This is a genomic window from Pseudoalteromonas sp. MMG012 (assembly GCF_018100875.1).
Classification (GTDB): domain Bacteria; phylum Pseudomonadota; class Gammaproteobacteria; order Enterobacterales; family Alteromonadaceae; genus Pseudoalteromonas; species Pseudoalteromonas aurantia.
Genome location: NZ_JAGJEF010000040.1, coordinates 1 through 42,645, shown reverse-complemented (window position 1 = coordinate 42,645; position 42,645 = coordinate 1). Strand labels below are relative to the sequence as shown.

Genomic DNA, 42,645 nt, shown 5'->3' with positions numbered 1-42,645 from the left:
TTCCTAGTTTAATTTCTATAAACCTCATTTATTATTTAATTGTCAGCCACTTTATCTTTAAAGGTATAAAATATACATTTTTTATTTCAAGTGATTCGATACAAGGTGGCTATGTAAAATATCCTTGTTCTATCAGCATACTTTTCAAAGTATAATAAATGACCAATCCAGTGTTCTCACGTAAATACTTAATGTGATTAGATAATTCTTTATCTAGGCTGAGTACGTAGTTCAAAACGTGTTTTAAGTGTTCATCTAACTCTTCGACAACTATTTCTGCCAATTTAGCTATTTTTATTTTTGTTAGTAAGATAAGCACATTGGCAAAAGCATGAAAACCTAATAAAACGTTAATGAGAGGACGCTCTCTCTCTTTTAAAATTGAGTAGCACATAGGTGCATCGTGTGTGCACAACGGGTGGCTTAATTGTAAAAGGTGAAAATATAAATGGGAGCATTCGTGAACAAGCATGTTAATTACTTCGATTAAAGATGCTTGGTTATTTATTTCAATGTGGCCAGGTAACGCAAGCGAAGTTTGACTTTGCGTCTGGCAGTGGGCTGGTTTTTGGAGTGGACTAAGCTCTTTTAAATTTAATATTATCCAAAGGTAGTACTCTTCAAAATTTGATGCCAAAAAGCTTAAGGCATTTTTAATTTGGAGCTCAAATTCTGAGTGCTTGTTGCAAATATTATTTGGCTTGTTGTTGTTTTCTTCGATGTAGCCACTAGCAATAAAAAAAGGAAGTTCATCATTAGTATCCCAAAAGGATGTCAACTTATCTTTGTCTACCCACCTAATGCCCAGTTCCTTAAGGTTAACTAATTTGTATGTCTTCACTTTATTGGAGATAGTGATCACTTTCAATATTCCATTTTCACCAATAATATGGATTGGGTCGAAATAGGTTTTGCCAAAAATACGTATAGGTAAAGTGTCGCCTTGATATTTGACATTAATACTCTCAATTTGACCAATAACATAGGCAAGTATATTAGCGCCTAATTCATACCATTTTTTATGCATTCGTAAGTCAATTTGATTCATTTTTGCATAAATAAATGGAAATACTTCAGTGCTATGAGTCAAAAAGTCATGATGATTATCAAAGGTAATATCGAATGTATGAGTATTGTTTGCTTCAGCAAAGTTATTATATTGCTTGAAAAATATACTTATTTGAATTTTTACAAGTGCACTGGTCATTTCTGGGAAATTTGTACCCAAAGGGTTTGATAGAGCTTTAAAAAGGTATTCCATTAGCCTTCCAGTTTACGTTTTAGTGCGCTTGATTCGTTGAGCCAACCAAATGTATGCATTTTTAATACGAGATCTTTGAATCTGGATTTATAGTGCTCATCGATGAATTCTAATTGCCCAATGGCGATCGCAGCCTCTTGCCGCATTTTATTTAAAACAAGATTGTATATGTAGTTAAAGTGGGCGTTACTATTGGTTTTATCTTTCGTTAAAGACTCTGATTCCAATTGGGAATAGTAAAGGGCTCTGGAAACCACAGTAGCAGAGTCTCGATAATGACCACACCGAATATCGCTGTTTAACCCCTGAGGACTTCTTTGTTGGTGAACTATGGTTTCATGCACACATCCTTCATATCGAATTTGTACTCCATTCCTAATAACGGCCATTTTTTGTTTAACTAGCGCAGGTACGTTTGGGAGCTGGAGCTCTGCTTTAGGATCAATATTGCTGTAATCTACCTGAAATTGAGATAGTTGAAAGTCAATGGCGTCATATTTATTTGACTCTAATACTTTGTATAGTAAGAGAATATCTTCGTCTTCAATTAATTCATCTACGTCAAGAATAAGTAGCCACTTACTTGTTGCTTGGGAAAGAGCAAAGTTCCGAGCGGCACTAAAATCATCATTCCACTCATAATGATGAATTTTAACATCAAATTCATTGGCTATTTCCAGGGTCTTGTCAGTTGATCCAGTGTCGACAATTATAATTTCGTCGGTATAGCGGGATACCGATCTAAGGTATCTTCCTATCGTTAATTGTTCGTTTTTACATATGATAACGGCGCTAATATAGCTCATTCTTCAAGCTCCTTACTAAAACTACCATCTTTCATTTGAATAATTCTTGAAAGGTACCTTACTTGTGACTTATCGTGAGTAACCATCACTATGGTTGTGCCGTCATCGTTAATTTTTTTTAGTAATTCTAACGTTTGTTCAGTGTTGGTTGAGTCTAGATTTCCAGTAGGTTCATCTGCGAATATTATGTCAGGATTCGTAACTAAGGCTCTGGCTATTGCAACTCGTTGTTGTTGACCGCCAGACAATTGAATTGGTTTATGATTTGACCTGGAAGCGATGTCTAGTTTTTCCATTATTTCAAGCGCTTTAGCATCACGTGCTTTTCGGTTTATTCCTATATATTTTAGCGGAAGGGCGATATTATCTTTGACGCTTAGTGAGTTGATTAAGTTAAAACTCTGAAAAATAAAACCGACACTTCTTCTATATTTGTACAAATTACTCTTAGATTTATAAGGGTATATTTGCTTCCCTGCATAGGTGATTCTCCCTGAGTCGGGAGCATCTAACATGCCGAGAATGGATAATAGGGTAGATTTACCGCAGCCTGACTGGCCTGTTATACCGACAAATTCCCCTTTTTCTATCTTGAGATTTATACTGTTTAGGGCTGTGGTTTCGATATCATCAGATCTAAACTTCTTCACTAAATTTTCTAAAACTATCATGGTCTTTGTTACTCGCTTAGATACAGTACGTCGACGTCAAACAAGTTTTTGTAAGACGAGGTAATAATTTTTTCTCCAGGTTTTAACCCTTCTAGAATAGATAAAGAGGTTAAGCTTTTTTTGCTTGGAATAATATTGCGCCTTTCAGCTTTTGTTTCTTGCTCATTTACAACAAAGACCCAATTATCTCCTGTATATGCTGAGAAGCCGCTAAATGGGATATTCGTGATCGAATCAATTAGGTCTAGTTTTACTGTGCCACTCAAGCTCAAACCTCTTCGCAACTGAAAGTCTACCGGTTCTGTAAACTTGAATTCTACCTTGAACTTTCCTTGTTTTATCTCAGGTAGGATGTTTCTAACCGTTAAGTTAACTTTTTCCTCATTGACTAAAACAGTTGCTTTTGCACTTTTTGTTATTCTGCCGATGTGAAATTCATCAATATAGGCTACCAAGATAAAATCATCTAACCCATCAATTCGTGCAATTTTCTCCCCTTTATTGAGTGATTGCCCATTACGTAAATTGAAGTCTGTTAGCAAACCAGACACTGGCGCTTTTACATCAAGAGATGAGAGGTTTTTTTTGGTAAACAGCAAACTATCTTCGAGGCTTTTTGCGTTTTCTGAAAGTTGAGCCATTTGCTTTTGCTGAATACCCATATCGGTCTTCTGAGATAGTAAAATGAGATCCTTTTTTTCTCGTAAATACTCTAATTCATTTGTTAGTGCAATGAGGTCATCTTCTATATGTAAATTATCAAGCTTTAGTTTTTTAAGGTTATTGAGTTGTCGAGTTGTTTGCTTTATTCGGAAGTTTGTTTGTAGAATTTGTTCCAAATGTTTGAGCTTGTTGCGTTCAAGTTCTATCTCTAATACATTTAAGTTGTTCAGTTGCTGAGTGATTTCGGCTTCGCTTCTTATTACTTCAAGAATGAGCGAGGTGTTGGAGAGAAATAATATTTGTTGTCCCGCTTGAACAAAATCACCATTTTTTGCACTAATTTCTTTAACAACTCCACCTTCTATAGCGTCAATAAAAAAGACTTGTTGTGGTTCAACTTCTCCTAAAAACGATATTTCCTGTGAGAACTCACTTGCTTTTACTTTTGAAATGACGATATCTTTTTTATTAATCGTTTTGCTTCTTGAAGAACCGATGTTGTACAGGTTATAGACAATGAATATTGCTAATGCTGTAACAGCAAGCAGGCTCGCTGCTACAAGCTTACTACGTCGTTTTTTTTCAATAGGTCTATCCATTAAAATAAAATCCTTTATTAAATTATAATCTTAGCTTGCTTGATTTATCAGGTTTTTTTTAGGCAGTATCTTTATAGTGCCATTTTTAATCGTAATTACTCGGTCAGCAAATTCCAGAAAAGCGGGTCTGTGAGCAATGACAACTTTGGTACACGGCATATTGCTTATGCTTCTAAGAATGGTTTTTTCACTTTCAGCGTCTAAATTTGCGGTGCCTTCATCTAACATCAAAATATTAGGGTTCTTGTATAAAGCTTTGGCGATCGATATTTTTTGTTTTTCCCCCTCCGAAAAAGGGGAGCCCATATCTCCGATATGGGTGCTAAAACCCATAGACAAACTAGTAATTTTGTTGAAAACACCAGTCAGTTTTGCCGCCTCAACAACTCGGTCAAAGTCTATTTCTGGATCGAATAATGCGATGTTTTCTGCGATTGTGCCAACAAAGAGTTGCTCATCCTGGCTAACACACCCAATGTGACTTCTAACCCCTTTAAGTGTACTTTGTGAAAGTTTATATTGGTCAAAATAAATACTTCCGCTCGTTGGTAGGGTAATACCTAGTAGCATTCTCATTAGAGTCGTTTTACCAACGCCATTCTCTCCGGTAATAGCGATGAACTCACCGGGGTGAATTTTAAAGTCGATATGACTTAATAAAGGCGTTTCTCTATTTTCTAGATAATAACTGAGTCCTTTAATCGTGATCTGCCCTTTTAATTTTTCAATAGGCTCTAATATTGTGTTTTCATTAATTTCTGGGGGAAAGGAAAACATGTCTTCCACTCTTTTTGCTTTTGTATTTAGAATGATTAGTTCAATAAAGCGGTCGATGAGTTGTGTGGAGCGAAACATGAAATGTGAATTGTAAAATATGACGGCTAAAATCAGCCCTATGCTAAAATCGCCTTTACTATAAAGCAGTGCACATACTAAAAAAAATATTGAAGCATTGAGTGCTTGAACAAAGTTTTTAGCAGATCTTAATGCCGCATCAGACATTCTAAAATTTTTAGATGCTTTTATTTGATCGCCGTAAAAATTTGACCAACGATTAAACCTTTGTGTTTCTATGGCATTAATTTTAGTCGTGTGTATCGTTTTTAGAGTTTCAATAATATGGCCTGAAGCTTCTCCACTGGCATAAAGTAACTCTAGTTCTCTCTGCATTATGTTAGTTTGTGTAAACTTACGAATAAGAAAATATAGGCAGACTGAAACAACACTAATTAACCCCAAATAAAACGAAATATGAAAAACGAGAAGTAGTGTTAGCAAGGTAATTAAACCATCAATAATTGCGAGAGGAACAGTGCTAGAAAAAAACTGCTGTATATCGTTGATAATTCTATGTCGTTCAATAATGTGGCCTATTTGTCGTTTTTCAAAAAAAGCTAACGGGAGGGCCATAAGCTTTTCAAATACACTCGTACTAACTTTATAGTTAATGATTGTCGAGAGGTGAATGACAGCGTAGTCTCGAATGAATGTTGTTATGGTGAGAGAAACAGCGATGAGCATTAAGGTTAATCCGACCGCCATCAGGAATTGTTCTGATGCTACATTGAGATGTTTATCAAAATACTGTTTAAATAAAAAGGGTTGCATGAGGACTAGCGCTTCCATCAATACTGACAGTAAAATGATTTGCGCAACAGATACCTTTATCTCTATTTTACTTAATGCTCCTATCAAGTTTTTCAACCCAAAAGTAGAAGTATCATTAATCGGAGCAAAGTTACTATCTGGAGTTATGTCAACGATAATTCCTGTGAAGTGATTCGATACGATTGATAAAGGAAGTTTACGAATACCACGGGCTGGATCGTAAATCGTAGCCATACCATTTTCAATTTTATGTAGTACAACGAAGTGCTGCATGTCCCAATGCAACACGATTGGTCTTGTGAAATAAGATAGCCCCTCAATACTGCTCTTAAGAGGGTTTGCTGAAAGATTTACGTCTTTACAAAAACCAACAAACGTCTTTAATGTCACGCCTTCATTAGAAACAGGAAACCGATTTCTTATGCTACTGAGTGAAGTATTTGCTCCGTAAAAGTTAGCTATCATTGTTAAACAAGCTAGGCTGCACTCAGAGCTTTCATCTTGGAATACAATTTTTATTTTTTTATTTGAGCGCATTAATCGTCCTTTAAATGCTGGCTTGGAATTAATTTAATTAATTTTCTCCAAAATGGTGTTAACGAAATTAAAAAGCTCGTTAAGCAAACAGTGACCCCAGCAAGAATATATACATTGCTGCTATCTACTTTCTGTGTAAATTTGCTTAGCCAGTAATTTGAGAAATAAATAGTTACGGGTACTGAGACGATAGTCGCTAACAAAATGGGTATGATATTGTCATTTATAATGGTTTGAGCTAAATGACGATAGCTAGCGCCTAGACCAATTCGGATGGCATATTCTTTAGTTGAGCTAAACACGTATATGGCTAGCACGCCAAATAAACCAACGAGCGACAACAGTAACCCAAGAGAGGCTATGATTGTGACTATCTTAGTTTGCAGTGTCACTCTTTGATATAAGCTTAAATGGTACGAATACAGTGTTTCTACATCTAAGACTCTATTGGGGTATATATCATGCCATATACCTTCTAAGACTTTATTGATGTCAACATTGTTGCCAGAGTTTATGTAGACTAGTCTATCAACTCTTGTTGAGTCACTGACGAATACCGTTGGAGGGATTTCATCAAACATGGTTTTAAAATTAAAGTCTTGTACAACACCAATCACTTTTGCTTGACGCCAACTACCATTACCAGCATAAAGCTGATCAATGTATTTTCCTGTGGCATTCTGTGCAGAGTAACCAAGAAGCTTCGCGGCACTTTCATTTAAAATGACAGCAATTGGTGTTGTTTTATTGTATTCAATATCATCAGCTTTATTTTGGTTAAACCAACTACCAGCTATTAGTTTTACATTAAATAAGTTAAGGCCTGATGTGCCGAAGTTGATGACTTCCATTGTGAGTGAGTTATGATTGAAGTCTTTTCTTACGGACATAGAGCTATCTCTATTGTCTCCATGAACAAAACCAGTAACAGCCACATGTTCAGAACCAATGTGTTCTGCGAGTAAATCAGATATGCGAAAAAGCGCGTGTGCATGTTCTGGGCTTCTCCTTTCCCATAAAACGTATGTTTCACTGGAGTCAAAGCTTTGCTTGTTATTGATAAGAAAACCTATCTGGGCATTCATTAAAAAAGACATGCTTACCAAAACAATACTGATACTAAATTGAATGAAAACGATTACTGAGTAGCTGCGACTGAAGCTTGCTTTAGAAGTGCCAGAGTTGATTAAAGTTATGGGCTTCTTACGAAGAAAATATGAAGCAAATATTGCAGCGCTAAGTGTGGCAATAACGACAGGTAGTGTTAGAGATATAAAAAGTGTCAATGTCAGTAAATCGCTCAAGTCTAAGTTAAAGCTAAAATATTGATGGATGATAGGAAAAAATCCTAAGGTGGCTATAAACGCTAAAATGGAGATGCTTAGCGCGAGCGTTATTGATCTTAAAAATACTTCAAAAATCAGATCATAGTTAGTTGCCCCAAAAGACATTTTTATCCCTAACGCAGAAATTTCCCCTAGTAATATAGAGTTGTTGAGGACGATAAAATTCATTAACGAAACAAGAAATATCATCAGGCATAAGATGAGTAATGTCGTCAACATGGTTTCTTTATCAGAAGATGAATTAATAGGTTTATCATACGTTAGGAGGTGGGCTTCTGATAAAGGTGTTAAGACAAAACTGTACATGGGGAGAGCCCCTGCGGAATAACCAGGTTTGACATATTGGGGCGGAGCGTGAATGCGCAGAGTACTATTTAGCAGCTTTGCAATTGTGTCTTTGTCGAATTGAGATTTAATATAGGTGTGGCTACTGCTAGTCCCCCAATGGTGAAGAAACAGGTCTGCATTTTTCAGTAAAGGTGAGGCAATAGATATAATTGAGTCGATATCAAGGTGAGACTGCTTCGGCCAATTATCCATTACAGCAATAACACTCAGATGTTCTCTGTCATCCGTTAAAATCTGTTGACCGATTGGGTTGCGACTACCAAATAAGCGTGCAGATAAATCTTTGGTAATGATGATGGCATTAGCCTGATTACCAAAATTATCAATACTTCCTGCTATTATGGGAACATCAAATAATGATAAAAATTCATGGTCAGCAAAATGCGTAGAGAAAGTCTTAATTTTGTCTTTATTAACATAACTGATAAATGATGAGTATAGTCTTGCCCCACTCTCTATAGAATCTATTTGCTCCAGTAATACAGGTAAGGCGCTAGCGGGAATTGATGGTGATTGGATAGACTCTCTATCAGCATGATTGACTAGGTTATCCACTCTGTAGATATATTCTTTATCGTCAACCCAGTTATCATAGTTGGACTCAGTAAAGTATAGAGCGCCTATCAGCATAAAAGCTGAAAACCCAGTACTTATACCTAGTATCAGTAGCCAGTTTCTAATTAACTCAATTTTGAAGTTTGCGAAAAAATTTTTCATAGAATAAATCCAAAAAACTTAACCAGAAATATACACGGTAGAAACTAAGCTAATAGAAAAAAAGCAACTGGAATAACTAAGTAATAGATATTTAATGGTTTATAATTAAATTCAAATTTTTTGAATTTTTCTTTTTCATGATCGATTACCTCAGGGCGGTAAAGAGATATTTCTTTTTCAATTATATTCATTTAAGTCAACTCCCATTGATGTTAATTGATCGCATAATGGTTGATAAATTTGGTGTCCTGCTAGGGTGAAGTATTCATCTTTATATCTTTCCAGTTGCTCCCATAGGCTTTTTACAAGGTGGTCGTTGTGTTTAATATAGTGTGTCAAGAGTGCTTGATCAGAGTAAAGGTTTTTCTGGTAAATTTTTTTGTATAACAGTAATATATTACCGAGGGCATGGAACGCTAATAGCACCATTTTCATTGGCCGTTTCACTTTCTTTAGCGGAGAATAAATTTCAGGGGTTTTGGATATAAACAATGGGGTGGTTAATTCCACAATGTTGAAATACATATGGGAATTTTCATGTATTATGACATCTAAAATTAATAATAAATTATTGTGGCCTTTTAAATGAATTTGATTAGGCCAAAACGCATATGATTGACTCTTGATACCCTTATTCTTGGTATGATCCATAGGGATAATTTCATGGATAAGCGCAATTGACCATAAATAAAATTCAGGGAAATGCGACTCTAAAAAACGATAACCATGCTCGACTCTCTCTACTAATATCTCGTGCGTGCTATCATCGCAGTAAGCTGGCTCTTCACCATAGTTCCAATCTTTTAGCCAAACAGCTTTAACAAGAGGGGCCGATTTTAAACTACCAAGATTGATAAAGCTCTTTTGAGCATTGCTATTCACCCATACGATAGATTGATTATCGAGCTTTTTGGCAATTAATGTATCGGTACATTCACCATCTATAGCCACAATAATTTCGTTGGAAAGGTTGCTAGTAATTTTGACTTCTTTTCCGTAATAATTTTTTCCGCAGAGAGTTAACGGCTTCAATGACGCATCACAACAAATGTTTAAGCTCGTCATAAGTCCTGATAGATAAGCAACTATTGCTAGTTGTGATGTGTACCATTCGTCACTCAGATCTTTCAGCTCATTTTTCATTTGTGCAAGCCTAAGTGGTCCCATTTCTGGACGCATTCCTATGATATCAGACCCTGTTTTGGTGTGTTGCAAGTTTGGAAAATACTCAGGTTGTTTTAAGGCTTCTTTTTGAATTGTATTCCAAACAAAAGCATCAGAAATTGATTTTGAAAGGTTTACGAAGTCACCCTCATACGGATTGGATAGACAACTAAAATTCAGCATTACATTTATTCCTTGACTGTTAGTTGTTGGTAAATACCCCTAGCATTTACTTTAGAATTAACCTTTAAAATATTTTCTAATTGATCTATATCAATAAGGTCTTTTTCCAATGAAAACTTCGCTAACTCTTCATATATCATTGTCAATGTGTCACAGATGATAGCTTTGTTTTTGAACCTGGTGAGTTTGGAAAATCTGTTGTACAAAGCTCCTCCTCCACATAATCTGTACCAATCGCAACCTTCGCAAGCTAATGGCTTATGGTCTACTGCATCAATAAGTTCTTGGAAAATATCGCTATCGAAATGATCTTTTAATGAATGTTGGAAAATGCTGAGTTTAGATTTGGAAAATTCATCTGCTAATCCAAACATGTTGTCATCGATGAGCAAAGCACCTTCACTTGATATTGTCACTATGTGGTGTTTTAGGGCGTTCTTATAGTCGTTATACTCAGCAAAATCTTCTGATTGCATAGACATAAATACATTTGAAATGCCGCGTACATATTTAAATTTTGGATAGACAAGTTCTTGGGTCCAATATTGAATCGCCTTTTTGTGACTCTCTACGTGAGAGTTCCAAGTTGGTGATTCCTGAGTATCCCAACCACCTCGTGGAAAGTTTAAGCCAGGACTGTTGATGCCAAGCTCCTCTATAAGGTGTTTCAGGGCTCTTTCTTGATCATCTGGATGTAATAGACTTAGCGCCCCGATTTTACTCAGTTTACCGTCTCTATAAGCTTGTTGGACTAGTTTAAGCCCTTTTATTGCATCATTATAGCTTGATTTCCCGTTGTGCTTTGGACGCACTTTACCATGTGTTTCTTCGGTTCCATCTAGGCTTAGACCTACCGATATGTTGTGTTTTGCGAAAATTTCAATCCATTCGTCATCAATGAGCACTCCATTAGCTTGGATGGCGAATTCTATCTTTACATCATCTAAAACATTCTTTTTAATATGGGTGCAAATATAATCAAATTTTTCCTTTTTCATCATTAATGGCTCACCACCATGTAAAACGATATTGAAGTTTTGTATATTTGTTTCCCGCACTGAACGATTTAAAAAGTCAGGTAAGGCTTCTACGACATCATCTCCAATTATTGGCTGGTTATCGTTCCCGTCAAATTCATGGAAGTAATAGTAACAATGAGGACAAGCTAAATTACACCTTTCAACAACTTTTAGCACTATATCCATGGTAAAAATACGTTTTTCTTTAAACACAAGGCATCCTTTATTGCAATTTAACGAAATGGTGGACCACTTATCCAATTCACTAATGAGTGTCTGGTTCCGGTCAAAATAGGAGTAACTCTGTGATGTATAAAAGACGGAAAGATGATTGCATCTCCTGCTTCTAAGTTATTAACCAATGGTTCTCCCTCAATACCTCTCGGATAACCGATCTCTAATACACCGCCAGTAAATTCGCACGCATTGTTTAATTGTACAGACATAGATAGCTTTCTTTCACTTGCGAGCTTGGTTCCTATGTCTGCATGCCACTGTGAAAAATGGTCGCCCTGATCATATTTTAGGTATTTTAATGGTTCTTTCGTGCCTTCAACTTCGAAGCCCCAATGATCGGCCGCTTTGAAAAACAGCAAATCCATTCTGTCGTAAATCCACTGAGACTCTTTATTTTTGCCAATTTGAGTATTCCCATTGCGGCGTTTAGTTTCGTCTACTGAATATTGAAGACCATCCCAAACGGTCGCTTTGTGGAGTGTGCGCTTTTCCATTAATTCAATGATATTTTCACATTCGTCACTGGCAAAAAGACCTGGGACTAAAAGAGATACTCTACAGGTATTTGCCATGTAAACTCTTTCTCCTTTATTTTTTGAATAGATTAACGTGCCTTAAAAAGGCACGTTAATCTATTATTGGCCCTTACTTTATTCGGGCTAAGAGTTTGGATATTTAAACTTTGTGCACTATGTATTTTCTAAATTTGTGACAATGTCATTCATGTGAAAAATAGAATACGCACACAGTATGAATAAAAAAACTATGCTTTTAACGGAATTGCCGAGTTTCCTTAAGGCATTCCATCGTTACCTGGGCTGCTGTAATGGTTACTATCATGTGTGCTTTGATGCGCAGCAGAAATCATATCTAAGTGTTCGTCAAGAACGGCAGAAACATGTTCATTCATTTCACCAAAATCGACAGCTTCGTTTTTATTATTAGCTGACATTGCTTTCGCTAATTCTGCGATTTTTTTCATAACTTTTCCTTATTAAATTAGCCGTGAATGGCTGAGTTTTCGACAGACAATCCATCAAAATCTGTTTATAAAAATTTTTTATTATAATCGGTTTGGTTATAATTAATATGTTATAACATTTAATGTTTTTATGAGATTATGTAATTACCTGTAAGTTAAGGTTTTGTCATGTGCGGTTATTTTTAACAGGCTTAGGAAGTGATAAGACAACATGTTAACTCCATTTAAAATAAATACTTTATATTTATTCCGATTTAGAATATAGAAAGTATTAATTAATTCCATTTAAAGTAGAGAGTATGTTGATTAATGTGCATACTCTTCATGTTTGTATACAATATACAGTGATGGTATTGAAAATGTCAACACCATTTTTAATTAAGGTTTTTAAGATTAGTTGGGCTAAGGAAGTAGTGGAATTTTCGCGGTCTGCTAGATATTAAATGAGTACATTGTAACTTCGACTTGAAGGGCTTTGTATTAAGAAGTTTAAATCAAAGCTGTGAAATAAGTCATTGAGGGTGTTTATTCGGCTGATGAAGTTTTGGTATTTATATTAAAACTCTATACCGCTGGCGAAGCCAATGATCAGATAACGCAGATTCAAGTTTAAATCGACCTGTAACCCCCCCAAAAAAATGAAACAGTTCATAAGTAGAATTTTCCATTAACTAAAGTAGGAAAATTTACGATGAGAAAAAGCAAGTTTACCGACACTCAAATTGTCAGCATGATCAAAGAAGCTGAATCAGGTATTCCAGTGCCTGAAATTTGCCGTAAACATAACATCGGCCAAAGCACATTTTACAAATGGCGCTCAAAGTATGGTGGCATGGAAGCGTCTGATGTTAAACGCCTCAAAGAACTTGAATAAGATAATCGTAAGCTAAAAGATATGTTTGCAACGCTGAGCTTAAAGCACTCGATGCTTGAGGATATCATTGCAAAAAAGCTGTGAAAACAAGTAGGCGCAGAGCTTGGGGATCCCTTAGGTTGTAGAGTGTATCTTATTACGATTTGTGAGAAAGGCTCAGAGAGCATGTTCGGATTACGCACAGTAGCGGCAAACCAATCGACCCTCCAATAATGATCGTCACAAGGAAATTCACTAAATTTAGGTATTCCTTGCGACATCTTTACTTTTCCTTACAGTACAAAGTAGCGTTGTTTAGCCGCGCTTAATGTTGTTGTAATTCACCGATTATTTTACTTCTTTACCCGCAGCTTGTTGATCTGCGTGGTAGCTAGATCGCACAAAGGGTCCTGATGCTGCATGGACGAATCCAATTTCATCGGCATACTCTTTTAGTGCGTCAAACTCAGCAGGTGGCACGTAGCGTTTAACAGGTAAATGGTGTTTTGAAGGTTGTAAGTACTGACCAACGGTAAGCATGTCTACGTTATGCTCTCTTAGATCGCGTAATACTTCTTCAATCTCTGAAATTTCTTCACCTAACCCAACCATCAGGCCTGATTTAGTCTTAACCTCAGGGTGTGCTTCTTTAAAGCGGCGTAGCAATTCGAGCGACCATTTATAATCAGCGCCTGGGCGGGCTAACTTATACAACCTAGGGGCAGTTTCTAGGTTATGGTTGAAAACGTCTGGTGGTGTTTGGGAAAGGATCTCTAACGCTTTTTCCATACGACCTCTGAAATCAGGCACTAGAATTTCAATAGTGATATTGGGGCTGTGCTTTCTAATTTCTTTAATACAGTCGGCAAAGTGCTGAGCCCCTCCATCGCGCAAATCATCACGGTCGACTGAGGTGATCACGACATAACTCAACTTCATGTCTTTTATCGTGAGAGCGAGCTTCTCTGGTTCGGCTGCATCTGGTTTAAGCGGGCGGCCATGAGCAACATCGCAAAATGGGCAGCGGCGAGTACAAATCGCACCAAGGATCATGAATGTGGCGGTACCGTGATTGAAACATTCGGATAGATTAGGACATGATGCTTCTTCACACACAGAGTGTAAACCGTGTTTACGCATTGCTTGTTTGATGCCATCAATACGCTCACTTGATTTTGGTAAGCGGATTTTTAGCCATTCAGGTTTACGGAGCATTTCCTCTCGTTCAGTAGGCAATACTTTTACTGGGATAAGTGCCATTTTTTCGGCGTCACGAAGCTTTACCCCTGGCTCCATTTTTACTGGTTTACTCATTCGTTTTCAAACCCTTCAATTTGCTCAACATGTTCAGCTTTTAAGCGTTGTAACATGTGCTTTACTAGTCCATCTGATACATCACTCATATTTGATGGGCCATTTAAATCACTCGTTTGAATCATATCCATACCGGCATAGCCACATGGATTAATACGTAAGAATGGACCCATGTCCATATTAACGTTCAGTGCTAATCCATGAAACGAACAGCCACGACGGACTCTTAACCCCAAGGAAGCTATTTTACTATTATTAACGTAAACACCGGGTGCATCTGCTTTTGCATAGGCTTTAACGTTTATCTCTGCTAAATAGTCGACGATGCTTTCTTCTAACCAAGTTACCAGCTCACGAACACCAATATTTAAGCGGCGTAAGTTTAATAGCACATACATCATTTGTTGACCAGGTCCGTGATAAGTGACTTGGCCACCCCTGTCGACTTTTATTACAGGAATATCACCGGTGCAAAGTAAGTGTTCTTTCTTACCAGCTTGACCTTGAGTGAATACGGGCTCGTGTTCTACCAGCCATATTTCATCTGCGGTATTGTCGTCTCTGGTATCAGTAAAAGACTGCATTTTATGCCAGATTGGCTCGTAACTGCGACGGCCAAGTTGGCGAACAATCACTGAATTATGCTTCATGTTGCTCTCTATTATTTACAGCACGTAGCGGACATCATCTAAACCGCCTACATCAGTATAAATTTGCTCAATATGTTCCTTGGAACCTACGGTAGCGACGACGGTGATCGACTCATAGGTCCCTTTACTGCTAGGCTTGACCTTGGGTGAGTAGTCCCCTGGTACAATCGCTTGTAATTTGGCTATCACTTGATCAGTTAGGTTTACGTTTGCAAGACCCATGATTTTGAAAGTAAACGGACATGGGAATTCTAAAAATTCATCAAACTTAGTATCTTTTACAGGTTTTACCACGACGGTATCCTCACTACTTTATGTTTAGGTGAGCGAATTGCATTGCTCTTGGCGCATCATGCTCAGTAATGGCGGCATTCTATCATTTTTGAGGTAAAAAAAAACGCCCCAAAGAGGAGCGTTGTATGAATACATTTTAAACTATTGCATGATCTGTAAACGTAAGTAGTCGTAGACCTTACTGAAGAAGCTACCTTCTTCAATTTCTTCTAGCGTAACTAGTGGATATTTAGCAATTTCTTCGCCTTCAAGCTGTAAATATAAAGTGCCCACTTTAGAGCCTTTTGTTAATGGCGCTTCTAGCGTGTTATCAAGTTCAAAATTGGCTTTTAAGTTTTTACGCTGTCCTCTAGGGATAGTAATTGGTGTATCTTCAAGAATGCCTAAAGATACAGTTTCTTTGTTTCCCATCCAGATACGCTGTTCTGCAAAGCTATCACCTGCTTTATACGGTGTGATTGTTTCAAAAAATCTGAATCCGTAGTTGAGTAACTTTCTGCTTTCCACCATACGTGCACGTTCGCTTGTAGTGCCCATTACCACAGACACTAAGCGCATGTCATCTTTGGTTGCAGAGGTCACAAGGCTATACCCAGCTTCTGAAGTATGGCCCGTTTTTATACCATCAACATTTAAGCTCGCATCCCATAATAGAGAATTACGGTTATACTGTTTAATTCCATTAAAAGTGAAAGACTTTTCTTTATATAGAGCATACTCTTCAGGCACATCACGGATAAGCGCTACCCCTAATGTTGCCATATCTCGCGGCGTTGTATAATGCTGATCAGTATCTAAACCATGGCTATTGATAAAATGGGTATTGGTCATACCGAGTTTTTCAGAATGTGCATTCATGAGATCTGCAAATGCATCTTCACTGCCAGCGATGTGCTCAGCCATCGCTACGCACGCATCATTACCGGATTGAATAATGATCCCTCTATTAAGGTCGTCAACGCTGACTTGCTTTCCGACTTCAATAAACATTTTAGACGATTCTGGAAAGTTTTTAGCCCATGCTTTTTCGCTGATGGTTACCATGTCTGTCGGTGCAATATTACCAGATACAATTTCGGTTCCGATAACATAGCTAGTCATCATTTTCGTTAAGCTTGCGGGCGCTAGTTTAGTATCAGCTTCACCTGAGGCAATAATTTTACCGGTAGTAAAATCGACCAAGAAATACCCTTTGGCATTAATTTGAGGAACTGATGGAATAATTTGTGCGTTTGCTGCAAATAAGGATACAGAGCACACAAGGCCACACAATTTAGTAATAAGTTTTGGTTTTAATAAAGTCATTATGCTCGCAGTTTTATTTAAATTTAATCAGCGTTAACGGTATATTCTAAAGTTGATGTTCACTATAAAGCAAGAAGGCATGTTTATATTTGCCTTTTCGTAGCTTATCAAGCACGGCTTGTGCTGTTTTGTCATCAAGAATAGGTCCTAACCGCAGTTTGTACAGCCCTTTTTCAGAATGAATCGGGGTTTGTAATTGAAATCTACTTTGTAATGTCGCAGACAGACTTTTTAAGTGATCTAAGTTGCTGCCAGCGGCGACTTGAATGTAAGTTAATCTAGGCGCACTTCTGTCAATGGTAATGGCTTCTACCTTAACTTTGGCTGTACCATTTAGGTGATACCCTAATTTATAAGCAGCTGCGTAAGATAGGTCAATTAGCCTATCATCATGAAAAGGCCCTCTATCATTGACTCTCACAATCGCTGTTCGGCCATTATCGGTGTTTGTGACTTTTACGAAGCTTGGTAAAGGTAAGGTCTTATGTGCTGCACTCATATCAAACATATTAAAAATTTCGCCGTTTGAGGTGTGATAGCCATGAAACTTTCGACCATACCAAGATGCAACCCCTATTTGGGTATAACCTTTTTCGTCTGACATCGGTGTGTAACGTTTGCCTTGAATGGTATAAGGTCGACCCGTACTGACACTCTTAGGTTCATTAGTCACCTGGGCATCGTGCATCTCTAATTCTGTTGGCACCCTTAAAGGCGCCTTATCTTGTGTAATATGGTAGCGAGTACTACACGCACTGAGCAGGACTAATAGACTTAGGCGTAAAATATTAGTAAAAACACGATTCATGATTTGAGTAACATTCTTTTATCTGTGGCGATTGCCATGATTATACCAAACCCTGCCATTAAGGTGACCATGGATGTCCCACCATAACTAATTAATGGCAGAGGAACACCAACCACAGGCAATAAGCCAGATACCATGCCTATATTCACAAAAATATACACAAAAAATGTCATAGTTAGTGCGCCAGCGAGTAACTTACTGAATGCATCTTGGGCGTTTACCGCGATGTATAAACCACGACCAATGATAAATAAGTACACACTAAGTAATAATATGACCCCTAACAGGCCAAACTCCTCGCTGAGTACTGAAAAAATAAAGTCAGTATGGCGCTCGGGCAAAAACTCTAACTGCGACTGTGTTCCATGTAACCAGCCTTTACCTTCAATTCCGCCCGACCCTATGGCGATTTTTGACTGGATGATGTGATATCCTGCGCCGAGTGGATCGCTTTCAGGGTTAAATAATGTGAGTACTCGCTGCTTTTGATATGCATGCATTCCATAGCTCCAAAATGCAAAACCCGCAGGGCCCATTAGAAGCGCGGCAAAGCCAATCAGTCGCCAGCTTAACCCAGATAAAAAGAGTACAAATATACCTGAGCTAGCAATCAATATAGAAGTCCCTAAATCAGGCTGCTCTTTAATCAAAATGGTCGGTACCATCACAATGGTAAAACCAATAAATAGATTCAATATCGAAGGTGGTAGGCGGTGTTGCCCAATGTACCAAGCCACCATCATTGGCACTGCAATTTTCATAATTTCAGCGGGTTGAAAGCGAGTGATCCCCACATCTAACCAACGCTGTGCACCTTTGCTACTGACACCAACAAATAAAACTGCAACGAGCATACCTAAACCAACAATATACATTGGGATCACAATACGCTTTAGCGTATTAGGAGAGAGTTGAGCCATAAACAGCAATGCGATGACTGCGCTGGCCATACGCGTTGCATGACGTGTCATCATATTAATGTCTTGACCACTAGCGCTATATACAACGGTTAAACTGCCTAACATCATTATTATCAACGCAAATAAAAGAGGGAGGTCGATGTGGACTTTTTGCCAAAATGTGCGTTTATAGTTTAGAGGTATCATTAACAGTGTTTTCCAAGGGGTAGGCTGAAAAGTAATAATCCATTAATTGGCGTGCGACGGGGGCTGCAACAGAACTACCTGCACCTTGGTTTTCGACGACAACAGCGACGACGATACGTGGGTCATTATATGGAGCAAAGCCCGTATAAATAGCGTTGTCACGATGCCGTTCATTGAGTTTAGAGGCATCATACTTTTCGCCTTGTGCAATACTGACAACTTGCGCAGTACCCGTTTTTCCTGCAGGATCGTAGCTTACCCCTTTGAAAGCTTTGTGCGCTGTGCCTGTGGTTTTAGCTACGGTGTTATGCATGGCTTTCAATGCGATTCGCCAATTGTCTGGATTTTGTAATTGTACTGGCGCCTTATCTTCTGTAAATAGCTGATTTATAACATTATCCTGCTTTGTCACTTGAACCAGATGAGGCTGGTGGTGTGCACCACGATTAACTAAAATAGTGAGAGCATTAGCTATCTGTATTGGTGTTGCGGTCCAATAGCCCTGGCCAATCCCAACCGAAATCGTGTCACCTGGCCACCAGTTTTCTTTGAATCGCTCTTTTTTCCACTCTACAGTAGGCATTATCGCCGTCGTTTCTTCGTGAATATCTATTCCAGATAAATCTCCAAATCCAAATTGCGACATGAAGTTACTGATTTTGGTGATCCCAGCTCGGTATGCAATTCGGTAATAATATGTATCACATGACTCTTCAATAGCACGATAAACATCTACATGGCCGTGACCCCAACGCTTCCAATCACGCCACTTGTGGTCGACATTCGGTATTTGAAAAAAGCCAGGATCCCAGACTTGCGTTTGCTCCGTGACAATCCCTTCTTCTAAACCTAATATCGCAAGGTGTGGCTTTACGGTAGATGCTGGCGCGTAACTTCCTTGGGTCGTTCGATTTATCAAAGGTCGATCTTGATTGAGCAGCTTTTTATAATTAGCGCCACTTATTCCATGTACAAATAAGTTTGGGTCATAACTTGGATTAGAGTAAAGCGCGAGGATCCCACCATCTTTTGGATCCATAACAACGACGGCACCTCGCGCATCTTTCAATGCATGTTGGGCAATTTGTTGTAATCCGATATCAAGTGTTAAAACTAAGTCTTTACCAGGGGTTGGTGCTTCCATATTTAAGGTGCGAATAACACGACCTCGATTATTGACTTCTACACGCTGAGAACCAACAGTCCCGTGCAGCTGTTGTTCATAAAATTTTTCAATCCCACGTTTGCCGATATCATGTGTTGCACGGTAGTTCGTTGCTTGATTGGCGGATTTTAGCTCACTTAGTTCGTCTTTATTAAGTTTGGCGACGTAGCCTAAGGCATGCGTTAATGTATCTCCAAAAGGGTAGTGTCGAGCGAGTCTTGCTTCAATACTAAATCCTGGAAATTTATGTTGATTAACAGAGAAAACGGCGACTTCTTGCTCATTCAGTCGAGCTTTGAGTATCTGGCTTTTGAAACGGCGTTGTTTGCGGATATCTTTTAAAAAGTCGGATTGTTGTGTGTCAGTTATTTCCAGAAGCTGTGCTAATTCGGTTAAGCTTTTTTCAAGGTCATGAACATCTTCAGGCACAACCTCCAAATTGTACACCGGACGATTTTCAGCGAGAAGAACACCATTTCTATCGTAGATTAACCCTCTATTTGGCGCTACAGGTATAAGCTTAATTCGGTTATCATTAGAGCGAGTTTGATATGTCTCATAGTCTTTTACCTGTAAATGGTAAATATTCATGATTAACATACCAATGAGTAATACAACAAAAATAAAGCCAACAAAAGCACGGCGAGCAAACAGGTTTGCTTCAGCTGAATGATCGCGAATAGTTGACCGTTTTTTTAACATAAGAAGCGGTCATTCCCTATGATATGGGTGATTGGTATTTAAACTCCAGCCACGATATAAGCTTTCAGCAACAATAATGCGAACCAGTGGGTGTGGTAAGGTCAGGTTTGATAATGACCACTTTTGCTCTGAGGCTGCTATACACTCTGGCGCAAGTCCTTCAGGCCCGCCAATTAACAAGCTAATGTCTCGGCCGTCTAATTGCCACTTTTGCATGTTTTTTGCCAAATCATGGGTATCCCATGCTTTACCTGTCACCTCAAGGGTAACAATTCGGTTGCCTTTGGGAATTGCAGCGAGGGTTTTTTCTCCTTCAATCTGTAAAATCCTTTTGATATCTGCGTTTTTTCCGCGTTTTCCAGCAGGGATCTCTAGTAGTTCTAGCGCCATGTCTTTTGGAAAGCGACGTTGATATTCTTTAAACCCTGTTTCGACCCATGATGGCATTTTTGTGCCAACGGCAACCAATTGTATTTTCAAAGTTAGCCCCAGAGTTTCTCTAAATCATATAGGCTTCGAGTTTGATCTTGCATCACGTGAACAACCACCTCACCTAAGTCAACTAATACCCACTCACCGACATCCTGTCCTTCTTGACCTAACGGTTCTTCACCTGCATGGCGTGCTGCCTTAGCAACATTGTCGGCAATTGACTGTACATGGCGTTTTGAGTTGCCTGAACAAACGATTAAATAGTCAGTGACAGTAGACACTTCTCTTACGTCTAATTTAACGACATCACGGGCTTTCATATCATCAACTTTGTCTAGTGCAAAGTCTAAAAGTTGTTCTGAATTCAACTGGGTTACTCTTAAGTTATAAAATAGTCGGCGATTTTAGCACAGCCAAAGACCTTAATCAGCATACAAGTGATGTTTGCGAATATACTCTATGACTTCAGCTTGCAGTAAATGTTCCGTATGTTGTTGATATTTTATAAAGTTACGAATTTGACTTGAAGAAACATCTTTTACATTTCCAGTTAAGAAGTAGCAAAGACCGCTTATTTGGGCATGCAGTTGAGAGATCTCAGTGACTTCACTTCTACTTAAATACTCGATGAGGGGAGGGTGAGTACTGCGAACTTCCCCCGGTCGCTGGTATACCACGATATGGCAAATAGACGTGATTGCTTGCCACTCAAACCAAGCTGGTAAACTATTAAATGAATCCATGCCCATTAAAAAAATTAATGGTTGGTCTGGATGTTCAGCTCGGCATTCTTGCAAACTTAAAAGAGAATAAGAAGGGCCTTGTCGGCGCAATTCTCGAGTATCTATGTAGAAATATGAATTTTCACGTGTCGCAATATCTAGCATTGCGAGACGATGTTGTTCGGCTACACCTGGTGCTGCTTTATGGACAGGTATTGCACAGGGTAGAAAGCGCAACTGTTCTAATCCCAATTGTGTAATACAATTCTCGGCCATATTGATGTGGCCGAGATGAACAGGATCAAATGTACCACCAAATAATGCAATCATGACTAATGAGCGTCAAGTTGATAGGGCAAAGGCATATCAATTGACATGCAAAACGATAATGCGATATGAGCAAGTGCTTGGTATGGCGCAACCATAGCAGAGCGTTTATAGGCAGCATCAAACTCAGCCAAACAATTGATAATGTTCTTAAGTTGATTAATGGTCAGCCTATCGAGTGCATGTTGTGTAAGTGCTTGCTGGTTTTTCCATATGTTATGCCGTTTAAACAACTGATTGAGGTTTTCGCCTTGTTGCATTGCTGATTTTATCTCTAATAACGTTTGCGCCTCTTTATTAAAAGTCCATAAAACACTGGTTGCTTCAACATTATCATCAGCGAGTTTTAGTAATACTTTGATAGCGGTATGAGCGTCACCTTGTAGTAGTGCCGAGTTTAAATCAAAAATATCGTATTTAGACTGATTTAATAAACCGTTTAAAACTTGAGTATGGTCAATAGGTTGGTGTTTATATAATAATGACAACTTTTCGAGTTCCTGATGGGTTGCCAGCAAATTACCTTCAGTTGCTTCTAACAGACTGCGTTTTGCATCAGGGTTAAGGTTGAGTTGTAGAGCGCTACATTGTTCATCTAGCCAACGGTGTAAATGATTGCCAGCAAGCGTGTAACACGGAACAAACAAACCCTGTTTATCTAGTGCTTTGAACCAAGCGCTACGTTGTATATCTTGACCTGCTTTACTGCCTTTAATAATAACAATTACGTCTGAGTTAAGATGTTCGGTCAGTTTTTTGAATGCTTGGCTACCAGGTGTGCCAGGCTTTAACTGGTTTAAATCGAATTCTATTAGTGTGCGAGCACTAAACAGCGACATACTATTGTATTGCGCGAGAAGCTCTTGCCAATCAAAGCCAGGGAGGTAATTGAACTTAATGATTTCGTCAAAACCTTGCCGTTTAGCTGCTTGTTTAATTGCGAAGACACATTGCGCTTCTTGGAAAGGTTCTTCACCAAACACCATATAAAATGGGTGAAGTGATTTATTTAGTTGACTCGGAAGCTGATTTGCGTAACTGCGCATTATAGTTGTGATAACTCCCTGATAATGCGCTTGCTTGCAAGTTGGCGAAGTTCACGCAAAATGATATCTAACTCTTTGGCTTTTGCTAACGCATTGTCAGGATCGTCTTGATAATTTCGATACAATTCAAAACCCTGCTCAACAGGCTCTTGCCCAGGACGAGTTATACGGTAGGCAACCCCATATGCAAGCTCGTATTGCGCAACTTGGCCGTTTTTAAACAAGCTCAATGTTTGTCTTTCTAAGGTATCTTTGTATAAATGCAATGAGACATTGTTAACGGCATGTTTTGAATCAATAATTGACACGTCAGCGCGTTTCAAGTCCGCTTTTAATAATTCAAATACCTCAGAGCGCTTATCATCAGCAGTGAGTATAATTGTTCGCAGATCTTGGGGCAAATATGACGCTTTCTTTAAATGAAAGCCACAGCTTGATAACAAAACACAGATCAGCGCAAGCGCTAATCCGTGTTTTACAAAATGAGCAAGGCGCATCTTAGTTTGCTACCACGTTGAGTAACTTACCAGGTACATAAATGACTTTGCGAATGGTTTTGTCATCAGTGAACTTGGTTACGTTCTCTTCTGCAAATGCGATAGCTTCAACTTGTTCTTGTGTTGCATCGGCTGCAACCGTTAGTTTAGCGCGCAGCTTACCATTGACTTGCACGATAATCAGCTTCTCATCTTCAACTAACGCAGACTCATCAACATCGGGCCAAGCAGCATCTAAAATATCAGATTCAAACCCAAGCTCAGCCCATAGTTCATGACACATATGTGGCGCGATTGGAGCAAGCATAATAACGATCGCGTGTAGTGCTTCGTTTGCAATAGCAATATCTTGTGCATCTTTAAGTGGTGCTTTAGCCAGTTTGTTAGACAGCTCCATGATTGCTGCTATGGCCGTATTGAAGGTTTGACGACGTGATAAATCATCCGTCACCTTAGCGATGGCTTTGTGTACTTCACGACGCAATACTTTTTGATTGCTGCTTAATGCACTTGTGTCTAATTCAGCTTTACCCGCAGCATTAACGTCAACGGCATATTTCCACACACGTTTTAGGAAACGATGTGCACCTTCAACACCTGAGTCTGACCATTCTAATGTTTGCTCTGGTGGTGCGGTAAACATCATAAATAAGCGAACGGTATCAGCGCCGTATTGTTTGATAACGGTCTGTGGGTCAATACCATTGTTCTTCGACTTTGACATTTTACTCATGCCTGAAGAAAATACTGGCTGGCCATCATCTTTGTGCCATGCTTTTGTAACACGCCCTTTGTCGTCAGTTTCTGTTTCAACATCAGTTGGTGAAATCCAAATATCACCGCCTTTTTCATCTTTACGATAAAAAGTCTCTGCTAATACCATACCTTGACACAATAAACGTTCAAACGGCTCATCTGAGTTAACTAGCCCAAAGTCACGTAGTAATTTATGGAAAAAGCGAGAATATAAAAGGTGTAAAATGGCATGCTCTATACCACCAATGTATTGATTGACTGGCAACCAATAATTTGCCGCACCAGGCTCTAGCATACCTTCGTCATAACGAGGGCTACAGTAACGTGCGTAGTACCATGATGATTCCATAAAGGTATCAAATGTATCAGTTTCATGGAATACAGGAGCACCGTTGACGGTCGTTTTAGCCCACTCAGGGTCAGCTTTAAGTGGAGAGGTCACACCATTCATAACGACATCTTCTGGTAAGCGTACTGGTAGCATATCTTCGCTTGCTGCCAGCTCTTGGCCTTGCTCGTCGCTTAACATGGGAATTGGAGAGCCCCAATAGCGTTGACGACTGACGCCCCAATCACGTAAACGAAAATTAACCTTACGCTTACCGGCACCTTGTGCCTCTAGTTTATCAGCAATAGCATCAAATGCAGCTTTAAACGCTAACCCGTCAAATTCACCTGAGTTGATCAACACTCCTTTTTCCGTAAATGCTTCTTTACTGATGTCAGCTGTTAGCTCAGAGTTGTGTTCAGGGGTAATAACTTGTTTGATCTCAAGCCCGTATGCAGTAGCAAACTCAAAATCACGTTGGTCGTGCCCTGGTACGGCCATGACCGCGCCTGAACCGTAATCCATTAATACGAAGTTTGCCACCCAAATTGGTACTTCTTTACCTGTTAACGGGTGAACCGCAGTAAAACCAGTATCAATGCCTTTTTTGTCCATTGTTGCCATATCAGCTTCTGCAACTTTGGTGTTTTTGCATTCTTCTACAAATGCAGCAATTGCTTCATTACTTTTAGCCGCTTCTTGCGCAATAGGGTGGCCTGCTGCTACGCCTACGTATGTCACACCCATAAATGTGTCAGGGCGAGTTGTGTAGACCGTAAACGTTTCGCTGTTATCTGCGCGTTTGAAATCGATTTCTAAGCCTTCAGAACGGCCAATCCAATTGCGCTGCATGGTCTTAACTTGCTCAGGCCAGTCATCTAGCTTGTCTAAGTCATCTAATAATTCTTGGGCATAGTCAGTTATTTTAATGAACCACTGTGGGATCTCTTTTTGCTCAACTGCAGCACCAGAACGCCAGCCTTTACCATCGATCACTTGCTCATTTGCAAGTACAGTTTGGTCAACAGGATCCCAGTTTACGGTTGACATCTTTTTGTATACTAGGCCTTTTTCATACAGCTTGGTGAAGAACCATTGTTCCCACTTATAGTATTCAGGGTGACACGTCGCAATTTCACGATCCCAATCGTAGCCAAAGCCAAGTTGCTTTAGTTGATCACGCATGTAATCGATATTTTCATAGGTCCACTTTGCTGGGGCAGTGTTGTTCTTAATGGCTGCATTCTCTGCTGGTAAGCCAAACGCATCCCAACCCATCGGCTGCATGACATTTTTGCCTTGCAAACGTTGGAAGCGAGATACAACATCCCCAATGGTGTAGTTACGAACATGACCCATGTGCAGTCGACCACTTGGGTATGGGAACATCGAGAGACAGTAATATTTCTCTTTGCTTTGATCTTCGACAACTTTAAATGTCTTGTTTTCTTCCCAGTGTTGCTGAACTTTTGACTCAATGTCTTGTGGGTTATATTGCTCTTGCATCTACGTTTCCAGACTTCTTGCAAATTAATAAAAAATTGTTCGCTAGCATACCCCAAATAAAGGGCGATTCACAGTATCTAGGGGGCATTTTGTTGCTTCAATAGTGTGGTTCAACGCCGCGTTAGTGCGTGAATAAGCTATAGTTATATTAAGAAAGTTGTGCTGGAGTTTAAAATGTCTGGTTATAAACAGTGGCTAACGCAATTTAGTGAGTGGTTAAAAGATGTTAAGCATCACGAGCTGGATGAGTTAATAGAAAAGTTTGTTGAACAACAGCAAGCGTTGCAACAGTCGAGCAAAGAGAAAATTCAGCAATATCATTATTATTTACGTCGTGACCTTGAACATTTTAGTGCACACCATCGTCACTATCATGATCTGGCATGGCAAGAGTTAAAAGCGTCTATTTGGTATGAGTTGTCTCAATTAGAGGATCGCACGCAATTAGAATGGCAAGCACTTTTGCAAGACTTTGAACATGATGGTGTTTATAAGCAGGGTGAATGGATAGCAATGGGGCAATTAGTATGTAAGAATTGCGATCATAAATTGGATGTGCTTTACCCCAGTGAGATTTCACCTTGTTCTGAGTGCGAACACACTGAGTTTACAAGAAAAGCATTGTCCCCATAATGAGCAGACTAGGTCGTACGGTTTAGCTGCACTACCTCAGTAGTTTTTATACTGACGCTGATGATAAGAAGTTAAGAATGACCAAAAAACTAATCCCACTTTCTCACGACGCGCTTGCACCGGCAGTTTCAATAAGTCATGTGCAAACGTGTATTCAAAACCCGTATCCTGAATCACTTGCCTTTATAGGGCAAAAAAGAGCGCAAACGGCACTTGATTTTGCACTGGGCATGGATCTTCCTGGCTATAATGTTTTTGTCATGGGCGAAGCCGCTTTAGGACGCTTTACCATGGTCAAAGATAAATTAGAAGCGCATAGTAAAACGCGGTCTACGCCAAAAGAGTGGTTGTACGTTAATAATTACGATGATCACCGAGAGCCTATAGCGATGTTTATGCAGGCAGGCCAAAGCAAAGAACTAGCTGATGATATAGATGAGTTTTTAGATGAGGTTTCGGACACTTTCCCAGCAGCATTTGACAATCCAGGGTATCAGCGAAAAAAGAAATCAATCGATCGCCACTTTGATAATAAATACGATGCCGCACTCAATGCAGTTGAACAGTTAGCAGCAGATAAGAGTGTGGCGTTGCTAGAAGAAAATAATCAAGTTGGTTTTGCGCCGGTTGTAAATGGCAAGCAGTTAGACGATGCCGAATTTGCTGCGTTAGGTGAAAAAATGCAGGGCCATTTTTTTGAAGCCATAGAGGGGCTTGAGGATGCCTTGATTGAGGCGCTGATTGAATTACCTCGTTGGAAGCGAGAGTCTTCTGAGAAGTTGCGAAATTTAAAAAAATCGACGGTTGAAATTGCTACAAAACCTTTGATAAAAACCTTAGAGCATAAATACGCGAACCACATTGGCGTGGTGCGTTATTTGAAAGATTTACGAATAGAGATAGTCGATGCAGTTTTAGAGTGGTTAGACGATGATGTATCGAGCGAAGAAGGCAAGGATGACTTTGATTCAAAAGGCATGCTGAGTGATTTTTTTGCACCAAATATTTTAATTGAGTATAAAGACGGTGATGCCGCGCCTGTTGTATATGAGCCTAACCCAACGTTTGGTAACATTTTTGGTAAAGTAGAATATGCTGCCTCACAAGGGAATTTAATTACCAGTTATCGTTCAATTCAGGCTGGAGCTTTGCATCGTGCTAACGGTGGTTACCTGATTATGGATGCAGAAAAAGTTTTGGCAAATCCTCAAGTGTGGGATGGCTTAAAGTTGTCGTTAAAAACGCACCAAATTAAAAATGATTTACCTTACCAAGACAATTCAGTTGGCAGTAGTTTTACCTTACGGCCGCAGCTTATCCCGCTTGACGTCAAGATTATTTTGCTGGGCTCTCGAGATTTGTATTACACCATTGGTGAATATGACGAAGAGTTTGCTGAGCTATTTAGAGTATTGGCAGACTTTGATTATTACTTGCCGAGTTCAGATAAAATGCAGTATCAATTTATCAGCAAAGTGCAGGAATACTGTGATGCTACTTTGTCGTGTAGTTTAACGGCACAAGCCTTATCTAGATTACTTAAGTTTAGTTATCGCCAAGCTGAGCATCAAACGAAGCTGTCAGCCCGATTTGCTGATGTATTGGAGTTGGTTGCAGAAGCGAGTTTTTATACGAAGCAAGATGGAGAGACTGAAATTACCGCAGAGCATATAGATGAAGCGATTGCTGGAAAACAGTATCGCACCGGTCAATTGAGCGAAAATATGTTAAGCGACATTAAAGAAGGTCATACTTTAATTGCAACTCAAGGTAATGCGGTTGGAAAAGTGAATGGTTTGACCGTATTACATATCGGTGATACTGCTTTCGGAACGCCTGCGCGGATCACGGCGACGGTTTATGCCGGTGCTGATGGTGTGATAGATGTTGAGCGAGAGGCCGAACTAGGTAAAGCGATTCATTCTAAAGGTGTGATGTTACTAACGGGGTATTTGGGGAACAAGTACGCCCAAGAATTTAGCTTAACACTCAGTGCGAATATTGCCATAGAACAAAGTTATGGTTACATCGATGGTGACAGTGCCTCTTTAGCCGAACTATGCGGCTTAATATCAGCAATAACACAACTGCCGATCAATCAATCTTTGGCTTTGACAGGATCAATTAACCAGCATGGTGAAGTACAGGCCATTGGTGGTGTAAACGAAAAAATTGAAGGTTTCTTTAAACTTTGTAAAATGCGGGGCTTAACAGGTGAGCAAGGAGTGATCATTCCGCGTTCTAACTTGGTTAACTTAGTACTCGATGATGAAATTATTGCGGCAAGTTCAGCGGGGCGTTTTCATATTTATGCTGTTGAATCAGTGGATGAAGCCTTGAATTTACTAACCGGGGTGGAAGCGGGTCAATCAGAAAATGGAGAATACCCTCCATTAAGTATTAATGGCTTAGCATTAGCAAGGTTGCAGCATATCGCCGATGTGGTAAATGGTGAAGACAAAGAAGAAGACAGTGATAAGGAGTCGCAATAATGTCGACAACGCAAATCGTTTTATTGGTTATAATTATTGTTATCGGTGGGTTTGTTTATAAGAATAAACAACATCAAAAAGAAAGTGCAGGTATAAATAGAATAACAGCACAAGAATTCTTATCTGAGAATGTAAATAAAGAAGGCGTGTTCGAAACATCTTCGGGATTACAATATGAAGTACTTACTCAAGGCAATGGAGCGCATCATCCGTTAGCGACAAGTAAGGTGAAAGTGCATTATCACGGCACTTTGCTTAATGGCAGCGTATTTGATAGCTCAGTTGAGCGTAATAGTCCGATTAGTTTTGGTTTAAATCAAGTGATTTCTGGGTGGACAGAAGGCGTTCAATTAATGAAAGAGGGAGATAAGTTTCGTTTTTTTATTCCTCCAAATTTGGGGTATGGAGATCAAGCTGCGGGTAAAATAGAGCCCGGATCTTTACTTATATTTGAAGTCGAACTACTGAAAATAGAGTCTTAACCTCTGATCACGGTGTAACCAGACTAAGATATAAAAAAGCCCAATTTAATTGGGCTTTTTTATATATGAATTGAAATTAGTCGTGAATGAAATACAGCATGGGGTTGAACTTTAAAACACCAAGTTACACACTAGACTCGGTGGCTATTATTGTAGGCTTTATAGCGGTGGCGATGTAAGATGTTCATGCAATTACGAGATAATTTAAAGGATGAGAAATGTTTGAAATTTTGGTCGGGTTACATGTTACTCACGCATCTATGTATAAAGATTATCGTGCAGCTATGACACCAATACTGCGACAATATGGTGGCTCTTTTAGTACTGACTTCATTGTTGAGGAAGCGCTGATGGGGCCGAGTAATAAAATTAATCGTGTTTTTACACTTCGTTTTTCAAATGAAAGTGATAAAACGTGTTTTTTTAAAGATGAACACTACCAAAATGTAAAAAGCCAATATTTTAATGACTCGGTCGCAGAAGTGTATATTTTATCTGAATATAGCTGTTAATTCATGTGAATAAACATTCGTCTAAGGAGCCGAGGCGATCATGTTGGTGTTTTTTTATAAATAGTGCCGCGTGAATTACTACATATTTATATTTTACATATTGTTACAGTAAAATATCAGAGATGGCTGCAATTCAACCTTATATTGTTATTATATTACAAAATAATAATGGAAGGATTGTATTCTTTGAAATTACGTACTCTATTTACAGCTATTACGGTTGCTATTGCTCCTGCAATTTCTCCGTTAGTGTCGGCCTACCAAACTGAAGACTCTCGACTTTTACGTTTTCCTGATATTCACAAAGATCATGTAACATTTGTGTATGGCGGTGATATTTATATTTCCCATATTAAAAGTGGTAAAAGTACACGATTAACCGATCATATTGGCTTTGAGACTTTCCCAAAATTTTCACCTGATGGGTCTAAAATAGCTTTTTCCGCTCAATATAATGGCAGTCGTCAGATTTACGTTATTAATAGCGATGGGTCTGATCTAAAACAGCTTACCTATTATAACGATGTAGGAAAAATGCCTCCTCGCGGTGGGTTTGATTACCGAGTATTAGATTGGACACCTGACGGCCAGCATATCGTTTTTCGAGCTAATCGAACACCATATGGTAAGCGTGTTGGCAAACCTTTTATGGTACCTGTCGCTGGCGGACTAGAGCAACCGTTGAATATCCCCGAAACGGGAGGCGGCATGTTATCGCCTGACGGGAAAAAGTATGTTTACACACCCATAGATAGAGAGTTTCGGACCTGGAAGCGTTCTCGTGGCGGACGAGCACAAGATGTATGGGTTTATGATTTAGAAAACAATAAGTCAGAGCAGTTGACGACCAACCGTGGAACCGATCAGCAACCAACTTGGGTAAATGACAGCATCTATTTTGTGTCTGATCGGGATTACACGCTCAACTTGTATAAATACCGTGCGGGTAAAAAGCCGATTAAAATGACCGAGCATCAAGACTTTGATGTGCTTTGGCCATCAGCGGGACCAGATGCCATTGTTTATGAAAATGGGGGGTATTTATACCGTTTTGATGAAGCGACAAAGCGCTCAGAGAAGTTATCACTGAATGTTGAGGGGAGCCGAGAATATACATTACCTTATAGTAAAAACGTCAGTGACTTTATTGATTCAATGGATGTCTCACATGATGGTAAAAGAGTGCTATTTAGTGCCCGTGGTGAGTTGTTTAGCGTACCTGTGAAACAAGGACCAACACGCAATTTAAGTCAGACACCAACAGGTCGCGAAATCTCAGCAACTTGGTCACCAAATGGTCGTTATATTGCTTATATGAGTGATGAAAGCGGTGAATACGAAATTTACTTACGTGATAGAGCCAATAACAGTGAAGTGAAGCAACTTACTGATAACGGGACTATTTGGCGCTTTGACCCGTTATGGTCACCAGATAATACTAAGTTATTGTTTGCAGATAAAAATCATACCCTGTGGTGGTTGGACATAGAAACGGGTACGCAACATAAAATTGATACAGCAAAGTATAATGAAGATGGGTTAACGCACTACATTTGGTCACCAAATAGTGAAGATATAGTCTTTGTCAAAAATAACGAAAATCGCTACGCTTCGCTTTGGCATTACAATGTTAATGGTAAATCGGTTAACAGATTAACTGATGAGATGATGAGTGAGACCAACGCAACATTCTCACCTGATGGGCAATACCTTTATTTTACTTCTGAGCGTGATTTTAACTTAACGTTCAGTAGTTATGAATTTGACTACATGTTTAATAAAGCAACACGTGTGTACTCGGTTGCCGTGAATGACACTGTTGTAGCATTGAATGCGCCACACAGTGATGAAGCGAGCATATTGAATGCGACATCAGAGGAAAGTGACACAAAAGAAAAAGAAGCAACGGATATAAAATTAGATAAAAACGGTTTTATGGCACGCGCCGTTGCATTAAGTGCACCTGCTGGGAATTATCGTAGCCTGACAGGCGTAAAAGGCGGAGTTCTGACGCTGGCGGATGGTCAACTTAAACTTATTCCTAGCAAACTGGGAGAGGAAGTGGCGACAGTTGCCAAAGGCGTTAGCAGTTATAAAGTCTCGGCTAATATGGAGCACGTAATCGTTAAAGCGGGCAAAAATTATAGTGTAATAAAGCCAGCAGCGAAGCAAGAGCTTAAGTCTAGCCAACTTAACTTAGATGGCATGATATTAAAGATAGATCCTAAAACTGAATGGGCGCAAATGTATAGAGAAGGGTGGCGCACATTACGAGACTGGTTCTATGATGAAAATCATCATGGACAAGATTGGGATGCTATTTTAAAGCGTTATCAGCCTATGGCAGAGGCAATCGCTCACCGTACTGATCTAGATTATGTATTGAGTGAAATTGCGGGTGAGATCAACGCCGGTCACATCTACGTGAACTCTGGGGATATGCCAGAGGCGACGCGTTTAAAACATGGTTTATTAGGTGCGCAGATCAGTGCACACAAATCTGGGTTCGTAAGAATTGAACAGATTTTTAAAGGTGAAAATTGGCATGAAGACTTCCGCTCACCACTCGATGAGACAGGGGTAAAAGCCAATATTGGTGATTATATCCTGAGCGTAAATGGCCGTGCAGTTAATACTGTTTTGAACTTCTACGAATTATTAGAGAACACCCAAGGAAAGCAAGTTGAATTGGTTTTAAATCAATCGGCAAGCTTTGAAGGTAGTTGGAAAGCTACGGTTAAACCGGTCGCGAGTGAATTGGGATTAAGATACCTCGAATGGACACGTTCACGAGCTGAATATGTTGATAAGCTCTCTGATGGACGGGTTGGCTACGTGCATTTGCCAAACACCCATTATGCTGGCAATCGTGCATTGTTTAAAAATTTCTTACCTCAAACAGACAAAGAAGCCATGATTATTGATGATCGATATAATGGAGGAGGGTTTATTCCCGAGCATATGATCACGTGGCTAGCGAGAAAGCCTTTAAATTATTGGAAGCGTCGTGGTGTTGAGCCAACTAAAACACCTCAATTTGCTCATGATGGGCCTAAGGCGATGTTGATCAATGGTTACTCTAGCTCGGGCGGTGATGCCTTACCGTATTATTTCCGACAAGCAGGACTTGGCAAACTCATAGGTACTCGCACATGGGGAGGTTTAATTGGTATTTCAGGCAACCCAGGACTGGTTGATGGTGGTTCAGTGATTGCAGCGACTTTCCGTATTTTAGATAATGAAGGTAATTGGATCATTGAAGACGAAGGCGTAAGCCCAGACATTGAAGTAATAGACCGACCTGAATTAATTCAAGCGGGTAAAGACCCTTCTGTCGAGCGTGCAGTGAAAGAGTTACTGGACGAGTTAGAAGCTAATCCGAAAAAGCCTTTAACAGTGCCAGCTGCACCGAGTAACTTTGGTCAGAAGTAATATGTGTTGATTTTGGTTTAACGCTAAATAACGGCTAGGCTTTTTCTTAGCCGTTATTTTTAAATGATTTTATGGGTGCTAAGACGCTTGATGTTTATATAAATGTGGAGCACACAATATGCACTTTAACTTACATATGATTGATAAAGCATAGAAAGCACGATGGTGATGTATAAAAGAGTCGTATTAATTACAGGTGGAAGTCGAGGTATAGGCGCAGCTGCAGCGAAGTTACTCGCAGAACGTGACTATGTTGTTGCAATTAACTACAAAGAAAACCATAACTCGGCAAAAGAGCTGGTAAAGTCTATTCACGCGATGGGTGGTCAAGCCGCTGAGTTTCAAGCTGATATAAGTGATGAACAGCAAGTTGAAGCGTTATTTTCATCGGTGCTATTAAAGTTTGGCCCAATTACACATTTAGTAAATAATGTTGGTGTGTTAGCGCAGCAGCAGCGAGTTGAATGTATGACTGCTGAGCGAATTAATCATATTTTTCAGTCCAATGTTACACCTTATTTTATTTGTGCTAGAGAAGTAATTAAGCACTTTAAAGAGCATGAAGATATGTCAAAATGTGCAATAGTCAATGTATCATCGGCAGCATCCAGATTGGGTGGTGCTAATGAGTATGTTGATTATGCCGCGTCAAAAGGCGCCATAGATACTTTTACAACAGGGTTGTCTTTGGAACTTGCACAATATGGCGTGCGTGTTAACTGTGTTAGGCCAGGATGTATTTATACTGATATACATCGTGATGGGGGAGAAGAGGCTCGTGTTTCACGGTTAGCACCTCAGCTGCCATTACGCCGTGGCGGTACGGCATTAGAAGTTGCCAATGCTATTGCGTGGTTATTAAGTGATGAAGCCAGCTATGCTACGGGTAGTTTCATTGATTTAGCTGGTGGAAAGTAATTTTTTAAAGTAATAACTGGTGCTGAAAAAGAGACCATTGCTGTCTCGCACAAAGTGAGGGATCTCCCCGCATTTTATGTAATTGATCGTTTGATAAAACTTTTCTGAGTTATCGCCAGTTTGTGTATCTAGGATGAGCAATTCAATCCCTTGCTTTGTAGCCTCACATTCTAACGATTGCATTAGAGCAGAGGCAATCCTCTGACGCTGATATTGAGGGTGAACAAGTAGTTTTTCCACTTCAGCTCGATGCACCCCATTCGGTTTTAGACACCGAGTATAATGAACGCAACCAACTAGCGTATTATCGCAAAAATATCCGAGAAACATACGACTTGTGAGCTGCATGTCGACGGCTTCCCAATAAGCACTGAGTGGCTGTGTATTATTACAGGTATTAAACCCTAAAGATGCACCGCTTTTAATACACTGAGCAAGTAAATGAGTTAATGCTATGTTGTATTGTGCAAGAGATGTGAGTCGTTTTATATGATAGTTCATGATGTCTGCGTGTCTTTTAGAGTCGAAAGCTGCGATTGAATATGCTCTATGTGCTTTTCTAACTTAACTTTTGCGTTATGCAAATGGTTTATACGCGATGTTGTATTGGTCTGTTGAGCGCGAATTGCACGGTAAATAGCCACCCTAGGTAGGTTGTACTTGTCTGCAGCACTGCAAATAGGCAAGTGTTTATTTAACATCTCATGCAACGCGTTGTACATTGCGTCGTTTTTATTTTGTTTTTGATACATTGTGAGCACTCCACTTTTTGACTGGGGTGTGATTATCATGAATTTGCCAAATGCTGATCTCTAAGTGCCATAGCAGATGTAAAGTTTGACAAAAATTGTACATAACGTTCGCCTATATTGTAAATGTCTGAACTTTATAAGAAAAAACCATACCAACTTTTAAATTTATTATATTTCAATTGGTTACGTATTTTTATTTTATGATATCGGACTCGTTTGCACCATTTATAGGAAATTTATATAGGGTTTGCACTGAATTGTCGCATGGGGGCAAGATACTTGGTCAGTGGGAGGCTTGAGTAGGTTGATTTTCAGAGTGTGTTTGAGCGTTAAGCTTTTAAAATAAAGCGTTAAATAACAGATTTCTATTATTAAAGGTGATAATTAGGTCAGTGTTTTTGGTGACTATACATTTTATTTTTTCTATTTCATTAGAGAATAGTTTTGTACGTAAGATATGTCGTGGCGTACATAAATAGAGCAGTTATAAGTTTAAAAGATATGCAATTATGAGAATATGTATTTCAGTCATGCAGTTAGTTGGTGCTTACTCATCAATAATGAACCAGCAGAGCACAACCTCCCCTATTGAACCGGTTTAATTTCAATGCTTCAGCAAGAAGCGGGTCGCCAATTTTAGATGGGTACGTATGAAGTAACCGTAGCTGAATTTCAGCGTTTTGTGCAAGCAACAGGATACAAAGTACCGACTAAATCTCGACAAGAATTAATGTTCCAACGCAATTGCCGAGGTAACACCATGTTGCTTCAGCCATAATGGTGAAGCATTGGTTTGTAAAAATGCCAAATACTCGCTTTTGAGCTCAGGGATTGAGTGTGTTAATTGATATAACGCAAGAGCAGAATTGAGTGATACGAGCCTATTATGGGTCAAGCGGGCTGTATTAAATGCTTCTTGAAACAGCAGGCGAGCATCATCAATTAAGTCTTGAGCTAATAACACTTGGGCTTCCAATTGCAATTGAGCAGGCTGTTTTACTGTATCATTGAATAATGCATGAGCAGATTTAAAATCCCGTACTTCAATATAATATGACACCAACATTTCTAAGGCATTATCAAGCACCCAGTAGTTATTCGCGGTTTTGGGAATGGTTAAAATACGCTTTAAGTAGGGCAAAGCAAGTGCATTATCTTGTGTGAACAATGCAAAATGAAAATATACAATAGCCTTATTAGAGTCGCTTAAATTATGGGCTATCAATAAAGCTTGGGCTTTATTTAGCTGAGCATACTGCTGGGCAGTATTGTTTACTTTTTTTGCTAGAATTGAATATAGCATGTGAAGTTCAAATTGTGCCAAGGGCGCCTGCTGATGTTGGGCTAAAGATATAGCTTCCTCTAACACATTAAACATTTGCTCTATATTGCCCTGTTCATAATGAAGCCATGCACTGGTATTGAAGTAGTCATATTGTAAAGGCCAAAGCGAAGTATGTTCGAGCTCTTTTCTCAATAATGTTAATCGATGAGTACTTTGTTGATGTTGCTTGCGCATTTTGTAGATCATGCCAATTAGCCACTGAGCTTGTGCTCGATAGGCTTTTTTTCCATACCCTCTGTCAGTAAGCAACCTATCTAGGTGCACCATGGCGACATCAGGCTGCTTAGCGTAAACTAAATGCTTTGCCAGTAATAGTGTTATCTGCGCATTATTTGGTGCGTGACTATGCATTGTTTCTAGCTCAGCTAAACTCAGCGGTTTATGTGAAGAAAAAAACGATAAATCATGTAGTTGCTTAAGTTGCTCGTCTAATGCCAAACGCGCTTTTTCAGTTGTTTCTCCAAATGCATAACCTTGCCAATGACGTGTGTCATTGGATAGACCATAGTGTAAAAACACGCCTTTTTCAGAAGGGTACATATCACCCCATAGGAGCCAGTTATTGAGTGGTAGCTGTGCGTTTTTCCAGGCTTGCTGCGGCGATAAAAAATGCTGCTGATTTATATCGCTAAGGCTGATAGTTTTAATTGAAAAGCGCGCGTTATCTGCAAAAACACTGGTATTAGTCAGCAGCAACTTGCTTTGTCCATCAGTACCTTGAGCATTCGTAGCGATATATAGTGGCGTTTGTGCGGCTGGGGTTTGCCATTGAGAGGCGAGCAACAAGATAAGAAAAATAAAACTGCAGCTTATTGCTGTATATAAATAATATGGTGATTTTTTATTTTTTGCGTATTCAACAGATGGGTGATTCAGGCTATTATCGATAGGATTGGATACTGCATATTGCCACTTATAGCCTTTCTTTGAATAGGTTTTGATAGTAGCCTCTCCAAAAATTGCTCGCAATTGACTTATAGTCTGAAAGACAACTTGTTCAGAGACGACTTTATTTCGCCAAACAGCATTCATTATGTCATCTTTACTGTGAATATCGCTTGGGTTTAGTAAGAAGTATTCAAGTAATAACGTTTGGTTTCGTTTTAAGACAATTAGCTCACCATTTCTATACAGTACGCGTTTATCACATGAGTATTGGTATTGAGAAAACTGTAACTCCATAGAATTTATCTGTTTTTATTACTTTGAGACTTATTATTACATAGTCTTAAAATAGATGGGAGTGATATTCATAGCTATGGGCAGCTAACAGCTCACCTTAACCATTGTTAATGGTTATAAGGAGTGATAAATGGATGGAAAAATGCGACTAAGTCAGTTTTCTAGTTGGTGCTAATTACGCTAAATCAGAAGCAGGTACTCGGTGTACTGATGCATGGAGTGTTGCATGGAATGTTGCGGTAGAGGCAAGAGTATTTGCTAATCCTATTGAACAGGATTTAAGTTATGACTTACGAGATGATGGCTATTTGGAAGTTAAATTTAAGTATTACTTTTAGTAACTGAAATATTAGCACGCGAACCGATTTGAGGGGCAATAATATGATTAACCTAAATGTAATTGCCTTTACAGTGTTTTAAGCTAGTTTATTCAGGTGTGTTCATAACTTTCTGATAGATAAAAAATTTGGAGGCAACGATGCTTAAACCCGTTTTTACCATATTATTTTTCTTAATAGCAGCGCCACTCATATTGGCGCTATTTATTGCGAATTCATATCATGTGGAGCGAAGTGTTGTTATAGAGCAACCGGTTGAAATGGTGTTTAATTATGTTAAATACTTAAAGAATCAAGATAAATACAGTCGTTGGGCTAATATTGACCCGAATATGAAAAAGGACTATCGGGGCATTGATGCGCAAGTGGGGTTTGTATCTGCATGGCACAGTGAACACCCAGACGTAGGGACTGGGGAACAAGAAATTGTTGGTATAACACCAATGCAACGGATTGACTATGAACTCCGGTTTTTAGCGCCATTTGAAGCTACAGAGCCCGCGTACATGCTTACTAAACGTATTGGTGAAACCACTGAGGTTAAGTGGGGGTTTCAAGGGCATATGAATTACCCAATGAATTTGACATTTTTGTTTATCGATTTTGAAAAGCAGATAGGTGATGATTTGCAAGCAGGGCTTGACCAGTTAAAAATGATCCTTGAACAGTGAGTAACTCAAATACGAAGTGACGGGTATAAGACGTCTATAAAACTGACTATTATCAAAATTAACCTTACGGCGTAGGTGTTTTTTAGTTCAAGGTCAGCAGTGGGAAAGCTTTTGGCTCTCCCATATATCGTTGTTATAGAGTTTGCTTGTTAAATGTAGAATTCGTTTTACAACCACCTATTTCGCTAAAGCGATGTTGATGGCCCTGTGTTTCCGGCGTGATGTCATAAATAGGACCAGACTCAACGCGATAATTGTTTCCTTTGAAGCTAAACGTATCTCCCTGAGTGTAAATGGTCGGGTATCCTTGCCATGATGAGTTGCACGGATCACATTTTGGCAGTACTTGAGCTATGGCATTTAATAGTTGATGCTCTGAATCTCTGCTGTCTTGATGTAACTCCCAAATAAATACACCAGGGTAGTTATTGTCTTTTACATATTGCGATTTCTTTTGAATGAGTTTTGGGGTTTCCCAGTACCAATGAATATTATCGTCAATAGCATGACCTGAATTAAAATCAAGACCTAAATTTCTGACTGAATTTTCGACAATGTAATCTGTGGTAACGATGTTTACTTGATCACTTTGTCCATTCACAAAACCTTTGTGGTAAAAGGGGAGACCGAGTAGAGTTTTCTCTCTCGAGTATTTTTGCGCCATGCTATTGATGCCTGGAATATTCGACTCCAAACCCATTTTCGTATACAGCCACGCACTGTGGTGATCAATAAACGACCCTGGCCATTGTCCCGTAAAGTTGTATGCCATAAAGCGAATGTAGTCAGCATAAATATCTAAGTCAGCGTGATAATTTGGTCCACTCCAAAACCCGGCCTCCACATCGGTGCCTAAGTCGATTTCGCTGGGTAATAGTTCATGCAACCGTTTTAACAGATAGTGATGATTACTGCTTTCAATTGGGTTTGGCTGTTCATAGGTAGAGAAATGTTCCCAATCGATATCTATGCCGTCTAACTGATGCCGTATTGCATAGTGTGTGATATTTTCCGCCAGTGTATCTAGATCCGATTTAGTCAGGTTTAAAAAGTTTACGCCCGCGCCCCCAATAGATAAGATAACACCAACATTGTTACTGCGACCAAAATGCAAAGCATCATTAATGTGGAAGTCTACTAAGCTGGTATCCAGCCCACCGCCTTCAGTTGGGAAAGCAAATGCTAATATAATATGCGTTAAGGCATCGCTATTGAGCTCTTCTATTGCCAACGCACCACCGAGTGGGTATTGCCAAGTAGCATAGTAGCCTTCTACTCGCGGACATTGAGCTGCGTGACTGTTAAATACCGCGCCTAGGCAAAATGCCAACAAAGTTCTTTGTATCATTGTATATTTCCTTTACATGTATATGTTATTCCGCTGTTAGCGTGGCTGTTTTTTGAGCTAGTTGCAATAGGGTTGAATACCGACGTTGGTCTAAGGTTTATAGTTAAATTACCTCGTATTACGAAAGGACTTTGAGTGTATATTGCGAGTTAAATTTTTGTTTAGATAGGAGTCAGTTGTTGGCCGATGAGCGACTAAGTACTTGGATCTGCAAGGTCTGTTCTTTTATGCTAATTTTTTAAATCAATAAAGCCAAATTTTCAACATTATTCGCAGTACATCTCTATGTTAATCGCTTATATTTTATTTAAAACAACTTATTTCTATTTAAAATCAATGCACTGAAAGTTGCTGTGAAATTTTATTATGATGTTTTTCATTTCATGTATCATAAGTGAGGTTTTAAAAAGATGTTTATTTATTATGAATTTATATTAAATTATTTCAGTGTGGATGCTATTAATTACTCTTTGTAAGAGATAAATATCAATTTAAACACTTAAAGTACAGTAAGTTAAAAATTATGGAGTGATAGGCTTTAGTTTAAAAGAGTCTGTGGTATTACACCAATGAAAAAACTAAAGGAATGAAAATGAGTAAGCATATTAAGCTCTTTGGAATAGGGTTATTATTTTCTGGTCATAGTGTGTTGGTAACAGCTCATGAGCTACCGCAGATTGATGTAAATGCAGATGTTGAATGGCATAATATTGTAACTTTGACAAAAGATTTAATGGATAAAAAAGAAAAGCACAATCAGGCGCACAGTGGCGTGTATATAAACTCATATGGACTCTCTCGATTTTGTACGGATAGTAGCCTAAAACACACCCTTTCTGATGCGTCAGGGTTTATTACGGCAAGCCCTAGTTGGGTAATTAAAAATTCATTGGATTTAAACACGCAGGTTAAAAAAAGTGATTGGACAAGTCGCTCGCATTACTCAAGTGCAAACTCTCCGAGTGGTTATGATGGACTTGAGTCGGCGTATTATGCCTTTATGTCCAATCATTCAGGTACTTATAATAATAATTGACTGGCACCACTTAATGTTGAAGAAAATGGTTCTTGCCATATTTTTTCTAGTCAAATGTCACCAGGTACGGTCAATTTAAGGCATTTATTTATAAGTGGGTGCTGTAGTGTCATTAAAGGTGAATGCTCTTCAAATAAGAAGAAAGCGAACATATTAAATAATAAGTTTACTTCTGCGGTTGAACAGTCGAGCCCAGTATCCTCATCTGTGTTACAAACACCAGATAAAACATGGGCTAGCAGAGCTAAGGGGGTGAATTGTATTTATGGCGTAAATGGTTACCAAAATGATTGGGGGCATTACGGTAGCTCATTCTGGAATAAGTGGAATCGTGTCGGAGTTCAAAACAAAGATGCGTGGTTTGATGCAATTGATGCCGGAGATAAAAGTGCATTGGGTGGTATGATATGTTTTGGTCCAGATGCACGTGAAAAGCTCTATAGTACAGAACTTTCATTAATAAAAAGCACTGGCTCACATTGGTCATACATTGTTCAAGAATTCTCTAAGCGTGCTGCACCGATTAAGAATTCAAATCAGTACTATACACTCTACCCTTACATATCTTTAGAAAATAAGTTTGACGTAACGGGTTTGTTGACGTCTAGTATTGTGCCAGCCCAAGCAAAAATTTTCTCGATGCCTCAGGAGAGGGCGGTAAGCCTAGCAACATCTCTCATAGATAAGCAGCTCACATCTAAAAAAGGAATAGGTTGGCAAGTATACCAAATTAAAGATGAGCGTTACTCTGAGGCATTTGGTGCCAATGATAGGTTGGTTGCAAAGCGGATTGCATTTAGTAAAAAAGTGGGCGATGCATGGATAGTAACACCTGATGTTATGCCTGCTGTAAAGTTAAATGCGAATGATATGGCAGTGTCACATGCTGGGTTGGCATTCGATATAAATATTCCTGAAAATACTAGTTGGGAGATTTCAAGTAAGTATAAGCAAAGCCTGTTAGCACAGGCTGAAGCTAAAATGGTAGAAAAAATTAAAACGGAAAACACGACAAAAAATTGGCAAAATTATGAAATCGAAGTGGTATCTAGTGAGTTTGGGTATGACGTAAGATTACAAGATAGCAAAGGTCGGATCCCACTTCGGATATTTGGGCGCGTGTTGTTGAAAGAAAAATCATCAATGGTTACGCCAAAGCTTCAATTAATATCTGTTGGCTTAAAATAGCTGAAACTATGAATTATGACAGATATCGCCCTCTACAGAGCCAAAGGAGGTAAGTAATCATTTTGATTGTTAAAGCTTCACCCTCGCAATTTAGGGTGGAGCTTTGTTGTTTAAAGAATTAAATCGTCACCTTCTGATTCGGTTTTTTGAAAACCCCACATGTAATATAAGTTTTGTTAAACTTATTTATTGAAATTTTAAGTCGTAATTTATGATACTCATCATGCTATGTATAGAGTGTATTTTCACTCGAAAAGTGCCCCATAATACCGAAAATTTATTTATAGGTGTTTTGGGTGTTCTATGAAAGAATCGATGCAGTCGGAGGGAGCTTTAGCTTGTAAAATTGGTGAATCATTTAAGA

At 39.1% G+C, this 42,645-nt stretch carries 38 protein-coding genes; 10 read left to right on the top strand and 28 right to left on the bottom strand.

The window, feature by feature from the left end; translation table 11 throughout:
- Positions 1 to 109 precede the first annotated feature (109 nt).
- The 11 genes from J8L97_RS13915 to J8L97_RS13865 all read right to left on the bottom strand — a co-directional run bounded on the left by J8L97_RS13915 (position 110) and on the right by J8L97_RS13865 (position 12,141).
- On the bottom strand, positions 110 to 1,027 hold the full coding sequence (locus J8L97_RS13915; RefSeq protein ID WP_211050487.1) for an aKG-HExxH-type peptide beta-hydroxylase: 918 nt from the start codon (positions 1,025 to 1,027) through the stop codon (positions 110 to 112).
- A gap of 233 nt (positions 1,028 to 1,260) precedes the next feature.
- A complete protein-coding gene (locus J8L97_RS13910; RefSeq protein WP_211050485.1) occupies positions 1,261 to 2,067 on the bottom strand; it encodes a glycosyltransferase family 2 protein in 807 nt (268 codons plus the stop codon).
- Positions 2,064 to 2,738, bottom strand: a complete 675-nt coding sequence (locus J8L97_RS13905) for an ABC transporter ATP-binding protein (protein ID WP_211050483.1) — start codon at positions 2,736 to 2,738, stop codon at positions 2,064 to 2,066. Before J8L97_RS13905 ends, J8L97_RS13910 begins: the two co-directional genes overlap by 4 nt.
- 8 nt (positions 2,739 to 2,746) lie before the next feature.
- Positions 2,747 to 4,000 (bottom strand): efflux RND transporter periplasmic adaptor subunit, encoded by a 1,254-nt coding sequence (locus J8L97_RS13900; RefSeq protein ID WP_211050481.1) that lies wholly within the window; start codon positions 3,998 to 4,000, stop codon positions 2,747 to 2,749.
- A 30-nt stretch (positions 4,001 to 4,030) separates the two neighbouring features.
- Positions 4,031 to 6,145 carry a peptidase domain-containing ABC transporter gene (locus J8L97_RS13895; protein WP_211050480.1) on the bottom strand — a complete coding sequence of 705 codons (2,115 nt, stop codon included), beginning with the start codon at positions 6,143 to 6,145 and terminating at the stop codon, positions 4,031 to 4,033.
- A complete protein-coding gene (locus tag J8L97_RS13890; RefSeq protein WP_211050479.1) occupies positions 6,145 to 8,556 on the bottom strand; it encodes an ABC transporter permease in 2,412 nt (803 codons plus the stop codon). Before J8L97_RS13890 ends, J8L97_RS13895 begins: the two co-directional genes overlap by 1 nt.
- A gap of 44 nt (positions 8,557 to 8,600) precedes the next feature.
- The gene (locus tag J8L97_RS13885; RefSeq protein WP_211050478.1) at positions 8,601 to 8,747 is read right to left on the bottom strand and encodes a hypothetical protein; all 147 of its coding nucleotides are present in this window, start codon (positions 8,745 to 8,747) and stop codon (positions 8,601 to 8,603) included.
- The gene (locus J8L97_RS13880) at positions 8,734 to 9,903 is read right to left on the bottom strand and encodes an HEXXH motif-containing putative peptide modification protein (RefSeq protein ID WP_211050477.1); all 1,170 of its coding nucleotides are present in this window, start codon (positions 9,901 to 9,903) and stop codon (positions 8,734 to 8,736) included. The genes J8L97_RS13885 and J8L97_RS13880 overlap by 14 nt, the downstream gene beginning before the upstream one ends.
- Positions 9,904 to 9,908: 5 nt before the next feature.
- Positions 9,909 to 11,135, bottom strand: coding sequence for a radical SAM protein (locus J8L97_RS13875; protein WP_211050476.1), 1,227 nt, complete (start codon positions 11,133 to 11,135; stop codon positions 9,909 to 9,911).
- A gap of 20 nt (positions 11,136 to 11,155) precedes the next feature.
- Positions 11,156 to 11,731, bottom strand: a complete 576-nt coding sequence (locus J8L97_RS13870) for a 2OG-Fe(II) oxygenase (RefSeq protein WP_211050475.1) — start codon at positions 11,729 to 11,731, stop codon at positions 11,156 to 11,158.
- A gap of 221 nt (positions 11,732 to 11,952) precedes the next feature.
- Entirely contained in the window at positions 11,953 to 12,141 is a 189-nt protein-coding gene (locus J8L97_RS13865) for a hypothetical protein (protein WP_211050472.1), read from the bottom strand.
- Positions 12,142 to 12,832: 691 nt separating this feature from the next.
- Here J8L97_RS13865 and J8L97_RS13860 point away from each other — a divergent pair.
- A complete protein-coding gene (locus J8L97_RS13860) occupies positions 12,833 to 13,015 on the top strand; it encodes a transposase (RefSeq protein ID WP_211050471.1) in 183 nt (60 codons plus the stop codon).
- Positions 13,016 to 13,342: 327 nt separating this feature from the next.
- Here the strand turns inward: J8L97_RS13860 and lipA are convergent, their stop codons facing one another.
- The 13 genes from lipA to leuS all read right to left on the bottom strand — a co-directional run bounded on the left by lipA (position 13,343) and on the right by leuS (position 25,952).
- Complete coding sequence (gene lipA, locus J8L97_RS13855) at positions 13,343 to 14,308, bottom strand: lipoyl synthase (protein WP_192506667.1); 966 nt, start codon at positions 14,306 to 14,308, stop codon at positions 13,343 to 13,345.
- Positions 14,305 to 14,958, bottom strand: a complete 654-nt coding sequence (gene lipB / locus J8L97_RS13850; RefSeq protein ID WP_211050470.1) for a lipoyl(octanoyl) transferase LipB — start codon at positions 14,956 to 14,958, stop codon at positions 14,305 to 14,307. The genes lipA and lipB overlap by 4 nt, the downstream gene beginning before the upstream one ends.
- Positions 14,959 to 14,973: 15 nt before the next feature.
- On the bottom strand, positions 14,974 to 15,252 hold the full coding sequence (gene ybeD / locus J8L97_RS13845; RefSeq protein WP_192506669.1) for a DUF493 family protein YbeD: 279 nt from the start codon (positions 15,250 to 15,252) through the stop codon (positions 14,974 to 14,976).
- 141 nt (positions 15,253 to 15,393) lie between these two features.
- On the bottom strand, positions 15,394 to 16,557 hold the full coding sequence (locus J8L97_RS13840; protein WP_192506670.1) for a serine hydrolase: 1,164 nt from the start codon (positions 16,555 to 16,557) through the stop codon (positions 15,394 to 15,396).
- A gap of 46 nt (positions 16,558 to 16,603) precedes the next feature.
- On the bottom strand, positions 16,604 to 17,365 hold the full coding sequence (locus J8L97_RS13835; RefSeq protein WP_211050469.1) for a septal ring lytic transglycosylase RlpA family protein: 762 nt from the start codon (positions 17,363 to 17,365) through the stop codon (positions 16,604 to 16,606).
- Positions 17,362 to 18,471: a rod shape-determining protein RodA gene (gene rodA, locus J8L97_RS13830; protein ID WP_192506672.1), complete on the bottom strand. Its 1,110-nt coding sequence runs from the start codon at positions 18,469 to 18,471 to the stop codon at positions 17,362 to 17,364. The genes J8L97_RS13835 and rodA overlap by 4 nt, the downstream gene beginning before the upstream one ends.
- Positions 18,452 to 20,338, bottom strand: a complete 1,887-nt coding sequence (gene mrdA, locus J8L97_RS13825; protein WP_211050468.1) for a penicillin-binding protein 2 — start codon at positions 20,336 to 20,338, stop codon at positions 18,452 to 18,454. The genes rodA and mrdA overlap by 20 nt, the downstream gene beginning before the upstream one ends.
- 9 nt (positions 20,339 to 20,347) lie before the next feature.
- A complete protein-coding gene (rlmH, locus tag J8L97_RS13820) occupies positions 20,348 to 20,818 on the bottom strand; it encodes a 23S rRNA (pseudouridine(1915)-N(3))-methyltransferase RlmH (protein ID WP_210996058.1) in 471 nt (156 codons plus the stop codon).
- Between the two features lie 2 nt (positions 20,819 to 20,820).
- On the bottom strand, positions 20,821 to 21,138 hold the full coding sequence (gene rsfS, locus J8L97_RS13815) for a ribosome silencing factor (RefSeq protein WP_192506675.1): 318 nt from the start codon (positions 21,136 to 21,138) through the stop codon (positions 20,821 to 20,823).
- A gap of 54 nt (positions 21,139 to 21,192) precedes the next feature.
- Entirely contained in the window at positions 21,193 to 21,822 is a 630-nt protein-coding gene (gene nadD / locus J8L97_RS13810; RefSeq protein WP_211050467.1) for a nicotinate-nucleotide adenylyltransferase, read from the bottom strand.
- 2 nt (positions 21,823 to 21,824) lie between these two features.
- Positions 21,825 to 22,865, bottom strand: coding sequence for a DNA polymerase III subunit delta (gene holA / locus J8L97_RS13805; RefSeq protein ID WP_211050466.1), 1,041 nt, complete (start codon positions 22,863 to 22,865; stop codon positions 21,825 to 21,827).
- A complete protein-coding gene (gene lptE, locus J8L97_RS13800; RefSeq protein ID WP_210996061.1) occupies positions 22,865 to 23,362 on the bottom strand; it encodes an LPS assembly lipoprotein LptE in 498 nt (165 codons plus the stop codon). Before lptE ends, holA begins: the two co-directional genes overlap by 1 nt.
- A 1-nt stretch (position 23,363) precedes the next feature.
- Positions 23,364 to 25,952, bottom strand: a complete 2,589-nt coding sequence (leuS, locus tag J8L97_RS13795; RefSeq protein ID WP_211050464.1) for a leucine--tRNA ligase — start codon at positions 25,950 to 25,952, stop codon at positions 23,364 to 23,366.
- A gap of 174 nt (positions 25,953 to 26,126) precedes the next feature.
- Here leuS and J8L97_RS13790 point away from each other — a divergent pair, with 174 nt between their 5' ends.
- From J8L97_RS13790 to J8L97_RS13765, 6 genes are all read left to right on the top strand, one after another.
- On the top strand, positions 26,127 to 26,585 hold the full coding sequence (locus J8L97_RS13790; protein ID WP_210996063.1) for a zinc ribbon-containing protein: 459 nt from the start codon (positions 26,127 to 26,129) through the stop codon (positions 26,583 to 26,585).
- 77 nt (positions 26,586 to 26,662) lie between these two features.
- Positions 26,663 to 29,077 (top strand): Lon protease family protein, encoded by a 2,415-nt coding sequence (locus J8L97_RS13785; RefSeq protein ID WP_211050462.1) that lies wholly within the window; start codon positions 26,663 to 26,665, stop codon positions 29,075 to 29,077.
- Positions 29,077 to 29,559, top strand: coding sequence for an FKBP-type peptidyl-prolyl cis-trans isomerase (locus tag J8L97_RS13780; protein WP_210996065.1), 483 nt, complete (start codon positions 29,077 to 29,079; stop codon positions 29,557 to 29,559). The genes J8L97_RS13785 and J8L97_RS13780 overlap by 1 nt, the downstream gene beginning before the upstream one ends.
- A 218-nt stretch (positions 29,560 to 29,777) precedes the next feature.
- Positions 29,778 to 30,071 (top strand): DUF1330 domain-containing protein, encoded by a 294-nt coding sequence (locus J8L97_RS13775; protein ID WP_211050460.1) that lies wholly within the window; start codon positions 29,778 to 29,780, stop codon positions 30,069 to 30,071.
- A gap of 186 nt (positions 30,072 to 30,257) precedes the next feature.
- The gene (locus J8L97_RS13770; protein ID WP_211050458.1) at positions 30,258 to 33,503 is read left to right on the top strand and encodes a S41 family peptidase; all 3,246 of its coding nucleotides are present in this window, start codon (positions 30,258 to 30,260) and stop codon (positions 33,501 to 33,503) included.
- Positions 33,504 to 33,665: 162 nt separating this feature from the next.
- Positions 33,666 to 34,421 carry an SDR family NAD(P)-dependent oxidoreductase gene (locus J8L97_RS13765; RefSeq protein ID WP_211050456.1) on the top strand — a complete coding sequence of 252 codons (756 nt, stop codon included), beginning with the start codon at positions 33,666 to 33,668 and terminating at the stop codon, positions 34,419 to 34,421.
- Here the strand turns inward: J8L97_RS13765 and J8L97_RS13760 are convergent.
- From J8L97_RS13760 to J8L97_RS13750, 3 genes are all read right to left on the bottom strand, one after another.
- Positions 34,404 to 34,922 (bottom strand): GNAT family N-acetyltransferase, encoded by a 519-nt coding sequence (locus tag J8L97_RS13760; protein WP_211050454.1) that lies wholly within the window; start codon positions 34,920 to 34,922, stop codon positions 34,404 to 34,406. The two genes, J8L97_RS13765 and J8L97_RS13760, sit on opposite strands and share 18 nt — an antisense overlap.
- Positions 34,919 to 35,173 carry a hypothetical protein gene (locus J8L97_RS13755; RefSeq protein ID WP_211050452.1) on the bottom strand — a complete coding sequence of 85 codons (255 nt, stop codon included), beginning with the start codon at positions 35,171 to 35,173 and terminating at the stop codon, positions 34,919 to 34,921. Before J8L97_RS13755 ends, J8L97_RS13760 begins: the two co-directional genes overlap by 4 nt.
- Before the next feature lie 727 nt (positions 35,174 to 35,900).
- Positions 35,901 to 37,700, bottom strand: a complete 1,800-nt coding sequence (locus tag J8L97_RS13750) for a winged helix-turn-helix domain-containing protein (RefSeq protein WP_211050450.1) — start codon at positions 37,698 to 37,700, stop codon at positions 35,901 to 35,903.
- A gap of 478 nt (positions 37,701 to 38,178) precedes the next feature.
- Between J8L97_RS13750 and J8L97_RS13745 the strand changes: the two genes are divergently transcribed.
- Positions 38,179 to 38,709 carry an SRPBCC family protein gene (locus tag J8L97_RS13745; RefSeq protein WP_211050449.1) on the top strand — a complete coding sequence of 177 codons (531 nt, stop codon included), beginning with the start codon at positions 38,179 to 38,181 and terminating at the stop codon, positions 38,707 to 38,709.
- A gap of 133 nt (positions 38,710 to 38,842) precedes the next feature.
- Here J8L97_RS13745 and J8L97_RS13740 read toward each other — a convergent pair whose 3' ends face one another.
- Entirely contained in the window at positions 38,843 to 40,057 is a 1,215-nt protein-coding gene (locus J8L97_RS13740) for a glycoside hydrolase family 18 protein (protein WP_211050446.1), read from the bottom strand.
- A 592-nt stretch (positions 40,058 to 40,649) separates the two neighbouring features.
- Between J8L97_RS13740 and J8L97_RS13735 the strand changes: the two genes are divergently transcribed.
- Positions 40,650 to 41,093, top strand: a complete 444-nt coding sequence (locus tag J8L97_RS13735) for a hypothetical protein (RefSeq protein ID WP_211050444.1) — start codon at positions 40,650 to 40,652, stop codon at positions 41,091 to 41,093.
- 54 nt (positions 41,094 to 41,147) lie between these two features.
- Positions 41,148 to 42,281: a hypothetical protein gene (locus J8L97_RS13730; protein WP_211050442.1), complete on the top strand. Its 1,134-nt coding sequence runs from the start codon at positions 41,148 to 41,150 to the stop codon at positions 42,279 to 42,281.
- Positions 42,282 to 42,645 lie beyond the last annotated feature (364 nt).

Bases quoted from the DNA above. Each gene is read 5' to 3' on its own strand.
- J8L97_RS13890 (WP_211050479.1), bottom strand. From the start codon at position 8,556: ATGAAAAATTTTTTCGCAAACTTCAAAATTGAGTTAATTAGAAACTGG.
- J8L97_RS13885 (WP_211050478.1), bottom strand. From the start codon at position 8,747: ATGAATATAATTGAAAAAGAAATATCTCTTTACCGCCCTGAGGTAATC.
- J8L97_RS13860 (WP_211050471.1), top strand. From the start codon at position 12,833: ATGAGAAAAAGCAAGTTTACCGACACTCAAATTGTCAGCATGATCAAA.
- rodA (WP_192506672.1), bottom strand. From the start codon at position 18,471: ATGATACCTCTAAACTATAAACGCACATTTTGGCAAAAAGTCCACATC.
- J8L97_RS13910 (WP_211050485.1), bottom strand. From the start codon at position 2,067: ATGAGCTATATTAGCGCCGTTATCATATGTAAAAACGAACAATTAACG.
- J8L97_RS13755 (WP_211050452.1), bottom strand. From the start codon at position 35,173: ATGTATCAAAAACAAAATAAAAACGACGCAATGTACAACGCGTTGCAT.
- J8L97_RS13865 (WP_211050472.1), bottom strand. From the start codon at position 12,141: ATGAAAAAAATCGCAGAATTAGCGAAAGCAATGTCAGCTAATAATAAA.
- nadD (WP_211050467.1), bottom strand. From the start codon at position 21,822: ATGATTGCATTATTTGGTGGTACATTTGATCCTGTTCATCTCGGCCAC.
- J8L97_RS13765 (WP_211050456.1), top strand. From the start codon at position 33,666: ATGGTGATGTATAAAAGAGTCGTATTAATTACAGGTGGAAGTCGAGGT.
- J8L97_RS13760 (WP_211050454.1), bottom strand. From the start codon at position 34,922: ATGAACTATCATATAAAACGACTCACATCTCTTGCACAATACAACATA.
- J8L97_RS13900 (WP_211050481.1), bottom strand. From the start codon at position 4,000: ATGGATAGACCTATTGAAAAAAAACGACGTAGTAAGCTTGTAGCAGCG.
- mrdA (WP_211050468.1), bottom strand. From the start codon at position 20,338: ATGTTAAAAAAACGGTCAACTATTCGCGATCATTCAGCTGAAGCAAAC.
- leuS (WP_211050464.1), bottom strand. From the start codon at position 25,952: ATGCAAGAGCAATATAACCCACAAGACATTGAGTCAAAAGTTCAGCAA.
- J8L97_RS13775 (WP_211050460.1), top strand. From the start codon at position 29,778: ATGTTTGAAATTTTGGTCGGGTTACATGTTACTCACGCATCTATGTAT.
- J8L97_RS13880 (WP_211050477.1), bottom strand. From the start codon at position 9,903: ATGCTGAATTTTAGTTGTCTATCCAATCCGTATGAGGGTGACTTCGTA.
- lptE (WP_210996061.1), bottom strand. From the start codon at position 23,362: ATGCGCCTTGCTCATTTTGTAAAACACGGATTAGCGCTTGCGCTGATC.
- J8L97_RS13895 (WP_211050480.1), bottom strand. From the start codon at position 6,145: ATGCGCTCAAATAAAAAAATAAAAATTGTATTCCAAGATGAAAGCTCT.
- J8L97_RS13840 (WP_192506670.1), bottom strand. From the start codon at position 16,557: ATGACTTTATTAAAACCAAAACTTATTACTAAATTGTGTGGCCTTGTG.
- J8L97_RS13740 (WP_211050446.1), bottom strand. From the start codon at position 40,057: ATGATACAAAGAACTTTGTTGGCATTTTGCCTAGGCGCGGTATTTAAC.
- J8L97_RS13780 (WP_210996065.1), top strand. From the start codon at position 29,077: ATGTCGACAACGCAAATCGTTTTATTGGTTATAATTATTGTTATCGGT.
- J8L97_RS13870 (WP_211050475.1), bottom strand. From the start codon at position 11,731: ATGGCAAATACCTGTAGAGTATCTCTTTTAGTCCCAGGTCTTTTTGCC.
- J8L97_RS13790 (WP_210996063.1), top strand. From the start codon at position 26,127: ATGTCTGGTTATAAACAGTGGCTAACGCAATTTAGTGAGTGGTTAAAA.
- J8L97_RS13905 (WP_211050483.1), bottom strand. From the start codon at position 2,738: ATGATAGTTTTAGAAAATTTAGTGAAGAAGTTTAGATCTGATGATATC.
- J8L97_RS13745 (WP_211050449.1), top strand. From the start codon at position 38,179: ATGCTTAAACCCGTTTTTACCATATTATTTTTCTTAATAGCAGCGCCA.
- lipB (WP_211050470.1), bottom strand. From the start codon at position 14,958: ATGAAGCATAATTCAGTGATTGTTCGCCAACTTGGCCGTCGCAGTTAC.
- J8L97_RS13915 (WP_211050487.1), bottom strand. From the start codon at position 1,027: ATGCATAAAAAATGGTATGAATTAGGCGCTAATATACTTGCCTATGTT.
- J8L97_RS13730 (WP_211050442.1), top strand. From the start codon at position 41,148: ATGTCACCAGGTACGGTCAATTTAAGGCATTTATTTATAAGTGGGTGC.
- J8L97_RS13785 (WP_211050462.1), top strand. From the start codon at position 26,663: ATGACCAAAAAACTAATCCCACTTTCTCACGACGCGCTTGCACCGGCA.
- lipA (WP_192506667.1), bottom strand. From the start codon at position 14,308: ATGAGTAAACCAGTAAAAATGGAGCCAGGGGTAAAGCTTCGTGACGCC.
- holA (WP_211050466.1), bottom strand. From the start codon at position 22,865: ATGCGCAGTTACGCAAATCAGCTTCCGAGTCAACTAAATAAATCACTT.
- J8L97_RS13750 (WP_211050450.1), bottom strand. From the start codon at position 37,700: ATGGAGTTACAGTTTTCTCAATACCAATACTCATGTGATAAACGCGTA.
- J8L97_RS13735 (WP_211050444.1), top strand. From the start codon at position 40,650: ATGAGTAAGCATATTAAGCTCTTTGGAATAGGGTTATTATTTTCTGGT.
- J8L97_RS13835 (WP_211050469.1), bottom strand. From the start codon at position 17,365: ATGAATCGTGTTTTTACTAATATTTTACGCCTAAGTCTATTAGTCCTG.